The 57671-nt window shown below is 66.8% G+C and carries 46 protein-coding genes and 1 tRNA gene (2 of these 47 only partly in view); 24 read left to right on the top strand and 23 right to left on the bottom strand.

Features of this window, described 5'->3' with window-relative positions; genetic code table 11:
- Nucleotides 1-818, top strand: partial view of an alpha-amylase family glycosyl hydrolase gene (locus tag AC07WS_RS05080; RefSeq protein ID WP_494727990.1) — the 3' portion only. The gene continues 493 nt to the left of window position 1, outside the view; the window shows 818 of its 1311 coding nt (coding positions 494-1311); the start codon falls outside the window, past its left edge; the stop codon is at nt 816-818.
- Nucleotides 819-821: 3 nt separating this feature from the next.
- Here the strand turns inward: AC07WS_RS05080 and AC07WS_RS05075 are convergent, their stop codons facing one another.
- On the bottom strand, nt 822-2222 hold the full coding sequence (locus AC07WS_RS05075; RefSeq protein ID WP_494727989.1) for a M20/M25/M40 family metallo-hydrolase: 1401 nt from the start codon (nt 2220-2222) through the stop codon (nt 822-824).
- Between the two features lie 121 nt (nt 2223-2343).
- Here AC07WS_RS05075 and AC07WS_RS05070 point away from each other — a divergent pair.
- Together AC07WS_RS05070 and AC07WS_RS05065 are read left to right on the top strand one after the other, a co-directional pair.
- Nucleotides 2344-2419 (top strand) — tRNA-Phe (locus AC07WS_RS05070).
- A 218-nt stretch (nt 2420-2637) separates the two neighbouring features.
- On the top strand, nt 2638-3246 hold the full coding sequence (locus tag AC07WS_RS05065) for a class I SAM-dependent methyltransferase (RefSeq protein WP_494727988.1): 609 nt from the start codon (nt 2638-2640) through the stop codon (nt 3244-3246).
- Here AC07WS_RS05065 and AC07WS_RS05060 read toward each other — a convergent pair.
- On the bottom strand, nt 3243-3353 hold the full coding sequence (locus AC07WS_RS05060; RefSeq protein ID WP_494728051.1) for a class I SAM-dependent methyltransferase: 111 nt from the start codon (nt 3351-3353) through the stop codon (nt 3243-3245). The genes AC07WS_RS05065 and AC07WS_RS05060 overlap by 4 nt on opposite strands.
- Before the next feature lie 31 nt (nt 3354-3384).
- Nucleotides 3385-3750, bottom strand: a complete 366-nt coding sequence (locus tag AC07WS_RS05055; RefSeq protein WP_494727987.1) for a hypothetical protein — start codon at nt 3748-3750, stop codon at nt 3385-3387.
- 130 nt (nt 3751-3880) lie between these two features.
- Between AC07WS_RS05055 and AC07WS_RS05050 the strand changes: the two genes are divergently transcribed.
- From AC07WS_RS05050 to AC07WS_RS05040, 3 genes are all read left to right on the top strand, one after another.
- Entirely contained in the window at nt 3881-5287 is a 1407-nt protein-coding gene (locus AC07WS_RS05050; RefSeq protein ID WP_494727986.1) for an aspartate kinase, read from the top strand.
- A gap of 168 nt (nt 5288-5455) precedes the next feature.
- On the top strand, nt 5456-6853 hold the full coding sequence (locus AC07WS_RS05045) for an aspartate kinase (RefSeq protein ID WP_494728050.1): 1398 nt from the start codon (nt 5456-5458) through the stop codon (nt 6851-6853).
- Between the two features lie 244 nt (nt 6854-7097).
- Entirely contained in the window at nt 7098-9008 is a 1911-nt protein-coding gene (locus AC07WS_RS05040; RefSeq protein WP_494727985.1) for a P-loop ATPase, Sll1717 family, read from the top strand.
- Between the two features lie 163 nt (nt 9009-9171).
- On the opposite strand, the gene AC07WS_RS05035 is transcribed toward AC07WS_RS05040, so the two are convergent.
- The 3 genes from AC07WS_RS05035 to AC07WS_RS05025 all read right to left on the bottom strand — a co-directional run bounded on the left by AC07WS_RS05035 (nt 9172) and on the right by AC07WS_RS05025 (nt 11978).
- Entirely contained in the window at nt 9172-10128 is a 957-nt protein-coding gene (locus tag AC07WS_RS05035; protein WP_494727984.1) for an MYG1 family protein, read from the bottom strand.
- A gap of 129 nt (nt 10129-10257) precedes the next feature.
- Nucleotides 10258-11085 (bottom strand): endonuclease/exonuclease/phosphatase family protein, encoded by an 828-nt coding sequence (locus AC07WS_RS05030; RefSeq protein ID WP_494727983.1) that lies wholly within the window; start codon nt 11083-11085, stop codon nt 10258-10260.
- A 146-nt stretch (nt 11086-11231) separates the two neighbouring features.
- Nucleotides 11232-11978 (bottom strand): carbonic anhydrase, encoded by a 747-nt coding sequence (locus tag AC07WS_RS05025; RefSeq protein WP_494727982.1) that lies wholly within the window; start codon nt 11976-11978, stop codon nt 11232-11234.
- 351 nt (nt 11979-12329) lie between these two features.
- On the opposite strand from AC07WS_RS05025, the gene AC07WS_RS05020 reads away from it, so the two are divergent.
- A complete protein-coding gene (locus tag AC07WS_RS05020) occupies nt 12330-13622 on the top strand; it encodes an MGH1-like glycoside hydrolase domain-containing protein (protein WP_494727981.1) in 1293 nt (430 codons plus the stop codon).
- Here AC07WS_RS05020 and AC07WS_RS05015 read toward each other — a convergent pair.
- Nucleotides 13619-15223 carry a sensor domain-containing diguanylate cyclase gene (locus AC07WS_RS05015; RefSeq protein WP_494727980.1) on the bottom strand — a complete coding sequence of 535 codons (1605 nt, stop codon included), beginning with the start codon at nt 15221-15223 and terminating at the stop codon, nt 13619-13621. The genes AC07WS_RS05020 and AC07WS_RS05015 overlap by 4 nt on opposite strands.
- A 190-nt stretch (nt 15224-15413) precedes the next feature.
- On the opposite strand from AC07WS_RS05015, the gene AC07WS_RS05010 reads away from it, so the two are divergent.
- Complete coding sequence (locus tag AC07WS_RS05010; RefSeq protein ID WP_494727979.1) at nt 15414-16037, top strand: LysE family translocator; 624 nt, start codon at nt 15414-15416, stop codon at nt 16035-16037.
- On the opposite strand, the gene AC07WS_RS05005 is transcribed toward AC07WS_RS05010, so the two are convergent.
- Nucleotides 15994-16818 carry an AraC family transcriptional regulator gene (locus AC07WS_RS05005; protein WP_494727978.1) on the bottom strand — a complete coding sequence of 275 codons (825 nt, stop codon included), beginning with the start codon at nt 16816-16818 and terminating at the stop codon, nt 15994-15996. The two genes, AC07WS_RS05010 and AC07WS_RS05005, sit on opposite strands and share 44 nt — an antisense overlap.
- A 107-nt stretch (nt 16819-16925) precedes the next feature.
- Between AC07WS_RS05005 and AC07WS_RS05000 the strand changes: the two genes are divergently transcribed.
- Nucleotides 16926-18563, top strand: coding sequence for a serine hydrolase domain-containing protein (locus tag AC07WS_RS05000; RefSeq protein WP_494727977.1), 1638 nt, complete (start codon nt 16926-16928; stop codon nt 18561-18563).
- 38 nt (nt 18564-18601) lie between these two features.
- Here AC07WS_RS05000 and AC07WS_RS04995 read toward each other — a convergent pair whose 3' ends face one another.
- The 4 genes from AC07WS_RS04995 to AC07WS_RS04980 all read right to left on the bottom strand — a co-directional run bounded on the left by AC07WS_RS04995 (nt 18602) and on the right by AC07WS_RS04980 (nt 22651).
- Nucleotides 18602-19549: an alpha/beta fold hydrolase gene (locus AC07WS_RS04995; RefSeq protein WP_494727976.1), complete on the bottom strand. Its 948-nt coding sequence runs from the start codon at nt 19547-19549 to the stop codon at nt 18602-18604.
- Between the two features lie 121 nt (nt 19550-19670).
- Nucleotides 19671-20483: a LytR/AlgR family response regulator transcription factor gene (locus AC07WS_RS04990; protein ID WP_494727975.1), complete on the bottom strand. Its 813-nt coding sequence runs from the start codon at nt 20481-20483 to the stop codon at nt 19671-19673.
- Nucleotides 20419-21564 carry a sensor histidine kinase gene (locus AC07WS_RS04985; protein ID WP_494727974.1) on the bottom strand — a complete coding sequence of 382 codons (1146 nt, stop codon included), beginning with the start codon at nt 21562-21564 and terminating at the stop codon, nt 20419-20421. The genes AC07WS_RS04990 and AC07WS_RS04985 overlap by 65 nt, the downstream gene beginning before the upstream one ends.
- A complete protein-coding gene (locus AC07WS_RS04980) occupies nt 21554-22651 on the bottom strand; it encodes a histidine kinase (protein ID WP_494727973.1) in 1098 nt (365 codons plus the stop codon). The genes AC07WS_RS04985 and AC07WS_RS04980 overlap by 11 nt, the downstream gene beginning before the upstream one ends.
- 116 nt (nt 22652-22767) lie before the next feature.
- Between AC07WS_RS04980 and AC07WS_RS04975 the strand changes: the two genes are divergently transcribed.
- The 4 genes from AC07WS_RS04975 to AC07WS_RS04960 all read left to right on the top strand — a co-directional run bounded on the left by AC07WS_RS04975 (nt 22768) and on the right by AC07WS_RS04960 (nt 25967).
- Nucleotides 22768-23376 carry a TetR/AcrR family transcriptional regulator gene (locus AC07WS_RS04975; protein WP_494727972.1) on the top strand — a complete coding sequence of 203 codons (609 nt, stop codon included), beginning with the start codon at nt 22768-22770 and terminating at the stop codon, nt 23374-23376.
- Between the two features lie 228 nt (nt 23377-23604).
- Entirely contained in the window at nt 23605-24762 is a 1158-nt protein-coding gene (locus AC07WS_RS04970) for an iron-containing alcohol dehydrogenase (protein WP_494727971.1), read from the top strand.
- Between the two features lie 25 nt (nt 24763-24787).
- On the top strand, nt 24788-25465 hold the full coding sequence (locus AC07WS_RS04965; protein ID WP_494727970.1) for a type 1 glutamine amidotransferase domain-containing protein: 678 nt from the start codon (nt 24788-24790) through the stop codon (nt 25463-25465).
- Nucleotides 25466-25505: 40 nt separating this feature from the next.
- On the top strand, nt 25506-25967 hold the full coding sequence (locus AC07WS_RS04960; RefSeq protein WP_494727969.1) for a YidB family protein: 462 nt from the start codon (nt 25506-25508) through the stop codon (nt 25965-25967).
- Here AC07WS_RS04960 and AC07WS_RS04955 read toward each other — a convergent pair whose 3' ends face one another.
- The 3 genes from AC07WS_RS04955 to AC07WS_RS04945 all read right to left on the bottom strand — a co-directional run bounded on the left by AC07WS_RS04955 (nt 25968) and on the right by AC07WS_RS04945 (nt 30384).
- Nucleotides 25968-26507: a DUF2058 domain-containing protein gene (locus tag AC07WS_RS04955; RefSeq protein WP_494727968.1), complete on the bottom strand. Its 540-nt coding sequence runs from the start codon at nt 26505-26507 to the stop codon at nt 25968-25970.
- 74 nt (nt 26508-26581) lie between these two features.
- Nucleotides 26582-29167, bottom strand: coding sequence for a TonB-dependent receptor plug domain-containing protein (locus AC07WS_RS04950; protein WP_494727967.1), 2586 nt, complete (start codon nt 29165-29167; stop codon nt 26582-26584).
- Between the two features lie 161 nt (nt 29168-29328).
- The gene (locus AC07WS_RS04945; protein ID WP_494727966.1) at nt 29329-30384 is read right to left on the bottom strand and encodes a LacI family DNA-binding transcriptional regulator; all 1056 of its coding nucleotides are present in this window, start codon (nt 30382-30384) and stop codon (nt 29329-29331) included.
- A 237-nt stretch (nt 30385-30621) separates the two neighbouring features.
- Between AC07WS_RS04945 and AC07WS_RS04940 the strand changes: the two genes are divergently transcribed.
- The 7 genes from AC07WS_RS04940 (at nt 30622) to AC07WS_RS04910 (ending at nt 42228) form a co-directional block, all read left to right on the top strand.
- Entirely contained in the window at nt 30622-33558 is a 2937-nt protein-coding gene (locus tag AC07WS_RS04940; RefSeq protein ID WP_494727965.1) for a TonB-dependent receptor, read from the top strand.
- Nucleotides 33559-33648: 90 nt separating this feature from the next.
- A complete protein-coding gene (locus AC07WS_RS04935; protein ID WP_494727964.1) occupies nt 33649-35172 on the top strand; it encodes a tryptophan halogenase family protein in 1524 nt (507 codons plus the stop codon).
- Between the two features lie 15 nt (nt 35173-35187).
- A complete protein-coding gene (locus AC07WS_RS04930) occupies nt 35188-35889 on the top strand; it encodes a SapC family protein (RefSeq protein WP_494727963.1) in 702 nt (233 codons plus the stop codon).
- Nucleotides 35882-36886: a cupin-like domain-containing protein gene (locus AC07WS_RS04925; protein WP_494727962.1), complete on the top strand. Its 1005-nt coding sequence runs from the start codon at nt 35882-35884 to the stop codon at nt 36884-36886. Before AC07WS_RS04930 ends, AC07WS_RS04925 begins: the two co-directional genes overlap by 8 nt.
- A 10-nt stretch (nt 36887-36896) precedes the next feature.
- Entirely contained in the window at nt 36897-38423 is a 1527-nt protein-coding gene (locus tag AC07WS_RS04920; RefSeq protein ID WP_494727961.1) for a tryptophan halogenase family protein, read from the top strand.
- A 363-nt stretch (nt 38424-38786) separates the two neighbouring features.
- Nucleotides 38787-41849 carry an alpha-1,6-glucosidase domain-containing protein gene (locus AC07WS_RS04915; protein ID WP_494727960.1) on the top strand — a complete coding sequence of 1021 codons (3063 nt, stop codon included), beginning with the start codon at nt 38787-38789 and terminating at the stop codon, nt 41847-41849.
- Between the two features lie 91 nt (nt 41850-41940).
- Nucleotides 41941-42228: a PsiF family protein gene (locus AC07WS_RS04910; RefSeq protein ID WP_494727959.1), complete on the top strand. Its 288-nt coding sequence runs from the start codon at nt 41941-41943 to the stop codon at nt 42226-42228.
- A 79-nt stretch (nt 42229-42307) separates the two neighbouring features.
- On the opposite strand, the gene AC07WS_RS04905 is transcribed toward AC07WS_RS04910, so the two are convergent.
- Nucleotides 42308-43615 (bottom strand): MFS transporter, encoded by a 1308-nt coding sequence (locus AC07WS_RS04905; RefSeq protein WP_494727958.1) that lies wholly within the window; start codon nt 43613-43615, stop codon nt 42308-42310.
- Nucleotides 43616-43847: 232 nt separating this feature from the next.
- Here AC07WS_RS04905 and AC07WS_RS04900 point away from each other — a divergent pair, with 232 nt between their 5' ends.
- The 3 genes from AC07WS_RS04900 to AC07WS_RS04890 all read left to right on the top strand — a co-directional run bounded on the left by AC07WS_RS04900 (nt 43848) and on the right by AC07WS_RS04890 (nt 48387).
- Nucleotides 43848-44480 carry a GIN domain-containing protein gene (locus AC07WS_RS04900; RefSeq protein WP_494727957.1) on the top strand — a complete coding sequence of 211 codons (633 nt, stop codon included), beginning with the start codon at nt 43848-43850 and terminating at the stop codon, nt 44478-44480.
- An 89-nt stretch (nt 44481-44569) separates the two neighbouring features.
- A complete protein-coding gene (locus tag AC07WS_RS04895) occupies nt 44570-46861 on the top strand; it encodes an EAL domain-containing protein (RefSeq protein WP_494727956.1) in 2292 nt (763 codons plus the stop codon).
- Between the two features lie 26 nt (nt 46862-46887).
- Nucleotides 46888-48387 (top strand): methyl-accepting chemotaxis protein, encoded by a 1500-nt coding sequence (locus AC07WS_RS04890; protein WP_494727955.1) that lies wholly within the window; start codon nt 46888-46890, stop codon nt 48385-48387.
- A 51-nt stretch (nt 48388-48438) separates the two neighbouring features.
- Here the strand turns inward: AC07WS_RS04890 and AC07WS_RS04885 are convergent, their stop codons facing one another.
- The 3 genes from AC07WS_RS04885 to AC07WS_RS04875 form a co-directional block, all read right to left on the bottom strand.
- The gene (locus AC07WS_RS04885; protein ID WP_494727954.1) at nt 48439-49314 is read right to left on the bottom strand and encodes a head GIN domain-containing protein; all 876 of its coding nucleotides are present in this window, start codon (nt 49312-49314) and stop codon (nt 48439-48441) included.
- Nucleotides 49315-49446: 132 nt separating this feature from the next.
- Nucleotides 49447-51300, bottom strand: a complete 1854-nt coding sequence (locus AC07WS_RS04880) for a hypothetical protein (protein WP_494727953.1) — start codon at nt 51298-51300, stop codon at nt 49447-49449.
- Nucleotides 51297-52244: a glycosyltransferase family 2 protein gene (locus AC07WS_RS04875; protein WP_494727952.1), complete on the bottom strand. Its 948-nt coding sequence runs from the start codon at nt 52242-52244 to the stop codon at nt 51297-51299. Before AC07WS_RS04875 ends, AC07WS_RS04880 begins: the two co-directional genes overlap by 4 nt.
- Before the next feature lie 92 nt (nt 52245-52336).
- Between AC07WS_RS04875 and AC07WS_RS04870 the strand changes: the two genes are divergently transcribed.
- Nucleotides 52337-52711, top strand: coding sequence for a nucleotide pyrophosphohydrolase (locus AC07WS_RS04870; protein WP_494727951.1), 375 nt, complete (start codon nt 52337-52339; stop codon nt 52709-52711).
- A gap of 6 nt (nt 52712-52717) precedes the next feature.
- Here the strand turns inward: AC07WS_RS04870 and AC07WS_RS04865 are convergent, their stop codons facing one another.
- The 4 genes from AC07WS_RS04865 to AC07WS_RS04850 form a co-directional block, all read right to left on the bottom strand.
- Nucleotides 52718-53392: a Vgb family protein gene (locus AC07WS_RS04865; RefSeq protein ID WP_494727950.1), complete on the bottom strand. Its 675-nt coding sequence runs from the start codon at nt 53390-53392 to the stop codon at nt 52718-52720.
- Between the two features lie 49 nt (nt 53393-53441).
- Nucleotides 53442-54662: a helix-turn-helix domain-containing protein gene (locus tag AC07WS_RS04860; protein WP_494727949.1), complete on the bottom strand. Its 1221-nt coding sequence runs from the start codon at nt 54660-54662 to the stop codon at nt 53442-53444.
- 161 nt (nt 54663-54823) lie between these two features.
- Complete coding sequence (locus AC07WS_RS04855; RefSeq protein WP_494727948.1) at nt 54824-55657, bottom strand: alpha/beta hydrolase; 834 nt, start codon at nt 55655-55657, stop codon at nt 54824-54826.
- A 149-nt stretch (nt 55658-55806) separates the two neighbouring features.
- Nucleotides 55807-57671: the 3' portion of a TonB-dependent receptor plug domain-containing protein gene (locus tag AC07WS_RS04850; RefSeq protein ID WP_494727947.1), read on the bottom strand. The gene runs 604 nt beyond the window's last position; the window shows 1865 of its 2469 coding nt (coding positions 605-2469); its start codon lies beyond the right edge, outside the window; its stop codon occupies nt 55807-55809.

Genomic DNA, 57671 nt, shown 5'->3' with positions numbered 1-57671 from the left:
GCATGGAGGAATGGACCGACGTGATCGGCCTCGATTACGCCAACAAGGACCTGTGGAAGGGCATGACGGAAGCGATGGCGTTCTGGGTGCGCGAGGCCGGCGTCGACGGCTTCCGCTGCGACGCCGCCGGCATGGTGCCGACCGAATTCTGGAACCAGGCGCGCACGCAGCTCGACAAGATCAAGCCCGTGTTCATGCTGGCCGAATCGGACGAGCCGGCGCTGCACGAGAAGGCGTTCGACGCCAGCTACGACTGGCCGCTCAACGAGATCATGAAAAAGATCGGCAAGGGCCAGGCCGGGGCGGCCGAACTGAAAGCCTTCGTGGCCAATCCGCCCAAGGCCTACCCGCGCGACGCCTACCGCCTGCAGTTCACCAACAACCACGACATCAACTCCTGGCAGGGCACGGACAAGGAGCTGTACGGCCCGGCCTACGGCGCGATGGCGGTGCTGAGCTACACCCTGCCCGGCATCCCGCTGGTGTACAACGGCCAGGAAGCGCGGCTGGGCAAGAAGCTGGAGTTCTTCGAAAAAGACCCGATCGACTGGAAGAGCTATGAGCTGGAAGGCTTCTACGCCGGCCTGAATCAGCTGAAGAAGGAAAACCCGGCGCTGTGGAACGGCGCCAGTGGCGGCGCGGTGCAGCTGCTCGACGTCGGCAACGAGCAGCTGTTCGCCTTCAAGCGCCAGCAGGGCAAGAACAGCGTGCGCGTGATCGTCAACCCGACCGCCACGCTGCAGAAGTACAAGCTGGCCGGCGACGAAGGCCAGGCCGTGCTCAAGCCCTGGCGTTGGCGCATCGTCGTGCCGGAGTAAGGCCTATTCGGTGGCCAGGCGCTTGCCCAGGCGGTACAGGTACTCCTGGCCATCGTACAGCGACTTCACGCGGATATGCTCGTTCAAGCCATGCGCGCCGCTGCCTTCCGGGCCGGCGAACATGCCGCTGATGCCGTAGGTCCAGATGCCGCCGCTGTTGAGGAAACGGCCGTCGGTGCCGCCGGTCGACATGGTCGGAATCACCGGCACGCCGGGCCACATATCGTTGCTGATCTCCTCCACCGCCTTCATCAGCGCCGGCGTCAGCGGCGGCATCGGCGCGCTCAGGCCCTCGCCGACGCGGGTGATCTTGATCTGCTCATCGGCCAGCACGCGCTGCAGCGTCGCCTGCACATCGTCCACCTTCTCGTCCGGCAGGATGCGGCAGTTGACGGTGGCGCGGGCGCGCTGCGGCAGCGCGTTGTCGGCGTGGCCGGCATCGACCCTGGTCGCCACGCAGGTGGTGCGCACGGTGGAATTGTGCACGGGGCTCACCGCGTACAGGCGCTCCAGCGCGGCCGCGTCGGGCGGGTCGCTGAGGATGGCCTTCATGTCGGCGGCCACCTGGCCCTGCTCCACCGTGGCCATGCGCTCGTAATAGGCGCGCGTCACGTCCGACAGCTTGAACGGGAACGCGAAGCGGCCCAGGCGCGACAAGCCTTCCGCCAGATGGTAGATGGCGTTGTCGCGGTACGGCGCGGAGCTGTGGCCGCCGGGATTGGTCACCTCCAGCTGGAAGGTCTGGTAGATTTTTTCACCGGCCTGGATGCCGTGGCGTACCGGCTTGCCCTGCTTGTCCAGCAGGCCGCCGCCGCCTTCGTTGAGCGCGATCTCGGCGTCGATCAGCGCGCGGTGATGGTTGAACAGATACTCGGCGCCGTCGAATTTACTGGGCACCATCTCCTCGTCGCAGGTCAGCGCCATGACGACGTCGCGCTTGGGCGCCAGCTTTTCCTTCTTGTAGCGGATCATATTGGCGACGAAGGAGGCGGCCATGGCCTTGTCGTCGGACGCGCCGCGCGCGTAGAACATGCCGTCCTCCTCGACCAGCTTGAACGGATCGCGCACCCAGTCGGCGCGGTTGGCTTCGACCACGTCGATGTGGGCCAACAGCAGCAAGGGCTTCTTGCTGCCGTCGCCCTTGATGCGCGCCACCAGGTTGCCCTTGGCGGGACCGCCGGGCGGCACGATCAGGTGCAGGTCGGCGTCCTGGAAGCCGGCCGCCTTCAGGCGCCTGGCCATCTTGTTGGCCGCCACGGTGCAGGAGCCGGTCGAATTGGTGGTGTTGGTTTCCACCAGTTTCTGATAAATCTCGCGCATCTGCTTCTGCACCGGCGTCAAATCCGCGCCATGCGCCGCGCCCGCCATCGCCAATCCCGCCGCCAACCAAGTCGCCCGCTTCATAGTGTCCCTATCGAGAAGATGCCAAAGCGACTAACTTATACTTCGAAATTGTTACTGTCAATAAAAGTGAAGGCAGGCCCTTGCCAAACCCCAGGGGGCGTCTGCTATAATTGCGGCCCTTGGCCTGGTAGCTCAGTTGGTAGAGCAGAGGATTGAAAATCCTTGTGTCGGTGGTTCGATTCCGCCCCGGGCCACCAAGAACATACTTGACGAAACGCCGATCCATGCAGATCGGCGTTTTTGTTTCCGCGACAGAAAGTCCTCGTGTCCGGTCTATGTCCGGTCCCACCTCTTCCTTCCCGCAACGCCAAAATTCACCGGCGCACCATTGAACTCTGTCGCCATGACTCCTTTATGCTTAGAATCCGACACCGAGCCATATACTTGGCGATAAAAGCTTCAAAGGAGTGTCTCCATGGATTCAGAAACAATGGATGCCTACAATAAGCGTGCCGCATCCTATGCCCGCGAATGGCTCGAACAAGATGTGCCCCGCGACATGTACGAGCTATTGGAGCGATATTTTACGCCGGGACTTACCGCAGACATTGGATGCGGTGCAGGCCGGGATACCGCGTGGCTGTTTGAAAAAGGCTTCCAAGCAATAGGCGTCGACGCTTCGCAGGGCTTGTTGGATGAGGCGCGGGCAGCCTATCCAGGCCTCGCATTTCAACAAGGGAGCCTGCCGGAACTTGATGGGCTCAAGCGAGGCATCTATCAAAACGTGCTTTGTGAGACCGTGATCATGCATCTGGAACCGGCAAGGATCAGCGACGCCACAGCCTCGCTGATCGACTTGCTGCGTGCAGGTGGAACACTCTATGTCAGTTGGCGAGTCACGGAACATGAATCACTACGCGATAAGGCTGGCCGCCTCTATTCGTCGTTTGATCGACAACTCGTCATCCTACCGGCGACCGAACGATGCGATGTGATTTTCGACGAAGACGTCATCAGCGCATCTTCTGGTAAGCGGATACAGCGCCTGATTTTTCGAAAAAAGACACCGTTAGTTCCGACTTAGCTGATCCGATTGGCGACACGACGCCTCCAAAGTCTGTGAATGCCGAAACTGAAATTATTACAAAGGATGTCGCATCGAGATGCGATGCGACAAAACACGTCGTCAATTTTCGTCCCTCCCTCGATTTCCTTACCTTAACTACTTCAGGGCGGTCACTATCAAGTCTATCCTGGTCTTGCCCACGTTCTTGATTGCGTAGTCTCTTTCCTCTTGCATGATCCGGGTCTCGCCACTCTTCCAGATGATTTTTTCCTTAGTGCCGTCAGCGTAGGTACGTTCCAGCACCCCGCCCTTCACTGCGTACACCACCCGCATCGGGCGCTTGGCGCTGGCAGAGACGTCGCCCGGGTTGAAGATTGCTTCATATACGCGCACCTTGTCATTCTGTTCGAGTTCCTTGACGACCGGCTTGCCTGGACTGCTGGGCTGAGCCAAGGCCGGAGAGGCGGTGATCAAAATGGAAGACCATAGTGCGACAGCGACGACTGCATGGCAACGGGACATGATTGCTCTCCTTTATAATTGACGTTATTGTCGAAGCAACGAGGCGTGGCGGACCTTTTTTGTGAGTCCAGATTATGATAAATTTGCAATAAGTCAAGCCGATTTCGCGGCGCCCATCCAGGAATAAAACATGAAAAAAATCGTCGTCAAATTCGGCGGCTCCAACCTGCGCCGCCCGGACGACATCGATCGCGTGGTCAACGTCGTGCAAACCTACCAGTGCCCCCTGGTGCTAGTGGTGTCGGCCTTCTTTGGCATCACCAACACGCTCGTCGCCTGCGTCCAGGCCGCCAAGGAGGGCGCCGGCACGCTGTCCGCGCTGGCCGAGAGCCGCGACTACACGCTGACCCTGCGCGCCATGAAGAAGGAAATCCTGGACGCGAACATCGCCGATCCCCTGCAGCGGAGCCGCACCGAAGCGGCCCTGAACGCGCGTCTGGACCAGCTTGAGCATTTCCTGACCGGCATCCACTACATCGGCGACGTGCCCGACTTCGTCAACGACGTCATCCTCAGCTATGGCGAGCGCCTGTCCAGCCTGCTGCTGACGGCCGTGCTGCAAAGCCGCGGCGTGAGCGCGCGCGAGGCGCTGCCGGAGAATATCGGCCTGACCACCGACGGCGTGTTCGGCAACGCCGCCTGCGATTTCGACGCCAGCGCCGGGCCGGTATCGGCGGCGCTGGCCGGCGGCAGTGTGGTGGTGGTGCCGGGCTTCTACGGCGTCAGCGCGGACGGCAAGACCACCCTGTTCGGGCGCGGCGGCTCCGACTATTCCGCCGCGTCGATCGCGCGCTGCATCGGCGCCGGGTCGCTCGACGTGTGGAAGGACGTGGACGGCTTCCTCAGCGCCGACCCGGGCGCCGTCGCGGCGCCCCATTCGATCGCCAAGCTGCACTACCTGGAGGCGGCCGAGCTGTCCTACTTCGGCGCCAAGATCCTCCATCCACGCACAGTCGAGCCGCTGTTCGACCAGGCGATCCCGATCCGCATCCTGAACATTACCCGCCCCGACCTGGGGCTGCACGCGTTTACCGTCATCGACGGCGAACGCACCGTCACCCACGATATCGTCAAGAGCGTCTCGTCCAGCGACGACGTGGCGATCCTCAAACTGCACGGCCCCGGCGTCGGCTTCAAGCCCGGCATCCTGGCCGAGGTCACCGCCACGCTCGACCGCAACGGCATCAACATCAAGAGCGTGCTGACGGCGCAGACGGCGATCAACGTGCTGCTGGCGCGCGAGCATCTCGACGCCGCCTACGCGGCGCTGGTGGCCCATCACATGGCCGGTGTCGTCGAGGTGAGCCGCAACGACGCGGTCGCCATCGTGGCGGTCGTCGGCGACGGCGTGCTCGACGCCTCGAACGTCGGCAGCGCGATCGCCAGCCGCGCCTTGTCGGCGGCGCTGGCCGGCGGCGTGCGTGTCACGCTGGCGGCCGCCGGCGCCAGCGAAGTGGCGGCCTACATGCTGGTCGATCGCGATGACCGGCAACTGGCCCTGCGCCTCATCCACGCGGAATTCTTCGGCGCGAAGTGAGTCGAACAACCAGGCGCGAAGATTGAAAATCCTTGTGTCGGTGGTTCGATTCCGCCCCGGGCCACCAAGAATATGCAATACAATCAAGAGTTACGCGCATCAGCCCGTAGCTCTTTTTTTGTCCCTTCGATTTCTTACCTCAACTACTTCAAGCTCACATGAAAAAAAATCGTCGTCAAATTCGGGGGATCCAACCTGCGCCGCCCGGACGACATCGATCGCGTGGTCAACGTTGTGCAAACCTACCAGCGCCCCCTGGTGCTGGTGGTGTCGGCCTTTTTTGGCATCACCAACGCGCTGGTCGCCTGCGTGCAGGCCGCCAAGGAGGGCGCCGGCACCCTGTCCGCGCTGGCCGAGAGCCGCGACTACACGCTGACGCTGCGCGCCATGAAAAAGGAAATCCTGGACGCGAACATCGCCGATCCCGTGCAGCGCAGCCGCACCGAAGCCGCCCTGAACGCGCGCCTGGACCAGCTTGAGCGTTTCCTGACGGGCATCCACTACATCGGCGACGTGCCCGACTTCGTCAACGACGTCATCCTCAGCTATGGCGAACGCCTGTCCAGCCTGCTGTTGACCGCCGTGCTGCAAAGCCGCGGCGTGAACGCGCGCGAGGCGCTGCCCGAGGATATCGGCCTGACCACCGACGGCGTGTTCGGCAACGCCGCCTGCGATTTCGACGCCAGCGCCGGGCCTGTATCAGCGGCCCTGGCCGGCGGCGGCGTGGTGGTGGTGCCGGGCTTCTACGGCGTCAGCGCGGACGGCAAGACCACCCTGTTCGGGCGCGGCGGCTCCGACTATTCCGCCGCGTCGATCGCGCGCTGCATCGGCGCCGAGTCGCTCGACGTGTGGAAGGACGTGGACGGCTTCCTCAGCGCCGACCCGGGCGCCGTCGCGGCGCCCCATTCGATAGCCAAACTGCACTACCTAGAGGCGGCCGAGCTGTCCTACTTCGGCGCCAAGATCCTCCATCCGCGCACGGTCGAGCCCCTGTTCGACCAGGCGATCCCGATCCGCATCCTGAACATCACCCGCCCCGACCTGGGACTGCACGCCTTCACCGTCATCGACGGCGAGCGCACCGTCACCCACGACATCGTCAAGAGCGTCTCGTCCAGCGACGATGTGGCCATCCTCAAACTGCACGGCCCCGGCGTCGGCTTCAAGCCCGGCATCCTGGCCGAGGTCACCTCCACGCTCGACCGCAACGGCATCAACATCAAGAGCGTGCTGACGGCGCAGACGGCGATCAACGTGCTGCTGGCGCGCGAACATCTGGACGCCGCCTACGCGACGCTGGTGGCCCATCACATGGCCGGCGTCGTCGAGGTGAGCCGCAACGACGCGGTCGCCATCGTGGCGGTCGTCGGCGACGGCGTGCTCGACGCCTCGAACGTCGGCAGCGCGATCGCCAGCCGCGCCTTGTCGGCGGCGCTGGCCGGCGGCGTGCGCGTCACGCTGGCGGCGGCCGGCGCCAGCGAAGTGGCGGCCTACATGCTGGTCGACCGCGACGACCGGCAGCTGGCCTTGCGCCTCATCCACGCGGAATTCTTCGGCGCGAAGTGACTCGGGCAGCCAGGCGCGAAGATTGAAAATCCACGTGCCGGTGGTTCGATTTCGCCCCCGGGCCACCAAGAACATAGTTCACCCAACACCCACTCATGCAAGTGGGCGTTGTCGTTTCTCATTGATTTAGAGCACGACGAACTTTGGACTTTCATTTGCTAGTTTGTGATTTATCAAAGCACGAGGGCCTTGTCGGGGGAGCATGGATTCGAAACCCATATCAGTGCAAATCAAGGAGATCGCTATGCCATCAGCTAATCCATTGCATAAACTGTATTTCGGAAAAGATGACGCTGAGTCGGATATTGCTCGAGGAGGTCTGCTTCGAGAAGGATTTCTTCGTACCCGCGCCTATGAGGAAGCACTGTCTGGAGCAAAGTCACTGATTATCGGTAGGAAGGGTTCCGGCAAGAGCGCAATATGCCTGACTCTTCGACTTGCATTGAGTTCAGAGAACAGAGCCTCCCTGATTTCTCCCGATGAAATCTCGGCAGAAGAAATTCGCAGGTTTCAGCTTCCCGGCATTCAGGCCGCACAGTCCAAGCAGCTTATCTGGCGCTACATATTTGCGATCCAAGCAGCGAAATATCTCCTGCACGTGGTACGTAACCGCATGCCGGGCGATGATGCCATTGAAGGGGATGCGGCACCACTGCGAAAATTCCTTGTTGATAACTCCGAGGTCGATAATCTATCCTTCGTGGAGCGCTTTTGGAAGGTCGTAGAGCGGTTGAAAGGTTCCGTCACCATTGAGGCATTCGGAGCCAAACTCGGAGCCGCTATCGAACACCCGTCGCCCGGCGTACGTGCCAATGATCAGTTGGATATTCTTGAGCGTCGAATTGCCGCTCTCGGCGATCGTTTGAATCTGGCGGAGCAAGACACCACGTTTCACCTGCTCGTAGATCAGATCGAAAAGGTCTGGTCGAACGACGTCGAGTCGGATGCGATGGTGGTCGGTCTGCTTCAGGCAAGCAAGGAGATCCGGGCGCGCTTCGGCTGGGTGCGGTGCACTGTTTTCTTGCGAGCAGACATCTATGAAAAACTTCAATTTCAGGATCGGGACAAATTCCGAGGAGATGAGTTTCACATCGATTGGAACGCCAAACAGTTGATGAACCTGATCGAAGCGAGGGCGACGGCTTCCGACAGCCGCGTAACTCCCGATATTTTATGGTCAGAAATTTTCCCCAAAGAAGTCAATGGTCACAATTCTAAGGTGTACATCGTCAGGCAAACACTGATGCGCCCAAGGGACGTAATTCAGCTATGCAACGCTTGCAGGGATGCCGCCAAAACAAACGGAAATAAGCGTATCGAGGAGTCCGACGTAAAGCAGGCTATGTCTTTGTACTCGACTTGGAAATTAAGCGACCTTCAAAATGAATGGAGCATTAACTATCCATTCTTGGCCGATGTGTTCGTACTGCTCGCCGATACCAGCTACTTGGTCACCCGCGCCGCATTTGAAGAGCGCCTCGCTCAAATTCGAACGGATTTGGCAGTGCGCTATCCAACGGCATCCGCAACGACGAAATCTGCCGATGCGCTTCTTGGCATTCTGTATTCCATTGGACTGTTAGGCATCGTTCGGCAAACCGTGACTCGCTATTACTATCAGGATAGGAACGAAAAGCGCATTCAAAGCACCGATACGCAGTTTGTCATCCACCCCTGCTTTCGTAGCGCACTGCAGTCGACCTCTGCTATTGATATGGCGCCATTCGAACGACTGTCCGATCGAGACGGCGGACTCCTTCGTGAACGTTTTTTACGCGGGCTACGAATCGGACAATCGTATGAATCAGCCCGAGGCGACCCGCATCAAAGCGCATTGGCCTATATTGCACGCAGCATATCCACGATTCGACCGGCACTTTCCTCGGCGTTTCTGCAAGAGGAGGTTGCTGAAGAAATACACCAAGATTTGCTGACGATTGAACAGGAGTTGACTCAAGCCGCCCAATCTGAAGATCCAAGAATGGCACTCCAGACCGCAGAGCGAGTCTTTCGTCACCTGCGCCGCCTGCTGGAACGCGTATGCGATGCGAAGCTAGTTGATGAGAAAAGCGAGTTTCGCTACAAGTTGGAATCGTCGGTCGAACAACTAGAATCAATCCTTTACCGTAGCGAATCGCTTGAATTCTTGCGTTAGGCATACGGTTCATCCGATGAGCCTGAACCAAATATCGGAATCCAATACCAGAACCATTGATCGAGCAAACTTGTACGGCAGGCACACGACGCGAAGATTGAAAATCTTCGCGCCTGAGTCGTGAGCCCGCCAGTCCACCGACAAGGCAACTCTCTTCCCCCACCTAGCCCACGCCCTCTTCGTCGACAGCCTTCAGCGCCAAGGTCGCCATCGCACGTATCCCCTCATACGACTTGGCCGACGCGATAAACCTGCCGTTGTGGCAGAAGCCCGCATCCGGCACCCCGGTGACCGCCGCCAGCTCGGCATCGCGCAGCCCCGCCCACGCTTCCGGCAGGTCGGCCCGCGCATCGAAACTCTCGGCGCTGATCGACACGGTGTGCAACATGTGGCGTTGCTCGGCGACGTTGTGGCTGATGACAAACAACACCTTCGGCATCTCCTTGCGCACCACCTGGCTCCACGGCAGCGCGCCGTTTTTCAGGAACAAGACCCTGCCGCCATCGAGCACCTCCCCTTGCCGCACCTGCTCCAGCGCGAGCAAGGCGCCCACCCGGTATCGCACGGCATTGAGCATGACGTCGGTCAGCACGGCCATCGCGCGGCGGAATTGCGCCAGGCGGTACGCATCGGCCGCCTCGCCGTAGCCCAGCCTCTGCTCGTCGAGCCAGTTGGTGTTGTAGCCCGAGATCACCGCCGAGAGTCCATACCCGCCCGGCGCGCTCTTCGCGGCCCCCACGTCCGACAAGTCGAGGTACTGCACCACGTCCGCGTCGATGCCGTAAGCCACTTCCCGCGCCTTGTCGTCCGACAGCTGATGCCCGCAATGCGCCAGGGCCAGCGCCGCCACGCAGCGCGCGCCATACTCCCGCCACACCAGGCCCGCGCTGGCATACGGCACGCCGCTCTGCCGTGCTCCGTCGAAGCCTTTTTGATGGTGGTCGAAGCGGCCGGTGGCCGGGTCCCAGATGCCGCCGACATCGACGGCGAAGTCGGCCGCTTCAATGGCCGCCGGCTCGCGCGTGCGGATGATGTCGGCGTCGGGGAATAACACCTTCAGTACGGCGACCGCCCACGCGTCGTCCGCGTGAAACTTGCCGCTGTGAGTCGCTATGATCATGCTTGGTCCTATCGTTAAACGACCGCCATGATATACCGTCACGGCCGCGGCACCGATGGCGTGGCCAATCGAGGCTTGCTCTGAAGCGGACCTGCCAGCCGGGCCGCGGCCGGACCAGGTGCCGCGGCGCTATCTCGCCGCACCCGGCGATGCCGCGCCGGCGCTGACAAAAGTGACGTCGATCGCCGCGTGGTCGGACGGGTTGCCGGCCGCGGCGCCGTACAACGACGCGCTCTGCACCGCCAGCTGGCGCGCATAGACGAAGTCGATGGTCGAGGCTTCAAACGTCGGGCCGATGTAGTCCTTGCCGGCCTTGACCGCCGCCAGGCCATGCGCCGCGAACGCTTGCTCGATCGCCGCCGACTGCTCGGCGTTGCGCTCGAAGTTGTTGAAGTCGCCCGTCACGATCAGCGGCGCACCGGCCGGCGCGTAGGTGCTCAGGTAGCGGCCGATGTTGCGCGTGTCGGCGACATGGGCGGCATATTGGCCGCCGTCGCAATCGGCATGCCCGCCCCAGGCGATGCACAAATGGGTGGTGGCGATCACCACCGTCTCGCCGCTCGCCTTGTTGCGGAACTGGCTGAACACCGCCACGCGCTCGCCGCCGCCGTCCGCGCTGACCGCGATCCTGGACCAGGGCGCGCCGCCCGGCTCCCAGCGCGTGCTGTCGTAGAAGATCGAGGCGTCCTGGAGTTCGCCGGCCAGCTTGTAGTCGGCGCTGAGCTGGTAGCGGCTGTCCGTCAAGCGGTATTCGTTCTCCTGGGTGGTGACGAAATCGTGGCGATGCAGGTTGACATACTGCGACAGCTTGACGATGGGCGGCGGCTGTTTCGCCGGGTCCATCGCCGACCACGAAAACAGATTGGCCTGCAATACGCGGATGGTGCCGGCCTGGGCCGCGTTGGCCGCGGCCAGCGCCAGGATCAGCAAGAGATGAGGGTATTTTTTCGGGTGCATAGACGGATGGCGATCTCGGGATGCACGGTGTATGCATCGGCCGCCTGATGATAGCGTGTTTCACAGGCCGGATGCGGGGCGGCGGCGATGCCGCCACCCCTGCCCCGGAAACGCTGGCCGAAAAACCCGCCGCGCTGGTCCCGCGCTTACTCGCTGACCTCGACCACGCGGCCGTTCAAGGGCTGCACGGGACGCGCGTTCATTTTGTAGAGCTTGTGGAATGCGGCCAGCTGTTTCTTCGACAGCTCGACCGGTGTGCGCAGCACCTGCCAGCGCACGCCGTCGCTGCACGGCGGCGTCGTCAGCGAGCCCATGAATTTGAAGTAGGCGCGGTTGGCGGGCAGCACGTCGGCCGGGTTGAAGCTGGCCAGCTGCACCGGCTTGCCTTCGGCCGGCAAGGCGTCGAACACCGGCGCCAGCGCCTGGTTCTCGCTGCCTTCCTTGAACAGCACGGCCACCACGGACAGCTTGCCGTCGGCGCTCTTGTGGACGAAGTGGGCCACCATCGGATAATTGACGCCGTTGATTTTTTCCTCGCTCGGCGTGTGGAAGTGGAACTGCAGCAGGTTGGCGCTCTCGTCGCCCGCCTTCAGCGTGCTGCCGGGCGGCAGGTTCAGCTGCACCGTGTGGCCGTTGTTGATCACCTCGGCGGTGCCGGCTGCGTAGTTGAACGTGAGCGGCGCCAGCGGCGCCTTCCTGGCGTGGCGCTCCTCGATGTTGATGGGCGACTGTTCCTTGCTCAGTTTGCAGGCGGTGTTCGCCGCTTCCAGATCGGCCCAATGCGCGGGGGCGGTTTTGCCCTGGTAGCTCCAGTGCGGGGCATGGTCTTGTGCACAGGCGGCGCCCGACAAAGCCAGCATGGCGCTCATGGCGAGGATATTCGTTCTCTTCATATTTTCTCCATTTCAGTTCAATAGTTAGATGCCATTTCCATCCGGTCTGTTTCAGCATTCGATACTATGCCGGTCAGAAATTATTGGCCAGGGAAATCCCCTTCCGTGCGCCCGAACATCGATCCGCAGCATGGCCGGGACGAATGCCGCGGGCACCACCGTGCTGTCCAGTTCCAGCGTCGGCCGCGGCGCGCCTGAGCGCCCTCTTGTTTTTCGCTTTCGACAAAGGAAATATTGCATTATTGACAATCCCGGCAGGGTAGCCGATAATCCCCGCCACCCGACTGGAACACCCGGCCTTCCGGCGGAGCTACTTCCTTAACCCCAGCAGTAAGCACATGGAATGATCGTATGCGTGGACAATTCTTAGTTCTTCCCTTGATGTTGTTGTCCAGTGCCGTGCTCATCGCATGTTCGTCGGGGAATTCGCCACCGCCGTCCCCGCCGCAGCCGCCTTCGGCCGAAGCAACGCTGGCCAGCACCATCCGCAGCGATGCGCGGCTGGCGCAGGTCCGCGCCAAGGCCAGGCAACTGGTGGCCAAGGAACTGACGGCCGGCAGCGGCTATCCGGCCGTGTTCATCCGCGACCTCAATACCTTTATCGACCTCGCCATCGAAACCCGTGGGCCGCAGGTCGTGCGGTCCCAGCTCAGACAGTTCTTCGAACATCAGGGGGTGGACGGGAACATCGTCGACGGCATCAACTCGGCCGACGGCGCCGCCTTCAAGGCCACGGTCGAAAGCGACCAGGAAAGCTCGCTGGTCCAGGCGGTCGCCAGATACGTGGCGGTCAGCGGCGACAGGGCCTTTCTTGCGGAAGAGATCGGCGGCGTGACGGTGCTGGCGCGCCTGGAAAACGCGCTGACCTTCCTCTACACACAGCGGTATGCCGGCAAGTACGGCCTGATCTTCGGCGGCACGCGCGCCGACTGGGGCGACGTGCAGCCCGAAGATTCGCCGGGCAACACCCTCAACGCGGCCAGCCACCCCAGCCTGAGCATCTACGACAATGCGATGCTGACCCTGGCGCTGGCGGACCTGCAGGCGCTGGAGCGGGCGGCCGGACGCGACGCCGCCCCCTGGGCCGCCAGGGAAGCCGCCCTGCGCCAGGCGGTGCGCGCGCATCTGTGGACGGGCTCGCAATTCATCCCGCACGTCTACCTGGAGCAGGGATCGCCCTTCCCCGCCAGCTACGACGAGGCGCGCATGTATTTCCAGGGCGGCACGGCGGTGGCCATCCAGGCCGGCCTGCTTGAGCCGGCCGAGGTTGCGCAAGCGTTCGCGCGCATGGTGAAGAACAAGACCGACTCCGGCTCCGGCAGCATAGGCGTCAGCCTGTATCCGCCCTATCCCGACGGCTTTTTCCACAACAGGTATTTCATGGCGATGGAGTATGTGTACCAGAACGGCGGCGACTGGCCCTGGTTCGGCGCCCGCATCGTTCAGCAGATGGTCGTGCACGGGCAGGCGCAGCAGGCGTACCAGGAGCTCTCGCCCATGTTGGACCGCGTCCTGCGCGACGACGGCTTTTACGAATGGTACAGCCGCGACGGCGGCAAACAGGGATCGGGAGACTATCGCGGCACCGCCGGGCAACTGGTCAAGGCGATCGACCTGCTGCAGGACTGGGCCGCGCACCGCTAGCCGACCGCGCCCGCCGCGGAGTGCCGTTCCAGCTCGATGATGTTGGAGGCGACGCGGTTGCGTCCCAGCGACTTGGCGCGGTACAGAGCCTGGTCGGCGGCCTTGATGAGATCGATCGGCTCGGTCTCGAAACGCACCGGCGCGAACGCCTCGACCCCGGCGCTGACCGTCACGTGGCCGGTGGCGTTGCCGGGATGCTTGAGCTCCAGCTCCTCGATGGCGGCCCGGATATTCTCGGCCACGGCGATCGCGCCCGCCACGTCGGTGCCCGGCAGCAGCACCACCAGTTCCTCGCCGCCGTAGCGCGCGGCGACGTCGCCCGGCCGGTGCTTGCCGCCGGCCACCACCTTGCCGATCGCCTTCAGGCACTCGTCGCCGGCGGCGTGGCCGAACAGGTCGTTGTACTGCTTGAAGCAGTCGACGTCGATCATGATCAGCGCCAGCGAACTGGCGCTGCGCATGGCCCGGCTGAACTCGTTCTTCAGGGAGGTGTCGAAATGCCGGCGGTTGCCCAGCCCGGTCAGGCCGTCCTGCATGGCCAGCCGCTCCAGCGTGTGGTTCAAGGTCTCCAGCGAATTGCGGGCGCGCACCAGTTCGTCTTCCGCCTGGATGCGCCACTTGATCTGGCGTACCAGCCGGCCTCCGAGCAAGGCGATCACCAGCACCAGCATGACCACGCCGCCGCTGTCGATGTAGGCGTCGCTGCGCCACTGCGCCAGCACCTCGTCCTTGGACAGCGCGGCGGAGACCACCAGCGGATATTGCTCCAGCCGCCGGTAGCTATTAATCCGCGTCACGCCATCCTGGGCGGACGGAAAGGTGACGGTATCGACCGCGGCCCGCGGCAGGTATAGGCTGAACAGCGGCAGTTTCGAGATGTCGCGCCCCAGCGATTTTTCGCTGAAGGGGCGGCGCATCAGCAGGATGCCGTCGTCCAGCGCCACCTGGATGGCGCCGTCCTGGCCGATCTTGAAGCGCTGGAAGTAGCGCTGGAAGTACTCCATGTTGATGGTGGCCAGCACCACCCCGCCGAAGCTGCCGTCCGGATGGTTGTAGCGGCGCGACACCGTCACGATCCAGTCCCCGGTCGACTTGCTGCGCACCGGCGGGCCGATATGGATGCCCCGATACGCATGTTCCCGGTGGTAGATGAAGTACTCGCGGTCGGAATTGTTCTGCCCCTTGAGCAGCACCGCCTGGGAGTTGACCAGCCAGCGGCCATCCTCGCCGTAGACGAATATGCCGTGCAGCTGCGGCAGTTCGGCCACGCGGTGCACCAGCAGCTCGTGGATGCGCGCGAATCCCGCCGCTGCCGCGCCGTCGTTTTCGATCCGCTCCACCAGCCCGACCAGCACCGTATCGGCCTCCTTGATGGTGTCGTAGGCATGCTGCGCCACCGCTTCGGCCAGGTTGGCCGCGGCGACTTCCGATTCGACCAACTGGACAGTCCGGGCCTTCACCGTGAGCCATATCTGCACGCCGACCAGGCACACGCACACCAGGACCACGAAGAAGATGGCCAACGACATGATGGGCAATCTTGCTCCGCCCTTGGCGGCGGCCGAACCAAGGGGGCGTTCCGAGTTGTTGCTGGACATCATAGGCGGCACCTCGTAGTGTCATCAACCGGGCAGAATTCAAGTATGTGCGTTTTACGGGGATGAAATCTCTCAAATAATCACGGCGGCCGCCGTCGCCGGCCGGCGGCCAGGGTTATTTCCTACAATACGGCGGCGCCGCCGCCGCGTATCGTGCGCTCCGCTACCGTCACTCTTATCGGAGACCCGCACTATGAGCATCCTGATTTCCATGGCCGCCTTCGCACTGGCCTCATCGATCACCCCCGGCCCGGTCAACGTCGTCGCCCTGGGCAGCGGCGCGCGGCACGGCCTGCGCGCCAGCCTGCGCCACGTGACCGGGGCCACCGTCGGCTTCACCGCCCTGCTGCTGCTGACCGGCTTGGGCCTGCATCAGCTGCTGGCCCAGGCGCCGGCGCTGACGCGGGCGATCCAGCTGGCCGGCGTGGCCTTTCTGCTGTTCATGGCGTGGAAGCTGGCGCGCGACGACGGCGCGCTCGCGCCCGGCGGCAACGGCAAGGGGCCGTCGCTGGCGACGGGCGCGGCCATGCAGTGGCTCAATCCGAAAGCCTGGGTGGCGGCGGTGGCCGGCATGGGCGCGTTCGCCGCCGACGGCGACGCCGCGCTGGTGTGGCAGTTCGCCGCGTTGTACTTCGTGATCTGCTACGCCTCCATCGCCTGCTGGGCCTACGCCGGCGCCTTGCTCGGGCGCCGCCTGGCCAAGCCGGCGGCCATGCGCCGCTTCAACCGCGCCATGGCGCTGCTGCTGGCGGCCAGCGCGCTGTACCTGCTGCTCAGCGCAGGTACTGCCCCGGCGTCGCCGCCAGCAGCTGCTTGAAGATGCGCTGGAAATGCGCCTGGTCGGCGAAGCCGGTCGCCAGCGCCACCTCGGCGATCGGCGCGCCGCCTTTGAGCAGGCCGCGCGCCAGCTGGATGCGGCGGTTCAGCAGGTAGGCGTGCGGCGTCATGCCGTAGCGCTTGCGGAAGGCGCGGATCAGATAGGACGGCGACAGCCCGGCCGCGGCGCAGATGTCCTCCAGCTTGAGCGCGGCGGCGCCATGGTCGCGGATGTAGTCGGCCGCGCGGTCGAGCTTGCTGTTCGCTTCGCGCTCGACGATGGGGGCCGGGTCCAGGCTGGACTGCAGCTGCCCGAAGAAGGCCAGCGCCGCGCACTGCCGCTGCAGGTGGTCGGCGCCGGCGGCGGTCAGCACGTCGTAGAAGCGGTTGAAGCCCGCGTACAGCGCCGGCGCGGTCGTCATGGCCGCCGCGAACGGACGGAAATCGCGGTTGGCGCTGAAGCCCCACTCGTGCTGCAGGCCGGCCAGCCAGGCGCGGTCCACATACAGCATGCGGTACGACCAGGTCTCGTCGGCGATCGGGTTGCAGGCGTGGACGTCGCCCGGATTCATCAGCACGATGGCGCCCGGCCCCGCCTGCCGGCGCGAGGACCGGTTCAGGTAATCGGTGCGGCCGCTGCGGATCGCGCCGATGGAAAACGTTTCGTGCGCGTGCCTGCCGTAGCAAAGCTTGCGGCCGTCGGCCACCGTGCGCGCCTCGATGAAGGGCAGGCTGGCGTCGCGCCAGAAACGGGGTCCGGGTGTGATGATCGGCTGTGGCATCCCGCCAGCATACCGCATTCATGGAAATTAAATAATTTTCCCAGTTGACACTTCTGACAACACTGGTGTTATACTTCACTACAACACCTAACCACAAAGGAGATGCCATGCACAAGCCGAGCCGTCTGTCCCTGCTGTTGTCCGCCCTGTTCCTGAGCCACGCCGCCGGCGCCGCCACGCCGGCCGAACAAACCGCCGCCCTGTTCGCCCCGTACGCCAAGGCCGACGCGCCCGGTTGCGCCGTCTCCGCCTGGCGCGACGGCCAGCCGCTGATCGAACAGGGCTTTGGCGCCGCCAGCCTCGAACACGAAGTCGCCATCGACGCGCGCCGCACGGTGTTCGACCTCGGCTCGACCTCCAAGCAGTTCACGGCGGCCGCCATCCTGCTGCTGGCGCAGGACGGCAAGCTCAAGCTGGACGACGACATCCGCCGCTACCTGCCGCAACTGCCCGACTACGGCACGCCGATCACGGTCGACCACCTGCTGCACCACACCAGCGGCCTGCGCGACTACCTGGTGCTGCTGAACCTGGGCGGCGTCTCCAGCGGCGACGTCAGCACCAGCGCCGACGCGCTGGCCGCCATCGCGCGCCAGCAGGGCTTGAACTTCCAGCCCGGCAGCGCCTACGCCTACAGCAACACCGGCTACTTCCTGCTGGCCCAGATCGTCGAGAAGGTCAGCGGCAAGAGCCTGGCCGAATTCGCCAAGGCGCGCATCTTCGAGCCGCTGGGCATGGCCGACACCAGCATCCTCGACGATCACGCCAAAGTGGTGCCGCACCGCGCCAGCGCCTACCGCCCGGACGGCCCCGCCAGCTTCGCGCTGCTGATGTCGAACTGGGAGCAGACCGGCGACGGCGCGGTCCAGTCCACCGTGGCCGACCTGGCCAAGTGGGACGCCAACTTCTACCAGCCCAAGGTGGGCGGCGCCTGGCTGGTCGAACAGATGCAGGCGGTGGGCAAGCTCAACGACGGCACCCCGCTGCACTACGCGCGCGGCCTGATGGTGGACCAGTACCGCGGCCTGCAGATCGTCTCGCACGGCGGCGCCTTCGCCGGCTACAAGGCCGAACTGATGCGCCTGCCGAAGCTCAAGCTGGGCGTGGCCGTGCTGTGCAACCGTCCCGACCTGGACCCGAGCGGCCTGGCGCGCAGGGTGGCCGACATCTACGCGGCCGGCGAATTCCCGGTCGCGGCGGCGGCGGCCGAGCCGCAGGCGGTGGCGCTGGCCGATCCGGCCCGCTACGCCGGCGTGTACTGGAACGCGCGCGAAGGCATGCTGCGCCGGGTGGAGGCGCAGGACGGCAAGCTGTGGTACACGGCGCCGGGCATGAAGCAGGAGTTGCTGCCGGTGGGCGAAGGCCGCTTCGTGCGCGATCCCAAGCGCACCGCCCAGCCGGCCGTCATCACCGAGCGCACGCTGGTGGTGGAGCGTCCGGGCGAACCGCCGGCCCGCTTCGAGCGGGTGGCGGCCGGCGCCATGACGGCCGCGCAGCTGGCCGCCGTGGCCGGCAGCTACCACAGCGACGAGCTCAACGCGACCTTCGACTTGAAGCTCAAAGACGGCAAGCTGTGGATGGCGGTGCCGCGCTTCGGCGAGCAGCCGCTGGACTATGTGTTTGCCGACGCCTTCGGCGCGGCCGGCATCGTGGTGCGGCTGCAGCGCGACCGCGCCGGCAAGGTCACCGGCATGGTGGCCTACGTCGGCCGCGCCAACGGCATGAAGCTGGTGCGCCGCGGCTGAGGCCAACCCTGCGCGCAAGGCCGGCGGCCTTGCGCGCTTCAGCGTTGCAGGAAGTCGAGCAGCAACTCGGTGATCCGGCGCGGCCGCTCCAGCATCATCCAGTGGCCGGCGCCGTCGACCCGTTCGTAGCGCCAGCGGCCGTTGACTTCCTCGCTGGACTCCTGCATCTGCGCCTCGGTCAGGTAATGGTCGCGTTCGCTCCAGACGCCGGTGACATTGCACTGCACCTTGGGCCCCGGCAGCGGCGGCGTGCCGTCCGGCGGCGGCATGGCCGGCTTGGAATTGGCGCGGTACCAGTTGAGCGCCGGCGTCACCGTCCCCGGACGCTTGAAGTGCGCGATGGCCGCCTCGACGTCGCCCTCGTTGCGGCTCAGGGCGCGCAGGAAGGCGAAATCGTTGCGCTGGAACGCCGCCTCGGCCACGCCCTCGAACTGGAAGAACAGCGAATACCACGACTTCTCGCGCTGCTCGATGCTGTTGAAGCCGGGATGCCAGGGCGCGCCGACCGACAGCACCATCAGCCGCTCCACCCGATCCGGGAAGAACGCCGCCAGATACCAGGCCACCACCGCGCCCCAGTCGTGGCCGACCACGCGCGCCTGCTTGATATCGAGCACGTCGAGCAGGCCGGTGACGTCGCCCAGCACCTTGCCGATGGTGTAATCGGACACGGCCGGCGGCATGGGCGCGTCGCCGTAGCCGCGCAGGTCGGGCGCGACCACGCGGTAGCCGGCGTGCACCAGGGGCATCACCTGATAGCGCCACACGCGGTGCGTATCCGGGAAGCCATGCAACAGCAAGACGACAGGCCCTGTGCCGACGTCGAGTACGGGAAAGTCGAGATTGTGGACGCGCACGGTCTTGACGTAGCGCTCCAGCGGATGGATCGCCTCGGTGGTTTGCGCGCGCGCGCCTGCGCTCATCACGATGCAGGCGAAAAGCATGCAGGCCATCCGCGCCAGCATGTTGATACCGATCTTGTTCATCTTGGTCATCCTCCTGAGGTAAGCCATAAGGTGCGCCCAGCTTGCCACGGAGGTAAAACCGCCGGCTACGACAATGTGATCAATTGCGCAAGATTAGTGATGAACGCCGGCGCCGCCCCACTCAGGCAAACTCCGCCTGCACCTGCTTGAGATAGCGGGCGCTGACGCGCACCGTGTCGCCCTGGTTCAGCCGCACGGCGGTGTAGCCCTCGCTGTCGGTGCGCAGGCCGGCGATGGCGCTGCGGCGCACCACGGCCGTCCGGTGCACGCGCACGAACTCCTGCTGCGGCAGCCGCTCGGCGAGGGCCGTGATGGTGCTGCGGTGCAGGACCACGCGCCCGGCCAGATGCAGCTCGACGTAGTTGCCGGCCGCGCCCAGCCAGACGATCTCGTCCACCTCGACGCGCTCCAGGCCGCCGGCCATGCGCACCACCAGCTGCCGCAGCGGCGGCGCGGCGTGGCCGGCCGTGTCGGCGGCGCGCTCGTGCAGGTAGGCGCGCAGCGCGCCGTTCGACGCGGCCTGCTGGTTGAGCGCCAGCATGCGGTCGGCGCGCGCCAGCATCAGGTCGAAGCGCTCGTCGTCGAAGGGCTTGAGCATGTAGTCCAGCGCGAAGACGTCGAAGGCGCTCAGCGCGTGCTCGTCGTAGGCGGTGACGAAGACGATCAGCGGCGCGCCCGGCAGCTGGCACAGTTCGCGCGCGAACTCCAGCCCGGACTGCCCCGGCATCTGGATGTCGAGCAGGACCAGGTCGGCCGGCGCGCCGCGCAGCCGCGCCCGCGCCTGCTCGCTGGAGCGGCACGATTCAAGCATGCGCCATTGCGGCCGCCTGGCCAGCAGCCATTCCAGGTTGGCGATGGCCGGCAGTTCGTCATCGACGATCAGGACCGTCCGCGGCGGCGGGGAAGCGCAGTGCGATTGCGTAGTGGTGCTCATCATCGGCGTCCAGGTTCAATGTGGCGCGCCGCCCGTACAGGATGTCCAGGCGTTCGCGCGTCATGCTCAGGCCCAGCCCGTGGCCGGCGCGCGAGGCGGCCGGCACCGGGTTGGCGATACGCAGGCCCACCATGCCGTCGGCATAGTCCAGCCTGATGTGGATGTCGCACCGCTGGTGGTGCGGTTCCACGCCGTGGTGCACGGCGTTTTCCGCCAGCGGCTGGAACAGCAGCGGCGGACAGGGGTAGCGGCGCCAGTCGCGTTGCTCGACGGCCCACTCCACCCGCATACGCTCGCCGTAGCGCAGGCTTTGCAGTTCGAAGTAGACGCGCAGGAAGCGCAGCTCCTCGGCCACGCTGGGCTGCTTGCCCTTGCCCACGGCCAGCGCGTAGTCCAGCAGCTCGCCCAGCCGGGCCAGCGCGTGGTCGGCCAGCGCGGGATCGGCCGTGCGCACCAGCGCGCTGATGCTGTTGAGCGCGTTGAACAGGAAGTGTGGCTTGAGCTGTCCTTGCAGCAGGCCCAGGCGCAGTTGCAGGTTCTCCGTGTGCGCGCGCTGCGCCGACAGTTCCTGCTGCCGGCCGCGCCGCCAGGCGGTGTACAGGGCCTGCGCCACGAAGGCCAGGCCGACCGCGAACACGTTGTACCACCACGTCATGCGCCCCGCATCGGCCAGCATGGCGGGGAAGTCGGCCAGCGGGCGGCCTGCGCGCAGCAGCGCGATCAGCTGGTCGGCGCCGGTCAGCAGTGGCAGGAAAACCATCATCGACAGTAAAAACGCCAGCAGCAGGTGCGCGCGCCGCAGCACGATGTGCGGCCAGCGCGCGAACGCCAGCGCCAGCAGCCAGCTGTCGAACACCAGCGGCAGGTATTGCAGCATCAGCGTCTGCAGCAGGGCCGGCAGCGCCAGCGTGCGCCCGCCGTTGGCGGCGTCGACGGCGGAGGCGAGCGCCTCCAGCACGGCCAGCAGCTGCCAGCCCAGCAGGATCAGCAGGCCCGGCCGACACCAGCGCAGCGCGCGCGGCGCCGGCCTGGTCCGCGCGGGCGCGGCGGCGGGGATGGCGCAGGTGGCGTCAAGCATCATGGCGCGACACCGGGTAGGCCAGCCGCAGACGGGTCAGGTCGCCGTCGGCCTGCGTGGACAGCGTGGCGGCGCCGCCGTACAGCATGGCCAGGCGCTCGCGCGTCGCGGCCAGCGGGTCGCCCTTGCCGCTGTGGGCGCCGCGCGGATGGCTGATCTCGACCAGCACCCGGCCGGCCGCCGGCTGCAGCGCGATGCGCACGCCCAGGCGGCGCGGCGGCGCGTCCAGCGCCTGCTCCAGCAGCGGGAACAGCAGCAGCGGCGGGCAGCGGTAGTCGCCCCAGTCGCACGCCTCCAGCTGCCAGTCGACCTGCATGGCGGCGCCGTGGCAGAGGCGTTGCAGGTCGACATAGTCGCGCATGAATTGCACCTCGTCGGCCACGCTTTGCCAGTCCGAGCGGCTGGCGCGCAGCGCGTAACGCAGCAGGTCGCTCAAACGCGCCAGCGCCCGCGTGGCCGGCTCGCGCAAGCCCTCGCGGTTCAGGCGGGCGATGCCGGCCAGCGCGCTCGACAGGAGGTAGGGTTCCAGCTGGCCCTGCAGCAGACGCAGGCGCAGCGCCAGATTTCCTTGCCGGGTCAGCTGCGAGGCCAGCGTCTGCGCCTGGGCCTGGCGCCACGCGGCGTAGGCCATGTGGGCCACGAAGGCCAGCGTCAGCAACAGCGCGTTGAACCAGCAGCTCAGGGCGCCCTGCTGCCTGAGCAGATCGAGCGGCGCGGCCAGCGCGCTGCCGCGGATCACGCTCATCGTCGCGCCCTGCCAGATGCTCAGCGCCGGCACGAAGGCCAGCAGCAGCGCCAGGTAGAGCAGCGCCAGCCGCGCCAGCGCCGGCTGCCTGGCCGCCGCGCGGTCGAAACCCACGGCCAGCGCCAGGCTGAGCATGGTCAGCGGCAAATGCAGCGCGATGAAACGCAGCAGCGTCAGCGGGAACGGGGCATGCGGCGCGCCGGACTGGGCATCGCCGAAGTTGGCCAGCGCGCCCAGCACGGCCATCAGGTTCCAGACCAGCGCGGCGGCCGCGAACGGCGGCAGCCATCCGGGCGGGTTCGCCTTGGCGGACGGCATGGGCGGAACGGCGTAGTTGCTGGTCATGAAGGGCTGGGGGTGGCCGAGCGAAGACGCCAAATTTACATGACTTTTTTACAATGCGCCACAGTTAGCGCAGCGACGGAACTAGACGACTGGTCTAATTGTGCTATGATGGCGCCATGACTACCGAACACAACAACGTCCGCCAGCACATCCTGGACACGGGCAAGACCATCATCACCGGCAAAGGCTTTGCCGGCGTGGGCTTGAACGAGATCCTGACGGCCGCTGGCGTGCCCAAGGGCTCCTTCTACCACTACTTCAAGTCCAAGGAGTTGTTTGGCGAGGCGTTGCTGGACGACTACATCGAGCACTACCTGGCGCAGATGGACGTCACGTTGAACCAGCCCGGCCAGAGCGCCGCGCGTTCGCTGATGGACTACTGGGCCAGCTGGGACGACCTGGACGCGGACAGCTGCGATTGCCGCTGCCTGGTGGTCAAGCTCAGCGGCGAGGTGGCGGACATGTCGGAAGCCATGCGCACCGCGCTGCTGGACGGCACCAACCGCATCGTCGGCCGCCTGGCCGACAGCGTCGAGCGGGCGCTGGCCGACGGCTCGCTGCGCAACATCGACGACGCGCCGCACACCGCCCTGGCGCTGTACCAGCTGTGGCTGGGCGCGGCGCTGCTGACCAAGCTGCGGCGCGAGCCCAGCGCGCTGCGCGCCGCCTGGCGAGCCACGCTGTCAATGCTGGGCCTGCCTCAAACCCATGGGGGTCAAGTCTGACATTCGGACACGAGCCCGGCTGTCGCACGGGGGTCAAGTCTGACATTCGGACACGGGCTCAACCCTAGGCTGGCCTACGGTTGAGCCCGTGTCCGAATGTCAGACTTGACCCCCAGCCCACGGCACAGGCCGTGTCCGAATGTCAGACTTGACCCCATTTTTTGAATGTCAGACTTGACCCCATTTTTTGCGCATCACTAGACGACCAGTCTAATAACAGGAGCTAGCATGAAAAATTTTGAATTCCATAACCCTACCAAGATCGTCTTCGGCGCCGATACCATCGCCCAACTGTCGCGCCTGGTGCCGGAGTCGGCCCGCGTGCTGATCCTGTACGGCGGCGCCAGCGCCGAGAAGACCGGCACCCTGGCCGAGGTGCGCTCCGCCCTCGGCGCCCGCGTGAGCCGCGAGTTCGGCGGCATCGAACCCAACCCCAGCTATGAGACCCTGATGCGCGCCGTCGAACAGGTGCGCCGCGAGGAGATCGACTTCCTGCTGGCCGTCGGCGGCGGCTCGGTCATCGATGGCACCAAGTTCGTCGCCGCCGCCGCGCTGTACGACGGCGAGCCGTGGGAGATCGCCCTGAGCGGCGGCGCCAAGGTGGGCCGCGCCCTGCCCTTCGGCGCCGTGCTGACCCTGCCCGCCACCGGCTCGGAAATGAACAACGGCGCCGTGGTCACCCACAAGGCCAGCCACACCAAGCTGCCGTTCCGCAGCCCGCTGCTGTTCCCGCAGTTCTCGGTGCTCGATCCGGCCAAGACCTTCACCTTGCCAACCAAGCAGGTCGCCAACGGCCTGGTCGACGCCTTCGTCCACACCGTCGAGCAGTACCTGACCTACCCGGTGCAGGCGCTGGCGCAGGACCGCTTCGCCGAGGGCCTGCTGCAGACCCTGGTCGAGATCGCGCCGCAGGCGCTGGCCGCGCCGGACGACTACGCCACCCGCGCCAACCTGATGTGGACCGCCACCCTGGCCCTCAACGGCCTGATCGGCGCGGGCGTGCCGCAGGACTGGGCCACCCACATGATCGGCCACGAGCTCACCGCGCTGTACGACATCGACCACGCGCGCACGCTGGCGCTGGTGCTGCCGTCGCTGCTGGACGTGCAGCGCGACAGCAAACACGCGAAGCTGCTGCAATACGGTGAGCGCGTCTGGGGCATCCGCGACGGCAGCGACGAGCAACGCATCGACGCCGCCATCGCCCGCACCCGCGCGTTCTTCGAAGGCCTGGGCATTCCGACCCGCCTGTCGGCCTACCAGCTGGGCCAGGAAGCGGTCGAAGCCGTGCTGGCGCAGCTGGAAGCGCATGGCATGACCAGCCTGGGCGAACACCGCGACATCGACCTGGCCCGCAGCCGCCGCATCCTCGAAGCCGCACTGTAATTCCATTCACTCACAAGGACACGATATGAACATCCTGATGGTACTCACCTCGCACGACCAGCTGGGCAACACCGGCCACAAGACCGGCTTCTGGCTGGAGGAATTCGCCGCCCCGTACTACGCGCTGAAGCAGGCCGGCGCCAAGCTGACGCTGGTGTCGCCGCTGGGCGGCCAGCCGCCGCTGGACCCGAAGAGCGACGCGCCCGAATCGCAGACCCCGGCCACCGTCCGCTTCAAGGCCGATCCCGAGGCGCAAGCCGCGCTGGCCCACACCGGCAAGCTGGCCGACGTTGCGGCGGCCGATTTCGACGCCGTGTTCTACCCGGGCGGCCACGGCCCGCTGTGGGACTTGGCCGAGGACCGCGCCTCGATCGCGCTGATCGAAGCCATGCTGGCGGCCGGCAAGCCGGTGGCGGCGGTGTGCCACGCGCCCGGCGTGCTGCGCCATGTGAAGGCGGCCGACGGCAGCCCGCTGGTACGCGGCAAGCAGGTGACCGGCTTCACCAACACCGAGGAAGAGGCGGTCGGCCTGACCAAGGTGGTGCCCTTCCTGGTCGAGGACATGCTGAAGGAAAACGGCGGCATCTACTCCAAGCTGGGCGACTGGCAAGCCTACGCGGTCACCGACGGCCTGCTGGTGACCGGCCAGAACCCGGCCTCGTCGGAGGCGGCCGCGGCCGCGCTGCTCAAGCTGCTGGCCTGAGGCTGCGCGCCAAAAAGCCGCTTGCCCTGCCGTTAATTCAATGCAAAAATCACATCTCCATTGCCGTACCCCACCGGAGAATACGATGAGCTTACTGGATCAACTTGCAGGACAGGTCATGGGATCGCTGGGCGGCCAGCAGGGCGAAGAAGCGCAGCAGGGGAACCTGCTGTCGGGCGTGATGGCGATGATAGACCAGGCCGGCGGCGTGCCGGCCGTGCTGGAGAAGCTCAAGCAGAGCGGCCTGGCCGACCAGGTCATGTCCTGGGTCGGCACCGGCGCCAACCAGGCCATCTCCGGCGACCAGCTGGAGGCGGCGCTGGGCTCGGACCAGTTGCAGCAGATCGCCGGCCAGGCCGGCATCGATCCGCAGCAGGTGTCGTCCGGCCTGGCCGCCATGCTGCCGCAGATTATCGACCAGCTGACGCCGCACGGCGAAGTGCCGGCCGACGGCCTGCTGGCGCAAGGCCTGAGCCTGCTGCAGGCGCGGCTGCGCGCCTGATCACCACATCAGATCGTCTGGGATCTGGAAGGCGGCGTAAGGGTCGTCTTCCTCCACCACGGTGGTGCTCTTGTTGACGCGCACCACCAGGGTGGCGTCGCGCTCGGCGATCTTGTCGGCGATCACGCGCGGCACCAGTTCGGCCACGCCGTTCAGCACCACGATCACCAGCCGGCCTGCGACCAGGTGCTCGCGCACCGCCGCCGTCACGAACATGCGCTCGATCTTGCTGCCGTGCGTGTAGTTGTAGGCGATGTCGCCGTTGTGGCCCTTGCTCTGGCGGTTCTGCTGCACCATCTGCGCGATCTGCGCCAGGATGGCCTTCTGCTGCGCGGCCGCGTCGCGCTGCGCGTTCAGTTCGCGGTTGCGCTCGGCCAGCTTACGCTGCGCCTCCTGCGCGGCCAGCTTGGCTTCGTCCACGCTCTGCGTGCCGCTGCGGCGCTCTTCCTTCTTCTGCTTGCTCTTTTCCTGATTGGCGACCTTGACCTTGTTCTTGGCCACCAGGCCGGCCTTCAGCAATTGATCTTGTAACGAAACCATGTGTACCACTCCATAAAAAAAGGTCCGCCGCCCCTTGCGAAGCCGCGGACCCCATTATAGCTGCGGCGTGGCGCTTAGAAGCGGTAGTTCAGCGCGGCGGCGAAGGTGCGGCCCAGCTGGCTGAACTGCGAGCCGTCGTAGGTCACCATCGAGTAGCGGCCGTCGAAGGTGATGGAGTTGTATTGCACCTCGGACGGGGTCATGCCGGTGACCGGGTCCTTGGTCTTGCTGTCCAACAGGGCCTGGCCCGCCGAGTTGAGCGCCTTCATGTTCCACTTCGGCGTGACGTTCAGGATGTTGTTGACGTTGAACGACAAGGTCACGTTCTTGGCCACGTTGTAGTTGAACGCGAAGTCGGTGACCACCTTGGTCTTGAACTCCACCTCCAGATTGTTGTCCAGGCCGGCATTGCGGAAACGGGTCGGGCCAAACAGGGTGTTATTCAGCGAGAAGTTGTAGTCCTTGTAGTCGAGATCCGCGCCAAAGATGGTCTTGTATTTCGGACGCGACGTGAACATCAGCGCTTCCTGGGTCGCGTCCAGCACGGACTGGTTCGCCGCCGCCACCGTCGACGGATTGTGGACGCTGCCCTCGCGCTCGTTTTTCAGCGACAGGTTGCCCGACAGGTTCAGCGTCACCTTGCCTTCGCCCAGCGGCAGGTTCTTGCGCGACATCACGTAGTCGAGGCCCGAGGTGCGGCTGGTCAGCGCGTTGGCGAAGAAGCTCACCGAGACGATGCCGTTGGCGTTCAACACCTGGTCGAGCGGGCTGGCCGCGACGCAGGCTGCTTGCTCGGCCGGATCGGCTTTGTTACAGGCCGGCACGATCTCCTTGCCCAGCACGATACGGTTCTTCACCTTGATGTTGTAGTAGTCGACCGTGATGCTGGTGTTGTTGTCGGGCTTGAGGCCCAGGCCCAGCGTGATGTTGTTGGACTTCTCGGCCTGCAGCTTCGGCACGCCGAGCGCCGCCGCTTCCTTGGACACATTGTTGACCAGGCCGGACACCTGGATGCCCTTGCCCGGCACGAAACTGTACTGGGCTTTCTGCGTGTAGATCTGCGCCAGCGACGGCGCGCGGAAGCCGGTCGATGCCGACGCGCGCAAGGTCAGCTGCTCGCTCACCTTCAGGCGGGACGACAGCTTCCACACGAACGCGCTGCCGAAGTCGCTGTATTTTTCGTAGCGGCCGGTGCCGTCGACCAGCAGGCTGTCGCTGATGTCCCAGGTGGCGCCGCCGTACGCGCCGTAGTTCGAGCGCGAGGTCGGGAAGGAGTTGCGCGGATCGTTGCCGGCGAAGGAGTCGGCGCCGGTGCCGATATACGATGCCTCCTCGCCGGCTATCGTCTTGAATTTCTCGTGGCGGATTTCAGTCCCTGCATACGCGCTGACGGTCGGCGTGACCTGCTTGGAGAGGTCGCCGTTGAACACGAAGTGTTCGAACTTCACGCCGCCTGCGTTGAAGTGCGTCGGCGAGGCCGCGCCCAGGCTGCGGTTGACCGAATTGCCGACTTCATAGCTTTGCTCGTTGCCGCCGTAGGTCAGGCTCAGGTCCGTGCCCCAGCCGCCCAGCATGAGCTTGACCCCGCCGGTGGCGTTGTAGTCGTCGAGCTTGCCGACAAAGGTCGGCACGTAGCCGAGGTAGGGCGTGCCGGGCGCATGCAGCAGGCCGTAGTCCGTCGGACGCCAGTACGGCGTGCGGTAGTTGGCATAGCTGTCGACCTGCTTGTGCACATACGCGGCGTTGCCGTAGACCGAGACGTCGTCGCTCAACTCGTAGCGGCTGTTGACCAGGGCCTTTTGCGCGGAGGTGGCGGGCGAGCCGTTGATATTGCCCGCGTCGGGCTTGATCGCCAGGAAGGCTTGCGCGTCGGCCAGGGTGCCGCCCAGCGTATCGGGCTCGGCCCTGGCATCGACCAGGCCGGGGCGGTTGGACAGGCCCACGTGGGACACGTCGAGCGTGTAGTTGACAAAGCCCCGGTCGCCCAGCGCCACGCCGTGGTTCAGGCTCAGGCCGCCCATCTTGCCGTCGCTCTCGTGGGTGATGCCGGCGCGCGCGGTCAGCGAGCCGCCCTCGGCGCTGTCCTTGAGGATGATGTTGACCACGCCTGCGATGGCGTCGGAGCCGTACTGGGCCGAGGCGCCGTCGCGCAGCACTTCGATGCGCTTGATCGCGTCCTGCGGAATGGCGGAGATGTCGGAGCCGCTTTCGCCGCGGCCCGGCGAGGTCTGCGTGTAGACCAGCGAACTCGCGTTCTTGCGCTTGCCGTTAATCAGGATCAGCACGCGGCTCGGTCCCATGTTACGGATTTCATACGGATCGAGCAGCGAGGTGGCGTCGTTGACCGGGGTCTGCACGGTGTTAAACGAGGGGACGCGGAATTGCAGCGCCTTGTCGAGCGAGGCCTGGCCGGTCTTGTTCAGGTCGCGCGAGCCGATGATATCGACCGGCACCGGCGTATCGACCATGGTGCGCTGGGCGCCGCGGCTGCCGGTGGAAACAATCACCACTTTCTGGATATCGTCCGGGACGGCATCGGCCGCGGCGGCGGGCTGCACGGCAGCGGTCTGGGCGACGGCGGCTGCTTCGGCCTGGGCCTGGGCCAGGACGTAGGGACTGGCGGACAACAACAACGCTGCGAATGGAAAATTCTTTTTCATTGTGCGATCTCTTTATTTTCGTGATGTTGGATGTCGATTGATTGCAACATGGGTGCCACGTGATGGTTGTTGCTAGGCTGAATGTATAGACATCACTGTGGAGCGTCTATCGTTTCCACCAATCTTGACCGTGAAACCAGATTCATGCGGCAAATTAACAACTACCGCATGGGCTTTCCATGGCATTTCGACATTGTTGCCGGGGCCGCCTCCGCGTGCGAGGCCAGCGAGGCGCGCAGGGTCATCGTCACCGGGTAGCCGCGCGTGACCGGACGCTGCAGGTCGTAGCAGCTGTTGAGCAGGGCGTTGATGCCGTTCTGCGTCATCTCGCGCCACGGCATGTGCACCGTGGTCAGGCGCGGCGCCGAGAATTCCGCGCTGGGCGTGTCGTCGTAGCCGATCACCGACAGCTCGTGCGGCACGCGGATGCCGGCCTCCTGGAAGTAGGACAGCGCGCCCACCGCCATCTCGTCGTTGGCGCAGAACAGCGCGCTGCACGGGTGCCTGGAGTCCATCAACTCCTTGGCCGCCGACCAGCCGCCGGCCGGCGAGAAGTCGCGCTCGGTCAGCCACAGCCCGGCGGGGTCGACGCCGCTGACGCGCAGCTCGTCAAGGAAGGCGTGGACCCGCACCACGTTGTCCGGCAGGCTGGACGGGCCGGACACCACGGCGATCTGCCGGTGGCCGTGGTCGAGCAAGGTGCGCGCCGCCATCCGCCCGCCCAGCATGTGGTCGACCGTGAAGCACTGGCCGGCCAGGCTGTCGAAGCTGTGGTTGAGCACCACCATGCGCTGGTGCTTGAAGCGCAGCGCGACGATGTCCTCCTCCTGCAGCACATTGGTCATCAGGATCAGGCCGTCGCAGCCGCGCTCGATCAGGAAGGCGATGCCCTCGATCGCCTGCTGGCGCGCGCCGCCCAGGCCGGCGCCGAAGGCCACCACCATGTGCAGGCCGGCCGCGCGCAATTCGGTGTCGATGATTTGCAGGATGGGCGTGTAGAAGGTGCCGCTGAGCACGGGGATGTACACGCCTATCATCTGGCTCGAGCCCGACAGCAAGGTGCGCGCCGCGTGCGAGGGCCGGAAGTCCAGCGCCTCGATGGCCGCCCGGACCCGCGCCAGCGTGGCCGGCGACACCGAACCCTTGCCGCTGACGACGCGCGAGGCGGTGCCCAGTCCTACACCCGCCAGGCGGGCTACGTCTTTGATGGTGGCCACGGCGACCGCCTTTCCGATGGGGTGTGGGTGTCAAAGTGTCTCTTTTTGGAAACGTTCCCAGCCATGTTGCACGGCTTGCTTTCCTCTGTCAACGAAAACCCGGCCCGACTTATGCGGCATCGCAAATTGACTTTGAAATTCGTTCGGTGCTATATTTGCCACATGAATTGGAAACCTTTCCAAATCTGGGTTGAGGGAAGTCGCAAGCAAGCTGTTCATAAAAACACAGGAGATGACATGCATGATCCAAAGGCACGACAGAAACTAATGAGCCTGGCGGTGGCCGGCGCCTGGGCGGCGGTGGCCGGCCAGGCGTGGGCGCAGGAAGCGCCCGCCAAGGCGGCGGAACCGGAAGTGCAGAGCGTGGTGGTGACCGGTATCCGCCAGAGCTTGCTTTCGTCGATGAACCTCAAGCGCAATTCCGACGGCATCGTCGACGGCATCGTGGCCGAGGACATCGGCAAGTTCCCCGATACCAACCTGGCCGAATCGCTGCAGCGCATTTCCGGCGTGTCGATCGACCGCTCGATCGGCGAGGGTTCCAAGATCACGGTGCGCGGCGTCGGCCCCGACTTCAACCTGGTGCTGCTGAACGGCCGCCAGATGCCGACCTCCAACCTGGGCGACCTGAACGGGCGCGCCTTCGACTTCGCCAACCTGGCCTCGGAAGCGATCGCGCAGCTGCAGGTGTACAAGACCAGCCGCGCCGAGACGCCGACCGGCGGCATCGGCGCCACCGTCAACGTGATGACGGCGCGCCCGTTCGACCGTCCCGGCCTGCATGCCAGCGTGGGCGTCAAGGGCGTGTACGACAGCACCAACGGCAAGCTGCCGGGCGACGTCAAGGCCAGCCGTTCGACCACGCCGGAAATCTCCGGCCTGTATTCCAACACCTTCGACAACAACAAGGTCGGCGTGGCGCTGACCGGCAGCTACCAGGAACGCAACCTGGGCTACAACACCGCCGCCGTCTCCAACGGCTGGAAGGGCCCGTTCCGCGGCGACGACAACAGCTGGGGCACGATACCGCAGGACGGCGCCACCAACCGCCCGGGCGCGAACGACCTGTACTCGGTGCCGCAAAACCTGAATTACAACTTCAACGGCGTCAAGCGCCAGCGCACCAACGCCCAGCTGACCCTGCAGTACAAGCCCACCGACAAGCTGGTCACCACGCTGGACTACACCTATTCCGAAAACAAGATCCAGACCAAGCGCAACGACATCTCGGCCTGGTTCAACTTCGGCAAGTCGACCAGCTCGTGGACCGGCGGCCCGGTCGCCAGCCCGCTGATCTACAAGGAACTGCTCGACGGCACCTCCGACATCGCCATGGGCGGCGCCGACTTCGCCACCAAGACGCAGAACAAATCGCTGGGCTTCAACGCCGTGTGGAAGCCGACCAACGAGCTGCGCTTCGAGCTCGACACCCACCACTCGACCGCCGAGTCGCGCGCCGACAGTCCCTTCGGTTCGAGCAATGTGCTGGGCACCGCCAGCTTCAGCCGCGGCGACACCACGGCCGACTTCAGCCACGACTTCCCGGTGCTGAGCATCGCCGGCGCCGACTTCACCAAGGCGCCGCAGCAGGTCACCGGCTCGGTGTTCACCAACGGCTACATGAAGGGCGAGGTCGACCAGACCCAGGTCAAGGGCGCATGGAAGGTGCTGGAAGCGTCCGAGCTGAAGTTCGGCGCCACCGCGTCCGAGGTCAAGAACCGTTCGGCCTTCTCCAACCAGCAGCGCGACACCTGGGGCGGCGCCACCAAGCCGTCCGACTATCCAAGCAGCGTGTGGCATCCGGAGTCGGTGCGCCAGTACTTCGACCACATCGACGGCAGCGGCAGCCCCAACCTGTTCAACCAGTTCTACACCTTCAACTTCGCCCAGGTGCGCCAGCTGGCCGCGGCCGCCTCCGGCAAGCCCGAGCTGTACCTGCCGAAGACCACCTTCGACCATGACGCCCGCACCACCGAGAAGTCGAACTCGGCCTACGTCCAGTTCAACACCGACTGGGACACCAGGCTGCCGATCCGCACCTCGGTCGGCCTGCGCTACGAAACCACCGACGTCACCTCGACCGCGCTGGTGCCGGCCGCCGTGGGCATCAGCTGGGTGTCGCAGAACGAATTTCCGATCACCTTCGGCGATCCGACCTTCACCACGCTGACCGGCAAGTACCACAACCTGCTGCCGAGCTTTGACTCCGACATCGAGCTCACGCCGAACCAGAAGCTGCGCCTGAGCCTGGGCGAGACCATCGGCCGTCCGCGCTACGACCAGATCCAGGGCGGCACCACGCTGGACTCGCTGGTCCGCGCCAACGGCGGCACCGGCAGCCAGGGCAACCCGGCGCTGAAGCCGGTCAAGTCCAAGAACCTGGACCTGTCCTACGAGTGGTACTACGGCAAGCAGAACTTCTTCTCGCTGGGCTACTTCCGCAAGAACCTGGAAAACTACGCCGGCCAGTCGCAGTTCGACGCCACGCCGTTCAACCTGCACACGCCGGTGGGCGGCAAGTTCTGGAACGAGGCGCTGGCCAACGGCTGCACCACCGCCGACACCACCTGCATCCGCGACTACATCTTCAAGAACCACGACGGCGCGCCGGGCGTCACGCGCGGAGCCGACGCCAACGGCCACGCCACCGGCACCATCATCGGCCAGCCGAGCGATCCGGTCGCCAACTTCAAGATCAATTCCTTCTCCAACCAGAAGGCGGCCAGCCTGAACGGCCTGGAGGTGAACTTGCAGCACATGTTCGGCAACAGCGGCTTCGGCGTGTCGACCAACTACACCTATGTGCACTCGGGCCTGAAATACGACAACGCCAAGCTCGGCGAGCAGTTCGCGCTGGTCGGCCTGTCGAACTCGTCGAACGTGGTCGGCATCTACGAGGACAAGAACTTCACCGCCCGCCTGGCCTACAACTGGCGCGGCGAGTTCCTGTCGTCGACCTTCGACGGCTCCGGCCCGAACCCTCAGTACGTGGAAGCCTACGGCCAGGTCGACCTCAGCATCGGCTACAACTACAGCGAGAAGCTGAGCTTCCAGTTCGAGGGCATCAACGTGGGCAACTCGATCCAGCGCGTGCACAGCCGCACGCATCAGCAGCTGGAGTCGGTCACGCAGCAGGGCCCGCGCTACATGATAGGCGCGCGCTACAAGTTTTAACCGGTAGTTGATCGTTCCGGGGCCGCTGCCTGGCAGCGGCCCTTTTCGGTTAGACTTCAGCCATCTCATCCTTAAACCAAGGCGAGCAATATGGTCCGACGCATCGTGATTGTGGGAGGCGGTTCCGCCGGCTGGCTGACGGCCGGACTGATCGCGGCCGACCACCAGGGCACGTCCCTGCGCGTCACCCTGATCGAATCGCCCGACATCGCGCCCATCGGCGTGGGCGAAGGCACCTGGCCCAGCATGCGCGACACGCTGCGCCGCATCGGCGTGTCCGAATCCGATTTCTTCCGCGAGTGCGACGCCTCGTTCAAGCAGGGCTCGCGCTTCAACCGCTGGGTGAATGGCGCGGACAACGACTACTACTTCCATCCCTTCGTGCTGCCGCAAGGCTACGACGAAGTGAACCTGCCGGAGCAATGGCAGGCGCAGCATCCCGACATTCCGTTCGCCGACCTGGTCAGCTACCAGCCCCACCTGTGCGTCCACGGCCGCGCACCCAAGCAGGTGGTGACGCCGGAGTTCTCGTCGGTGGCCAACTACGGCTACCATCTCGACGCCGGCAAGTTCGGCATCTTCCTGCGCAAGCACTGCCTGGAAAAGCTGGGCGTGCACTATGTGCCGGACAATGTGGTCGGCATCGCCAGCCACGACGACGGCGACATCGCCGCGCTGCACACGCAGACGCACGGCGCGCTGGAAGGCGACCTGTTCATCGATTGCACCGGCATGCAATCGCTGCTGCTGGGCCGGCACTACGAGGTGCCCTTGCTGTCGCAGAAGCACGTGCTGTACAACGACTCGGCGCTGGCGGTGCAGATCCCCTACCCCGACGACCATTACCCGATCGCCTCGCAAACCTCGTCCACCGCGCAAAGCGCCGGCTGGATCTGGGACATCAGCCTGCCGACCCGGCGCGGCGTCGGCCATGTGTACTCCTGGGCCCACATCGGCGACGAGCAGGCCGAGGCCGAGCTGCGCCGCTACATCGCCGACACCGGCGGCCCGGCGGACATCCCGCCGCCGCGCAAGCTCAGCTTCAACCCCGGCTACCGCGAACGCTTCTGGCACCGCAACTGCGTGGCCATCGGCCTGTCGGCCGGCTTCATCGAGCCGCTGGAGGCGTCGGCGCTGGCGCTGGTGGAAATGTCGGCCGCCATGGTCAGCGACGAGCTGCCGGCCACGCGGGCGGCGATGGACATCGTCGCCGCCCGTTTCAACGAAGCCTTCACCTACCGCTGGGAACGGGTGATCGACTTCCTCAAGCTGCACTACGTGCTGAGCCAGCGCCGCGACAGCGACTACTGGCGCGACCACACCGCCGCCGTCCCCGGGCGGCTGAACGATTTGCTGACCTTGTGGCGCCACCGCGCGCCATCGCGCAACGACTTCAACCGCATCGAGGAAGTGTTCCCGTGGGCCAGCTACCAGTACGTGTTGTACGGCATGGGCTTCCGCAGCGAATTCAGACATCCCCAGCCGCGCCAGGCCGCGCTGGCCGACGGCTATTTCAGCGAGACCGCCGAGCTGACCCGCAAGATGCTGGGCGCGCTGCCGGACAACCGCACACTGATCAACCACATCAAGCGCCACGGCTTGCAGAAAATCTAAATCACGAGAGACCACATGCCGAACATCGTATTGCTCAACAATGTAGACCACAAGGACCTGCGCGTCATCACCCGCCACGGCGCGCAGTTCGGCGACCGCCAGATGTGGGCCACCACCTTCCCGGCCGAGTTCCGCGACGTGCAGGCCTGCTACCCCATCGTGTTCCGCAAGACCACGGACGGCCTGGGCTTCGAGCCGGTCGCGCTGTTCGGCTTCCAGGAGGAGGAAAACCTGTTCCTCGACGGCGAGCGCTGGGACGCGCCCTACGTGCCGCTGATGATCGAGCGCCAGCCCTTCCTGATCGGCGTCAACGGCACCGAGCTGATGGTGCACATCGACGCCGACAGCCCGCGCGTCAGCCGCGACGAGGGCGAGCCGGTGTTCCTGCCGCACGGCGGCAACAGCGAATTCCTGGAGCGGGCCAGCTCGATGCTGCTGTCCATCCACCAGGGCCTGCAGGCCACGCCGGCCTTGCTGTCGGCGCTGCTGCAGCACGAGCTGCTGGAAAGCTTCGTGCTCGACGTGGAACTGAACGACGGCTCGCAGAACCGCCTGGTGGGCTTCTACACCATCAACGAGGACAGGCTGGCGGCACTGGACGCGGACGCCGTGGCCGCGCTGCACCGCGCCGGCCATCTGCACAGCATCTACATGGTGCTGGCCTCGCTGTCGAACTTCCGCATGCTGATCGACCGCAAGAACGCCGCCCATGCCTGAAGCCCTGCGCGAGATCAGCGGCCTGGGCGTGAACGACCTGGGCGACGACATCCTCACCGCCACCGAGCCGCTGGTGCTGCGCGGCCTGGCCGCCAGCTGGCCGATGGTGCGCGCCACGTTGGCCTCAGAGCGCGGCGGCGACGCCTATCTGCGCAGCCACTACCGCGACGCCACCGTGGGCGCCATGCTGGGCCCGCCGGAAGCGGGGGGACGCTTCTTCTACAACGCCGACATGAGCGGCTTCAACTTCTATCCGGTGCACGCCAAGCTGACCGCCGTGCTGGACGAGATCGAAGCCAAGCGCCACCAAGCCAATCCGGCCACCGTCTACGTCGGCTCGACCACGGTGGAGACCTGCCTGCCCGGCTTCCGCGAACAGAACGACATCAACCTGGGCGGGCGCGACGCGCTGGCCAGCATCTGGATCGGCAACCGCACGCGCATCGCCGCCCACTACGACGTGCCGGACAACCTGGCCGTGGTGGCGGCCGGCCGGCGCCGCTTCACGCTGTTCCCGCCGGAGCAGTTGAAGAACCTGTACATCGGCCCGCTGGACTTCACGCCGGCCGGCCAGGCCGTCAGCCTGGTGGACCTGCTGAATCCGGACTTCGACAAATATCCGAAATTCGCCGAGGCGCTGGCGCAGGCGCGCACCGCCGAGCTGGGGCCGGGCGACGCCATCTTCATCCCCAGCATGTGGTGGCACCATATCGAATCGCTGGACCCGTTCAACGTGCTGGTCAACTACTGGTGGCGCCAGTCGCCCGACTACATGGACACGCCGACCAGCGCGCTGATGCTGGCCTTCCTCACCATGCGCGACCTGCCGCCGGCGCAGCGCAAGGCGTGGCAGGAGATCTTCCGCCACTACATCTTCGAGGCCGACGAGACCACGGCCGCGCACATTCCCGAGCATGCCCGCCATGTGCTGGCGCCGCTCAACGACGAGGCCGCGCGTGTGCTGCGCGCCCAGACCCTGAACAAAATACACCGCTAAGGAGACACCGATGAACCCAAGCCCCCGAGACCCGAACACCCGCAGGCCGGTGCGCCGCGTCGTCATCGCCGGCGGCGGCACCGCCGGCTGGATGGCGGCGGCCGGCATCGCCAAGGTGCTGGGCAAGCGGCTCGACATCACCTTGATCGAGTCCGACGAGATCGGCACGGTGGGCGTCGGCGAGGCCACCATTCCCACGCTGCTCAATTTCCACAACCTGCTGGAGATCAACGAGCAGGAATTCATGGCCGAGACCCAGGCCACGTTCAAGCTGGGCATCGCCTTCGAAGGCTGGCGCGACGTGAGCAAGAACTACATCCACTCCTTCGGCATGACCGGCACCGACCACTGGACCGCCGGCTTCCAGCACTTCTGGCACAAGGGCGTGGAGCGCGGCCTGGCCGGCGACTACGGCGACTACTGCCTGGAGCTGAAGGCCTCGCTTGAAAACCGCTTCGCCCACCTGCCGGACAACGGCATGAACTACGCCTACCATCTGGACGCCAGCCGCTACGCCAAATACCTGCGGCGCCTGAGCGAACCGCGCGGCGTGAAGCGCGTCGAAGGCAAGATCGTGCGCTACACCAAGCACGAGGACAACGGCGACGTGCGCTCGCTGGTGCTGGAGTCGGGCCAGGAAATCGAGGGCGACCTGTTCATCGACTGCACCGGCTTCCGCGGCCTGCTGATCGGCGAGGCCATGCAGGAGCCGATGGAGGACTGGTCGCAATGGCTGTTCTGCGACCGCGCCATCGCGGTGCAGACCGAGTCGGTGGGCGACGCCGTGCCGCTGACGCGCTCGATGGCGCACCAGGCCGGCTGGCAGTGGCGCATCCCCTTGCAGCACCGGGTGGGCAACGGCATCGTGTATTCGAGCCGCCATCTGGACGACGACGCGGCCATGCGTCAGCTGCTGGGCAACGTCGAGGGCAAGACGCTGGTCACGCCGCGCGTGATCAAGTTCAAGCCTTGCCAGCGCAAGCAAACGTGGAAGGGCAATGTGGTGGCGCTGGGGCTGGCGAGCGGCTTCCTGGAGCCGATCGAATCGACCAGCATCCACCTGATCCAGCGCGCCGTGGTGCGGCTGATGCAGACCTTCCCCACCGACGGCATCAGCCAGGCCGACATAGCCGAGTACAACCAGCAGTGCAACAGCGAGATCGAGCACATCCGCGATTTCATCATCCTGCACTACCACGTCAACCAGCGCACCGACTCGCGCTTCTGGACCGAGGCGCGCGAGATGAGCATCCCGGCCTCGCTGCAGCACCGCATCGCCCTGTTCCAAGAGACGGGCCGCGTGTTCCGCGTGCCGAACGAGCTGTTCGCGGAGAATTCGTGGATACAGGTGATGCTGGGCCAGGGCATCATGCCGCGCTCGCACCACCAGACCGCCGACCTGATGGGCGACGAGGAGCTCAGGCATTTCCTCGGCGGTATCAAGTCGCGGGTGGACCGCATCGTGGTGCAGCTGCCGTCCCACCAGGCGTATGTGGAACGTTACTGCGGCCGCGCCGAGGCGACCAGGGCGGCCTGACCGTCAGGCCGCCGCCAAGCCAATCTTCGTTAGCGGCGATTAGTATTTTTTAGTTCCGAAAATAGCGCGGTCCCGCACGAAATATCGATGGTTAGCATTGGGTAGTAATGGTTAGCGCGTTTTAGTAAAAGCCGAAAAAACAGAGCCCGCCCTGCGCATACCCGCAGCGCGGGCTCTTTTTTGCCTGTCCACGGCCAACAACACTCCGCTGAATATTTATCATTTCCATATTTTTTAGGTAGTAATATTACAAACCCATCCAGTCCACAGACGATTGGAGGCAAATAACCATAAAACACGGAGACAAGCATGAAACTGCACTGTAGTTTAGTTTCACATCTGAAAGTAATTACGGCCGCGGGCATGCTTGCCCTGCTGGCCGCGTGCGGCGGCGGCAGCGAAGGCGCCACCGCTCCGGCCACCCGGCTGCTGGGCGCCAAGCTGGTGGCGGGGCCGGTCGCGGCGCCGCCCGCCCCGGCCAATATCCGCATGCACTTCCACCGCGCGGCGGGCGACGCCAGCCAGTGGGGCGTGTACTCGTGGGACGGCCCGGTCAACCCCAGCCCCGGCTGGATCAGCGGCCGTTTCATGATGACCCAGAGCGACGACTTCGGCGGCTACGTCGACATCCCCGTCAACACCGCCAAATCGGCGATCTGGTTCCTGGTCACCGACGGCAGCGGCAACAAGAATTGCGGCAGCGACCAGTCGGCCAACTTCAATCCCGGGATCGCCGTCAACGGCCAGGAAGTGTGGATGCTGGAAGGCGACTGCACCGTCTACGACGCGCCGCCGGCCATCAGCTACGGCAACCTCAACAACGCCAGCGCGCACTGGCTGTCGGCCGCCACGCTGGCTTGGCCGGGCGCGCCGGCCGGCGGCAGCTACCGCCTGTACTACGCAGCCAACGGCGGCCTCGGCTCCGGCAGCGGCGGCGTGACCGGCGCCGACGGCAGCATCGCGCTGAGCACCGGCACCTTGCCGTCCGCCCTGCAGCAAAAATATCCGCACCTGGCCGGCGCCACCGCGCTGACCATGGCGGATGCCGACGCGGCCGGCATCGCGGCCAAGGCCAGCGGCCAGTTCGCCGTCGCGCAGTTCGACGCCGGCGGCAAGCTGCTGCAAGTGAGCTCGCTGCAGATGAGTGGCATGCTCGACAGCGTGTTCGCGCCGGCGGCCGTCAACGCCACGCTGGGCCTGAGCTACGACCGCAACGGCGTGCCGACCTTCCGCGTGTGGGCGCCGACCGCCAAGTCGGTCAGCCTCCAGCTGTACCCGGACGCCACCAGCGCCAGCACGCAGACCCGCGCCATGCAGCGCGACGCCGCCAGCGGCATCTGGAGCTACACCGCGCCGGACGCCAGCTGGGTCAACCGCTACTACTACACCTACCAGGTGCGGGTGCTGTCGCGCTGGGCCGGCAACACGCTGGTGGACAACAGCGTGACCGATCCCTACTCCCTCAGCCTGAACGCCAACAGCCAGCGCAGCTTCGTCGCCAACCTGGACAGCGCCGCACTCAAGCCCGACGGCTGGGACCATCACCCGGTGCCGCGCCTCGACGGCCCGACCGACATCGCGCTGTACGAGCTGCACATCCGCGACTTCAGCGCCAGCGACGCCAGCGTGCCGCCCGCGCATCGCGGCAAATACCTGGCCTTCACCGACCAGGAGTCGGACGGCATGCGCCACCTGCGCCTGATGCAGAAGTCCGGCCTGACCCACATCCACCTGCTGCCCTCGTTCGACTACGCCAGCGTCAACGAGGCCGGCTGCAGCACGCCGGCCATTCCGAACGCGGCCGCCAATTCCGCCGACCAGCAGGCGGCGGTGGAAGCCACGCGCGGCGGCGACTGCTTCAACTGGGGCTACGATCCGGTGCACTACACGGCGCCGGAAGGCAGCTATTCCAGCAACGCCAACGACGGCGCGGTGCGCGTGCGCGAGTTCCGCGCCATGGTGCAGGGCCTGCACAAACAGGGCCTGCGGGTGACGATGGACGTGGTCTACAACCACACCAGCGCTTCGCAGCAGGGACCGTTGTCGGTGCTGGACAAGATCGTGCCCACCTACTACTACCGCCTCAACGCCGGCGGCGGCATCACCAACGACAGCTGCTGCGCCGACACCGCGTCCGAGAACGCCATGATGGCCAAGCTGATGATCGATTCGGTCAGCACCTGGGCGCGCGACTACCGGGTCGACAGCTTCCGCTTCGACATCATGGGCTTCACGCCGCTGGCGGTGATGCGGCGGCTGCAGGCGGCCGTCAACAGCGCGGCCGGGCGCGACATCTACCTGTACGGCGAAGCGTGGAACTTCGGCACGGTGGCCAACGACGCCCGCTTCGTGCAGGCGCGCCAGGCCAATATGTACGGCAGCGGCATCGGCTCGTTCAACGACCGCATCCGCGACACCGTGCGCGGCGGCGGCTGCTGCGACAGCGGTTCCAGCCTGGTCAGCCAGCAGGGATACATCAACGGCGCCTACCTCGATCCGAACGCGCAGTCGACGCAGACCAGGGACGACTTGCTGCGCCTGGGCGACCTGGTCAAGGTGAGCCTGTCCGGCACCTTGCGCGACTACAGCTTCACCGACCGCAGCGGCGCCGTGCGCAAGAACTCGGAGATCGACTACTTCGGCCAGCAGGCCGGCTTCGCGGCCCAGCCTTCGGAGACCATCAACTACATCGAGGCGCACGACAACCAGACCTTGTACGACCTGAACGTCTACAAGCTGCCGGCCGCCACCAGCATGGCCGACCGCGTGCGGGTGCAGACGCTGGGCGCGGCCATCAACATCCTGGCGCAGGGCGTGCCCTTCCTGCACGCCGGCCAGGAGATGCTGCGCTCGAAGTCGATGGACCGCGACAGCTACGACGCCGGCGACTGGTTCAACAAACTCGATTACAGCTACCAGTCGAACAACTTCGGCGTCGGCCTGCCGCTGGCCGGCGTGAACCGGGACAACTGGCCGCTGATGTCGCCGTTGCTGGCCAACCCGCTGCTCAAGCCGGACAGCGCGGCCATCGTCGGCGCCCGCGACGCCGTCAACGACTTGCTGGCGATCCGCCAGGACAGCAGCCTGTTCCGCCTGCGCACGGCGCAGGACGTGTCCGAGCGGCTGCGCTTCTACAACACCGGGCCGCAGCAGGTGCCGGGCCTGATCGTGATGAGCATCGACGGCCAGCAGCCGCGCCGCTACCAGGGCGCCCGCTACAAGATGGTGGTGGCGGTGTTCAACGTCGACAAGGTGGGCAAGAGCATCGCCGTGCCGGAGCTGGCCGGGCGCAAGCTGAGCGTGCACCGCATCCTGCTGGGCGCCGGCGGCGGGCGCAACACGCGGCTGGGCAACTACAGCGCGGAGGGCGGCAGGTTCAGCGTCGCCGCGCGCAGCGCCGTGGTGTTCGTGGAAGAAGCGCAATAGGATGGCGCGGCGGCGGGCAACTCGGTTATAGTGCCCATGTGGCAAGCACCACCGCCGCGCCTTCCGTCATTCGACCTTCGAGGAATTAAAAATGAAAAAATTGTTCGTTGCCAGCCTGATCCTGTCACTGTGCGGCGCGGCCTACGCCGCCGAGCCGACGGCCCAGCAAAGCAAGATGAAAACCTGTAACGCCGACGCGGCCGGCAAGAAAGGCGATGAGCGCAAGGCGTTCATGAAGGAATGCCTGAGCGCCAAGGCCGAAGCCCCGGCGCCGAAGATGACGCAGCAGGACAAGATGAAAGCCTGTAACGCCGACGCCACCGGCAAGAAGGGTGACGAGCGCAAGGCTTTCATGAAGGGCTGCCTGAGCGGCAAATAACGCCGGAAGCGGCCGCCGGTCATTCCCGCGCAGGCGGGAATGACGTTCGCCTGCGCGGGCATGGCGCGCTCGGCGCGAACTAAGCCGCCGCGCCAACCGCGTGCCGCTGCTGCCGCGCCTGGCGGCGGTACAGGATCAGCGTGGCGCACAGGCCGCACACGGCGGCGAACGTCATCCACCAGCCCGGCGCGCTCTTGTCGCCGGTGTATTCGATCAGCCCGGTCGCGATGGCCGGCGTGAAGCCGCCGAACACCGCCGTCGCCAGGCTGTAGGCCAGCGAGAAGCCCACCGTGCGCACCTCGACCGGCATCACCTCGGTCAGCGCCACCACCATCGCGCCGTTGTAGCTGGCGTACAGGAAGGACAGCCACAGCTCCACGCCCAGCATGCGGCCGAAGCTGGGCGCCTGCACCAGCCAGTGCAGCGCCGGATACGCGGTGCAGATGGCCAGCACGGTGAAGCAGATCAGCAGCGGACGGCGGCCGACGCGATCCGACAGCGAACCCATCACCGGCAGCCAGCAGAAGTTTGACAGGCCCACGCACAGGGTCACCATCAGCGCGTCGGTGGTGGACAGGTGCAGCACGTTCTTGCCGAAGGTCGGCGTGTAGACGGAGATCAGGTAGAACGACACGGTGGTCATGGCCACCAGCATCATGCCGGCGATCACCAGCGCCCAGTTGTTAAGCATGGAGCGGAAGATTTCCTTCAGTTCCGGCCGGTGCTTGCGGGCCTTGAATTCCTCGGTCTCCTGCAGCGAGCGGCGGATCACGAACAGCACCGGCACGATCAGGCAGCCGACGAAGAAGGGGATGCGCCAGCCCCACGCGCCCACCTCGGCCGGCGTGAGCCACTGGTTGAGCGCGTAGCCCAGCGCGGCGGCCGCCACCACCGCCACCTGCTGGCTGGCCGACTGCCAGCTCACATAAAAGCCCTTGCGGCCCGGCGTGGCCATCTCCGCCAGGTAGACCGACACTCCGCCCAGCTCGACGCCGGCCGAGAAGCCCTGCAGCAGGCGGCCGATCAGCACCAGCGCCGGCGCCAGGTAGCCGATGGTCGCGAAGCCCGGCACGCAGGCGATCAGCAGCGTGCCCAGCGCCATCAGCGCCAGCGTGACGATCAGGCCCTGGCGGCGCCCGACCCGGTCGACGTAGGCGCCGAGCACGATGGCGCCCAGCGGCCGCATCAGGAAGCCGGCGCCGAAGGTCATGAAGGTCATCATCAGCGAGGCGACCTCGTCGCCGCTGGGGAAGAAGGCCTTGGCGATGGCGTTGGCGTAAAAGCCGAACAGGAAGAAGTCGAACATCTCCATGAAGTTGCCGCTGACGACGCGGAACACCGTGCTGAAATGCGACTGCCGGACTGGGGAGTGGGAGGGGGAGGTCATGGATGTCTCGCTGTTGTGTGAATCGGGTCGGAACGGGTCCGCCGGAATTTTCCCGATCATACGCCCCATTTCTTTCATTTTCCCTTCAACGGCGCGCCGCCCCCGGCCATTGAACGTATCCATAATGCAACACATGCCAGGAAATCTACCGTTTATCGCAAACTTGTCGGCAGCGGCGGCCAGCTTAAGTAAAATTCACTTTGTTCAAATTGACAATCACCGAGGAATTACCATGCGCCGTACCGTAGCCGCCGTCCTGATCCCCGCCCTGTTTGCCGTGAGCGCCGCCGCCGCGGCCGCCGAGTCCACCCGCCAGCTGCCGTCCTTCGTCGCCATCAACGCCAAGGGCGCCTTCGCCATGACGGTGGAGGTGGGCAAGGCGCAGTCGGTGGTGGTCAGCGGCGACGACAAGTTCGTCGCCGCGCTCAAGACCGAGGTGGTGGCCAACGAGCTGCTGATCACCATGCCGGACAAATCGTTCAAATCCGGCAAGGGCGAGCCGCGCATCACCATCACGCTGCCGTCGCTGAGCCGGGTCAAGGTCGAGGGCGCGGGCGAGACCATCCTCAACAAGGTCAGCGGCGACCGGCTCGACATCGGCTACCTGGGCGCCGGCCACGTGGCGGCCAACGGCAAGATCAAATACCTGCGCGTCAACGCCAAGGGCGTGGGCGAGATCGACACCAAGGCGCTGGTGGCCGAGCGGGTCGACGTCAACTTCGAGGGCGTGGGCCACGTCAGCGTGCACGCCACCGAGCTGCTCAACGCGGTCGCCAAGGGCATGGGCGAGCTGGAATACTACGGCCATCCGAAGACGGTCAACAAGTCCATCGCCGGCATCGGCAGTTTCACCGCCCGCGACTAGGGCCCGCCAGCCCGCCCTGCTGACACGCAGGGCGATTGCGGTTACTATCAAAGACACAAGAACCGCAACGCACTTCGGAGGCTGACACGGTGGCTGTGCCGAACGACATCGCGCACTGGCGCGCGCAAATCTTTGCGAAGCTGCTGCTGGTCGTGTTCGTCCTGGGCGCGGCCACCGCCGTGCCCAGCATGCTGCTGGCCGCCGGCGAGGGCATCTGGTCCATCGTCGTCATCGACCTCGTCGCGCTGGTCTGGCTGGCCGTGATCTGGCGCTGGCGCCGCCTGCCGTACACGCTGCGGGTGGTCAACTTCCTGGCCATCGCCTTCATGGTCGGCATCGGCCTGCTGCTCAAGGTCGGGCCGGTCAGCCAGATCTACCTGATGGCGGTGCCGGTGCTGGCGGCGCTGCTGCTGGGCCTGCGCCCGGCGCTGTGGACGCTGGGCCTGGCCGGGCTGGCCGTGATGGTGGTCGGCTTCGACCAGAACGCCCAGCTGCAGCTGGACGGCATCCCCGACTACGGCCTGCTCAAGTCGGCCATCGTCACCTTCAACTTCCTGTTCATGACGGCGGTGCTGACCCTGTCGTGCGCGGTGCTGCTGCAGCACCTGGCGCGCTCCTTCGGCGAGCTGCAGCAGCACCAGCAGGAACTGTCGGCGCTCAACGCCGAGCTGCGCCTGACCTCGGCCGCGGTGTCGCGCCTGAACGACATGGTGCTGATCGCCGAGGTCGAGCCGGACGGCGCCGGCGGCGCGCCCAGCCAGCACATCATCTTCGTCAACGACGCCTTCGAGCGCCGCACCGGCTACCGGCGCGGCGAGGTGCTGGGACGCAGCCTGCGCCTGCTGCAGGGGCCCGACACCGAGGCCGCCGTGCTGGCGCACATCGAGCGGGCCATGGCGCGCAGCGAGGCGGTGCGCGCCGAGCTGCTGAACTACACCAAGGCCGGCGAGCCCTACTGGGTGGAGACCGAGCTGGTGCCGTTCGCCGACGAGGGCGGCGTCAACACGCACTGGGTGGCGGTCGAGCGCGACATCACCGAGCGCAAGAAGTCGCAGGACGACATCCACCGCCTGGCCTTCTTCGACGTGCTCACCGGCCTGCCCAACCGCCGCCTGCTGATGGACCGCATCGACAAGCTGCTGGCCAGCTCCGAGCGCGGCGCCACCTACAGCGCCGTCATGTTCATCGACCTGGACCGCTTCAAGACCATCAACGACGCGCGCGGCCACGCCATCGGCGACGCCCTGCTGCGCAACGCCGCCGAGCGCCTGTCGCAGCTGATGCGCAAGGCCGACACGGTGGCGCGCATCGGCGGCGACGAGTTCGTGGTGCTGCTGGGCCACCTGGCGCACGAGCTGCACGCCGCCACCCACGCCGCCGCCACCGTGGCGGAAAAGATCCGCGCCGCCATCGGCCGCGACTTCGAGATCGGCGGCCAGACCTACAACTCCACCGCCAGCATCGGCGTGACCATGCTGCCGCGGGGCGGCCAGAGCGCGCAGGACCTGCTGCGCGAGGCCGACACCGCGATGTACCGCGCCAAGGCCGAGGGCCGCAACGGCATCGCCTTCTACGAGACCGCCATGCAGGCCGAGCTCGAGCGGCGCCTGTCGCTGGAGCGCGACCTGGCCGCCGCGCTGGCGGCCGGCGCGCTGCGGATGCACGTGCAGGCCCAGGTCGACCGCGACGGCCGCACGGTCGGCGGCGAGCTGCTGATGCGCTGGCCGCTGGCCGACGGCGCCATGGTGCCGCCGCAGGTGTTCATCCCGGTGGCCGAGGAATCGGGGCTGATCGTCGCACTGGGCGCGTGGGCGCTGCGCCAGGCCTGCGCGGCGGTGCTGGAGCTGGCGCGCGCCGGGCTGGCCATGCCGCTGTCGGTCAACGTCAGCCCGACCCAGTTCCGCCAGGCCGATTTCGTCGACGTGGTGCGGCGCGCGCTGGCCGACAGCGGCGCCCCGGCCGCGCTGCTGGTGCTGGAGGTGACCGAGGGCCTGCTGATCGACAAGATGGAGCAGACCATCGCCCGCATGCACGAATTGGCGGCGCTGGGGCTGCGCTTCTCGATCGACGATTTCGGCACCGGCTATTCCAGCCTGGCCTACCTGAAGCAGATGCCGCTGTACGAGCTGAAGATCGACCGCAGCTTCGTCATGGACACGCCGGACGACGCCAACAGCCGGGCGCTGGTGCAGTCCATCCTGGCCATGGCCGGCCACCTGGGCCTGCGGGTGGTGGCCGAGGGCGTGGAGACGCAGCAGCAGGCCGACTTCCTGGTGGCCCACGGCTGCGACTGCATGCAGGGCTATCTGTACGCGCGGCCGGCGCCGCTGGCCGCGCTGATCGACCGATTGCAGGGAAAGACGGCGGTGGCCGCCGCGTGAGCCACGCATAACTGGGGGAGCGAGCAATGAAACTGACGGTGGTACAGAAAATGATCGCGCTGGCCGGCGCCGCGCTGGCCGGCATCGCCATGCTGGCCGGCTTGAGCCAGCATCAGATGAACAAAGTGTATGAATCGGCCAGCTACTCGACCGTCAACACGGTGCCCAGCCTGGTGGTACTGGACCGGGTGCGCGACAGCTTCCTGCGCATGCGCATCCGCGTCAACCAGCACGTGCTCAACACCGACGACAAGAAGATGGCGGAGATCGACGCCCAGATCGCCGACATGCGCAAGGGGGTCGACGACAACCTCAAGAAATACGAAGCGCTGCTGAGCGACGACAAGGACAAGGCCATCCTGACGCGCGAGCACGACTCCTGGGCCAAGGTGCAGCCGATGATCGACGCGGTGCTGGTCGAGTCGCGCGCCAACCGCAACGACAAGGCGCGCATCTTGCTGGAGCAGGCCCGGCCCGAAATCCAGGTGATGCAGACCGCCATCGACAACCACTTCGACTACAACATCGAGCTGGGGCAGAAAGGCTCGGACGACGCGGTGGCCATGAAGGCGTCGGCGATGCGCAGCTCGATCGTCATCGCCGCCGGCACGCTGCTGGTGGTGGCGCTGATCAGCGCCCTCATCACGCGCGCGCTACTGCGCCAGCTCGGCGGCGAGCCCGACTACGCCGCCGAGGTGGTCAACCGCGTGGCGGCCGGCGACCTGACGATGCAGGTGCGCCTCAAGCCGGGCGACAGCACCAGCCTGCTGGCGGCCATGCACACCATGGTGGGCAACCTGTCGCGCGTGGTGACCGAGGTCAACGACGGCGCCGAGGCGCTGGCCAGCGCCTCGGAGGAGGTAAGCGCCACCGCGCAGTCGCTGTCGCAGGGGGCCAGCGAGCAGGCCGCCGCGGCCGAGGAGTCGAGCGCCGCCATCGAGCAGATGTCGGCCTCGATCGCGCAGAACACCGAGAACGCCAAGGTCACCGACGGCATGGCCGGCAAGGCCGCGCAGGAGGCCGGCGAAGGCGGCGAGGCGGTGCGCTCGACGGTGCTGGCGATGCGCGAGATCGCCAAGAAGATCGGCATCATCGACGACATCGCCTACCAGACCAACCTGCTGGCGCTGAACGCGGCCATCGAGGCGGCGCGCGCCGGCGACCACGGCAAGGGCTTCGCGGTGGTGGCGGCCGAGGTGCGCAAGCTGGCCGAGCGCAGCCAGGTGGCGGCGCAGGAGATCGAGCAGGTCGCCAGCGGCAGCGTCAGCCTGGCCGAGAAGGCCGGCGCCCTGCTCGACACCATGCTGCCCAACATCCGCCGCACCTCGGACCTGGTGCAGGAGATCACGGCGGCGTCGGAGGAGCAGACCACCGGCGCGAGCCAGATCAACTCGGCCATGAGCCAGTTGAGCCAGACCACCCAGATGAACGCCTCCAGCTCCGAGCAACTGGCCGCCACCGCCGAGGAAATGAGCGGCCAGGCCGGGCAGCTGCAGAGTTCCATGTCCTTCTTCAAGGTGCGCTGACCCGGGAGGCGGTTCGACGGGCGGCGCCCTCGCCTTCCGCCGCCGGCCGGCTTACTGCATCACGCTGACGCGCTTGCCGCTGATGCTGCGCTGCGCCGGGTTGCCGTACACGGTGACGTGGCCGGAGCCGGAGGCGTCGGCCACCAGCGACTGGCTGACGCCGGCCGAGATGCTGCCGGAGCCGTAGGACACCAGTTCCGCGCTCTGGCTGGTCAGGCCGGCCAGGTCGGCGCTGCCGGAGCCGTACACGCGCACGTTCATGCCGCGCACCGTGCCGCTGGCGGCGGCCCCGCCCGAGCCCCGGACCTCCAGGTTCAGCGAGTCGCCGTCCAGGCGGCCCAGGTCCAGGCGCCCGGAGCCGTTCACGCTGGCCACGGTGGAGCCGCTTTGCAGACCGGCCGCGTCGACGCTGCCCGAGCCGTTGACGCGCACGTCGAAGCGGCTGACATTGCCCGACAGCTGCACCTGGCGCGAGCCGTTCTGGCTCAAGTTGAACGGGCTGCCGTTCAAGCCGCTCACCGTCAGGCGACCGGAGCCGTTGGCGTTGACCTGGCGCAGCTGCGGCGTGGTGTAGATCACGCGCAGCGGGTTGGCGCTGCGCACGCTGCCGTCGATCCAGACCCGCAGCATGCCGCCGCTGGCGTCGGTGCGCAGCATGGGCAGCAGGTTGCTGTCGCCCTCGACCTGCAGCGAGGCGGCGGCGCCGACCCGCACCTCGACCTGCATCGGGCCGTTGATGTCGATGCCGTCGCTGCCGGAGGCGTCGCGCCGTTCGGTGGCCGTCTGGCCGTTGCCCTGCACCGCCGGGCTGCCGAAGGCGGAGCTGTAGTGCACGTTGCCGCTGCCGTCGTCCGGGACGACGATGACGGCGCAGCCGGCAAGGGTGGCGAAGGCGGTGATGACGGCGATGGAGATGGCGGTGCGCATGATGGGGTGGTCCCTGAAGTTATCGTGTCGACACTGTAGCGCCGCCGCCCGCGCGCCGCCCGCGCCGTGCGACGAACGGCAGAAAACGGGGGCCGAGACGCACAAAGGGCGCCCCGGGCGCCCTCCGCTGTGTCAGCGCTCCAGCTCGCACAGCTGGTAGGGATAGGGTTCGGCGCCGATCGCCGCGCGGTGCACCCGGCAGCTGCCCGGGCGCAGCCGCAGGCCGTAGCGCTGCAGGTCCCGCGCCGCCTGCTGCTGCACCGCCAGGTCGCGGGCGGCCGGGTCCATGCGGTATGGCGGCAGCAGCGCCAGGCGGCAGCGCGGCCCGTCCGGCGCCGCCAGCATCTCGACGCCGACGTGGAAGCGGACCTTGCCCATCATCCAAGCCAGCCGCGCGCAGCCGGCGTCGCTGCCGGTCTGGCCCAGCCAGGAGGCCAGCCGGTTTTTCTTGGCCAGCGTGATGTCCTCGTGGTTGACGGCCGCGGTCAGCATCACGTAATGGGCGCCGTGGCGGCCGGCCGCGACCGCGCGGATGCGCTCCAGGTAGGCGGGCGACTCCGGAAAGCCGCCGGCCAGCGCCACCACCGCCACCTGCGGCGGCAGCAGGGTGGCCATCCAGCCCATCGGCGGATCGCCGTGCGCGGTGTAGACCAGGCTGGAGGCCGGATCGGCCAGGCCGGGATCGTCGGCGCTAAAGCCGTCCGCGGTCCAGCCGCTGTGGCCCCAGGTGGCGAAGGGGAAGACCACGATGGCGCACAGCGTCAGCAGCCAGGCGCCGGCGCGGCGCGCCAGCCGCGGCTGGCACAGCCGCTGCAGCAGCAGCCAGACCGCCAGCGGCGCCAGCAGCTCCAGCGGCACCAGGTAGCGGTAGATGCCGAACAGCTTAAGCCAGCCCAGGTATCCGAGCGCGAAAAACACCAGCAGCAGGCGCGCCCGGCCATCCGCCGGCGCGGCCCCGCCGGCGCCGCGCAGCAGGCCGGCCAGCAGGCGCACGGCCAGCGCGATAAACAGCACATAGGTCACCGGCCAGATCAGCTGGCGCATCACCAGCTCGGACACGCGGTGGCCGTCCAGCGTGAAGATGAAGGGCCACAGCAGCGCCTCGCCCAGGTTGTGCGGCAGGTGCGCGGTGTCGGCCACGCCCACCGGCTGCGCCAGCGGGCTGCGGAACAGGTCGTTCATCTGCGGGAACAGCGGATTGCCGAACATCCGCCACATGCGCCAGAACCAGTGGCCGGCGCTGGCGCCCAGCCCCGCCAGCACGGCCACGCCGTACACCAGCGACAGGCGCAGGCGCTGCCACCAGCGGCCGTCCACGGTCAGCAGCGCCGCGCACAGCGCCAGCGCGAAGGTGGCGTTGGTCAGTTTCAGGCCGGTGCCCAGGCCCATGGCCAGGCCGGACAGCGCCAGCCAGCCCGGCGCGCGGCGGTCCCACGCGCGCCAGCGCGGCCAGTGGCGCAGCACCAGGTACAGCGACGCCAGCACGAACAGCGCGCTCAGATTGTCGCCCATCGAGTTGCCCAGCTCGGACAGGAAGCCCGTGCCCAAGGTGCCGGCCAGCGCCAGCAGCAGCGGCAGGCGATAGCGGTCGGCGGCGTCCGGCGCCGGCAGCAGCAGGCGCGCGATGGCCAGCACCAGCACGAAATTGAGCCCGTGCAGCGCGCCCATGACGAAGCCGGCCAGCGGCGCCGGCAGCGCGCGGTTCAAGCCGTAGTACAGCAGGTCCAGCGTGGGATTGAAATAGCTTTGCCACTGCCCCGGCGACAGGTCCAGGCCCAGGCGGCCGTTCAGCAGCGCGTAGGCGTTGTAGAGGTGGTAGTTGCGCAGGTCCCAGTTGTTGTCCTGGCCCAGCAGCAGCGACAGCAGGCCAAACAGCAGCGGCACGATCCAGACCGCGTGGCGCATCGCGCCGGGCCGGTTCAAGCGCGCGCTGCGGCGGTCGAACCAGCGTTCGAGCGCGCCGAGCACGGCCGGCGCCGCGCTCATGGCGCCTCCGGCGCGGGCACGGCCAGGTAGGCGAAGCGCTTCTGCTCGATGCGCGCCTTGGTGACGGCGTCGAGAATGATGCCGCAGGCCAGCGCGATCACGCCGCCAAGCATCAGCGCCACGCACAACACGGCGGTCGGCAGGCGCGGCACCAGGCCGGTCTGCAGATAGGTGGCGAACAGCGGCAGCGCCAGCTCGACCGAGGCCGCCGCGCTGGCCGCGAAGGCCAGCCCATAAAAGGCCAGCGGCTTCTCGGACTTGAACAGGCGGGCGATGGTGAACAGGATGCGCATGCCGTCGCGGTAGGTGTTGAGCTTGCTGACCGAGCCCTCCGGGCGCGAGCGGTACACGGTCGGCAGCTCGGCCACCGGCATGCGCAGCCCGAGCGCGTGCACCGTCAGCTCGGTCTCGATTTCAAAGCCGGACGAATGGGCAGCGAAGGACTTGACGAAGCGGCGCGAGAAGACGCGGTAGCCGGACAGGATGTCGGTGAAGGTGCGGCCGAAGATCAGCGAGACGCAGCGGGTCAGCAGGCCGTTGCCGAAGCGGTGGCCGAAGCGGTAGGCCGCCTGCTCCTCGGTGACGCGGCTGCCGACCAGCATGTCGAGGCCGTCGCTCAGCAGTTGGGCCACCATGGCCGGCGCGGCGGCGGCATCGTAGGTGTCGTCGCCGTCGACCATGATGTAGGCGTCGGCCTCGACGTCGGCGAACATGCGGCGCACCACGCTGCCCTTGCCCGGCAGCGGCACGCCGCGCACCACGGCGCCGGCGGCGCGCGCGACGGCGGCGGTGTCGTCGCTGGAGTTATTGTCGAAGACGTAGACGGTGGCGGCCGGCAAGGCGGCCTTGAAGTCGCGCACGATGGCAGCGACGGTCAGGGCTTCGTTATAACAGGGCACCAGGACGGCGATCCGCGCTGCCGGCAAATGGGGGGAATGGAGCATGTACGGTCTTCTCGGAAAAGCGCGCGGCGGAGAGCGCGCAAAGCGCCGATGTTATCATAGCGGCTCCGTTCCTCCCAACGCCGCCGACCGCCATGACCACCCCCAGCCCTGCGCCCGCGCCCGACAGCCTGACCGCGCTGCGCGACCTGACCCGCCGCTTCGCCGCCGAGCGCGACTGGCAGCAGTTCCACACGCCGAAGAATCTGGCCATGGCGCTGACGGTGGAGGCGGCCGAACTGGCCGAGCATTTCCAGTGGCTGCAGACCGGCGCCGACGCCGAGCTGGACGACGCCCGCCGCGCCGGCATCCGCCACGAGCTGGCCGACGTGCTGCTCTACCTGGTGCAGCTGGCCGACCGGTGCGGGGTCGACCTGCACGCCGCCGCGCAGGAGAAGATGGCGCTCAACGCCGCCAAGTATCCGGCCGAACGGGTGCGCGGCGACGCCCGCAAGTACGACCAGTACTAGGCCGTTTCAGGCCGCCTGCTTCGGCCGGCGCACGGCGCGCACCTTGCCGCTGGCGCCGCCGCCGCAGTAGAACAGGTCGGCGCCGTCCGACTCCAGGCCGCTGACGCCGGCGCCGGCCGGCATCTGCAGCCGCTCCAGCACCTCGCCGCTGCGCGGATCGACGCGCCGGATGTCGCTCTCCTCCCCTTCCCAGGTGCCGTGCCACAGCTGGCCGTCGACCCAGGTCACGCCGGTGACGAAGCGGTTCGAATCGATGCTGCGGATGACGGCGCCGGTGGCCGGGTCGAGCTGGTGGATCTTGCGGTCGCGGTACTGGCCCACCCACAGGCTGCCCTCGGCCCAGGCCAGGCCGGAGTCGTAGCCGTCGCCGGGCGCCGGGATCGAGGCCAGCACCTTGCCGCTGGCCGGGTCGATCTTGTCGATGCGCCGTTCGGCGATCTGGTACAGGTGGGTGCCGTCGAAGGCGGTGCCGGCGTCGCAGGCGACGTCCAGCGCGGCGGTGGTGGCGCCGCTGGCGGGATCGAAGGCGATCAGGCGCGCGCCGGTGGCGGCCCACACGCGCCGGCCGTCGTGGGTGACGCCGTGGATGCGCTCGGCGCCGTCGAAGGGGCCGTACTCGCGCACGATGTCGGCCGTGCCGACCTGGGGCTGGAGCCGGGATGTGCTGGTGTTCGCGTTCATTGCTGCCTCCTGAGGGTTGGTGCGCCGGGAGCGGCGCCGCAAGAGCACTTTATGCCAACGGCAGCGCCGCGGGGAGTAACAAGATTGTCGTGTATCCGGCCAGCGGCGGCGCCAGCCAGCGGCGCGTGCGCGCCTGGCCGATGGGGCGCGCGCGGCCGGCCTGCTCCAGCTCGGCCAGCGCGCGCTGCACGGTGCGCTGGCTGGCGCCCAGCGCCAGGGCCAGGGCAGAGGTCGACCAGGCCGCGCCGTCCGACAGCAGCGCCACCAGCGCGCCCTGCTCGCCGTCGACGGGCGGCGCCAGCAGCGCCACGCCGCCCGCGCCCGCCGGCCGCAGCACGAAGCCGCGCGGCGTGGCCGCGACGCCCGCCTGCGCCTTGACCAGCGCGCGCAGGCGGCCGATCTCCACCCGCAGGCGGGCGCGGTGGGTCTGGTCGGGATCGCGGGTGTTGAAGGCGGCCGCGATCAGCGCCTCGCGCGAGACGTCACCCGGCCAGGCCTCGGCCAGCGCGCGCGCCAGCGCGAACAGCACCGGGCGGCGCGCCAGCGGCTGCCAGGCGGCGCCGCTGGCCAGGCCGCGGCGGCAGGCGTCGACCACCAGCGTGCCGGAGGCCAGCAGCGCGGCCACCTGGTCGAGGCGCAGCGAGAGTTCGGCGCCGGCCGCCAGGCGGCGCGCGGCCGGGCGCTCCAGCGCGGCGCGGGCCTCGGCCACCTCGGCCAGCAGCGCCGGGATGCGGGCGCGTTCGGCCGCCGCGCGCGCGCGGGCCAGCGCCGCCTCGGCGGGCGCCACGCGCAGCGAGCGCAGCGCCAGTTCGGCCGACGCCAGTTCGGCCACCGCCGCCAGCGCCGACGGCAGCGCCTGGCCATCGAGCCGCGCCAGCGCGGCGCCGGCTTCGTCCAGGCGGCCCAGCAGCAGCAGGCGGCGCACCGCGATCAGGCGCGCGTGCAGGGCGTTGGCGTGGTCGGCGTGCGCGGACAGCACGGCCTGGGCCGACGTCAGCGCGCGCGGCGAGCCGGCGACATCGCGCACGGCCAGCGCCACCTCGGCCTCGGCCACCACGCAGCGGGCGCGCGACACCTCCTCATGCGAGCCGAAGGCGCGCGCGGCGCGGCGCAGCAGCTCGCGGGCGCGCCCGTGCTCGCCCAGTTGGGCCATGGCGATGCCGCGCAGGGCCAGCGCCGGCGGATCGTCGCGCAGGGCGACACGTTTGAGGGCGCCGAGCGCGTCGCCGGCGGCGAGCGCGCGCGCGGACGCGGCGATCAGGGAATCCATGGCGACAGCATACACCGGCGCGCAGCGGCCCGGCGCGGGCGCTGCGGCGGGGCTGCCGGCCGACGTGCCGACGCCTGACGTGGCGCCGAACCGGGGCCGCCTGATGTGCTGCGGCCCGAAGTTGCGCCGGACTGGCGCGGCCCGACTGGCCGGGTTGGGCGCTACAGGCCCAGCGCCTTGCGGATCTGGGCCGAGACGATGCTCCACGACGGCGACGTGGCGGCCACCTCGTCGAAATGGCTGCCGCCGGGCAGCACGATCACCTCGGCCTGGTCGCCGGCCGCCTGGGCGCGGCGGGCGTAGTCCTGGCCGGCGCGCAGCGGCGAGATGGTATCGAACTCGCCGTGGATCAGCACCGTGCGCACGCCCGACGGCAGCAGCTCGACCGGCGAAGTATCCGAGAAAACGTCCGGCCGTTCGGCGCTGGGGCTGCCGGCCAGTTGAACGATGTCGCGCTCGCAGCTGGTCTTGATCAGCTGTTCCTCGTTGCGCAGGTCGGCCAGGCCGCCCAGGCTGATGACGGTGGGCACCGGCAGCGGATCGGCCACAAACAGCGGACTGCTGCGCGGCAGCCGCGCGCGCGCAGCCGCCCACTGCGCCAGATGTCCGCCGGCCGAATGTCCGACCAGCACCACGCGCGACAAATCGAGCCGCCACTGCGGCGCCAGCGCGCGCAGACGGTCGACCGCGGTGGCGACATCCAGATACATGCCGGGGTATCCTCCGCCCTCCTCATCGAAGCGGCGATACTCGATATTCCACACCGCCACGCCCTGCCGCTGTAGATCGCCGGCGATATTGCGCATCTGCGAGATACCCGCGTACTCCTTGCACCAGCAGCCGCCGTGGACGATCAACGCGACCGGAAACGGGCCATCGCCGGCCGGCTGAAACAATTCCGCGAACTGGGACGGCGCCGCGCCGTAGGCAAGATGCAGCGAAGGCGCGGGCCCTTCCAGCGCCATATACTCCGGCAAAGTCATAGGGTGAGACATGCGTGTGCTCCAATGGACAATGCCGCCATGCTACACGCAAAAACATTGGGGTCAAGTCTGACATTCGGACACGAGCTCCACCGTAGTAGCCGCTACGGCGGAGCTCGTGTCCGATTGTCAGACTTGACCCCAGCGGGTTGCCCCGGGGGTTAGAACTTGTAGTTGGCGCGGACGTAGTAGTAGCCGCCGTTGATGCCGAACGGCGAGAACGATGGCAGGATGTTGACCGCCGCGTTGTCGCCGGCCGCGCGCTGGTCGGCCAGCAAGGCCGGGTTCACGCCGTTCGGATACTTGTTGAACAGGTTGTTGGCGCCCACCGCCACCGACCACGCGGAGTTGATCTTGTAACCCACCTCCAGATCAGTGATCGCCTTGGCCGAGATCTCCGTCAGGTGGTACACCGAGCCGTCCTCGCTGCCGTACTCCGACGATTTGCCGTAGATCGCTTCACGCAGGTTGATGGTCCAGGCGCCGATCTTCCACAAGGCGCCCAGGTTGATGCGCACCTTGGGCGAGGCGGTCTCCAGGTCCGAGATCGCGGTCTGGTCCAGCAGCGTCTGCGGCAGCAGCTGGGCCGGCGCCTGGTTGATCTTGGTCACTTCCACCTTGTTGTAGTTGGCCGCCACCGACCAGTCGACCTTGCCCGCCGTGCCGTAGCTCTGGTTCAGCGTGGCGACGAACTCCAGCCCCCGGCTGCGCGTGTCGACCGCGTTGGAGAAGATGTTGATGCCGGTCTGGCTGACGGTGTTGTCGAGCACATTGCCGTTGGCCTTGATGGCCGCCACCACCGCCGGCGAGTTCACCGATCCGCCCGAGCCGTACAGCGCGCCGGAACCGACGATGCGGTCGCGGATCTTGATCTGGTAGGCGTCCAGCGTGATGGCCAGGTTGGCCGCCGGATTGAGCACCAGGCCCAGGCTGAAGTTGGTCGAGCGCTCGGGCTTGAGGCCGTCCACGCCCACCAGCCTGGCGCCGGCCGAATTCGGCGCCAGCTGCACGAAGGCGGTGGTCGGGCCGACGTTGGTGGCCGAGTAGTATTCCTCGGCCAGCGTCGGCGCGCGGAAGCCGTTGCTGAAGGTGCCGCGCACGCCCACCAGCGGCGAGATGTCGTAGCGGGCGGTGAACTTGCCCACCTTGGCGTTGCCGAAGTCGCTGAAGTGCTCGTAGCGGCCGGCCAGGTCCAGCGTCAGGTCGGTGACGGGATTGCCGGCCAGGTCGATGTAGGCCGCCTCGTTGGTGCGGCGGTGGCTGCCGGCGTCGGTCAGCGAGAAGCCCGGATACGACTGCGAGCCTTCCTTGTAGCGAGAGGCCGGATCGCCCGCTTCGATCTCGTACTTGTCGATGCGGTGCTCCAGGCCGGCCGCCACGTTCAGCGGTTTGGCCCAGCCGATCGCGAACTCGCGGCTGGCCTCCAGGCTGGTGGTCAGCTGGCTGGCGATGAAGGCGCCGGCGTGGAACACGGTCGGCGTGCTGCCGGTGTCGGTGAACAGCGAGACGTTGCCCGAATCGGCCACGCCGATCTTGCTGGTGTCCTTGCCGTAGGTGGAGCTCAGGTCCATGTTCCAGCCGGCCAGCACGCCCTTGACGCCGGCGGTGAGCGCATAGTCGTCCTGCTTCATGGTCTCCTTCGGCGAGAAGCCGGTCGGATAGACCTTCGGCAGGCGGCTCGGCAGGCGGTAGTTCTCGTAGGCGCGCGCCTCCTTGTGGCCCCAGGTGGCGATGGCGTACAGCTGGCTGTCCGGCGCGAAGTCGTAGCCGAAGTTGGCCGCCAACACGTTCAGGTGGTATTGCGCGTCGCCCGAGATGTGGTTGACGTGCGGGTAGCCGGCCTGCTGGAACATCCCGGGATACTTCGCCATGTTGGCCGGGTCGACCACGCGCGGGTCGATGCCGCCACGGTCGCTGTAGCCGTGGTACTTGGATTCGGCGGTCAGGCTCAGATAAGCGTCCTTGAACGGCTCGACGCCGATGTTGGCCGAGGCGTCGCCGGTGCGCCCGCCGCCGTCGGAATAGC

This window comes from Duganella sp. GW821-FHT01E12 (genome assembly GCF_059422325.1).
This window is presented reverse-complemented; position numbering and strand designations above follow the sequence as displayed.

Coding starts and splice junctions, on each gene's coding strand:
- AC07WS_RS04900 (WP_494727957.1), top strand. CDS start 43,848: ATGCGCCGTACCGTAGCCGCCGTCCTGATCCCCGCCCTGTTTGCCGTG.
- AC07WS_RS05050 (WP_494727986.1), top strand. CDS start 3,881: ATGAAAAAAATCGTCGTCAAATTCGGCGGCTCCAACCTGCGCCGCCCG.
- AC07WS_RS04855 (WP_494727948.1), bottom strand. CDS start 55,657: ATGTCTCACCCTATGACTTTGCCGGAGTATATGGCGCTGGAAGGGCCC.
- AC07WS_RS04880 (WP_494727953.1), bottom strand. CDS start 51,300: ATGAGCGCGGCGCCGGCCGTGCTCGGCGCGCTCGAACGCTGGTTCGAC.
- AC07WS_RS04870 (WP_494727951.1), top strand. CDS start 52,337: ATGACCACCCCCAGCCCTGCGCCCGCGCCCGACAGCCTGACCGCGCTG.
- AC07WS_RS04875 (WP_494727952.1), bottom strand. CDS start 52,244: ATGCTCCATTCCCCCCATTTGCCGGCAGCGCGGATCGCCGTCCTGGTG.
- AC07WS_RS05065 (WP_494727988.1), top strand. CDS start 2,638: ATGGATTCAGAAACAATGGATGCCTACAATAAGCGTGCCGCATCCTAT.
- AC07WS_RS05005 (WP_494727978.1), bottom strand. CDS start 16,818: ATGCCACAGCCGATCATCACACCCGGACCCCGTTTCTGGCGCGACGCC.
- AC07WS_RS05040 (WP_494727985.1), top strand. CDS start 7,098: ATGCCATCAGCTAATCCATTGCATAAACTGTATTTCGGAAAAGATGAC.
- AC07WS_RS04925 (WP_494727962.1), top strand. CDS start 35,882: ATGCCTGAAGCCCTGCGCGAGATCAGCGGCCTGGGCGTGAACGACCTG.
- AC07WS_RS04960 (WP_494727969.1), top strand. CDS start 25,506: ATGCAAAAATCACATCTCCATTGCCGTACCCCACCGGAGAATACGATG.
- AC07WS_RS04995 (WP_494727976.1), bottom strand. CDS start 19,549: ATGAACAAGATCGGTATCAACATGCTGGCGCGGATGGCCTGCATGCTT.
- AC07WS_RS05000 (WP_494727977.1), top strand. CDS start 16,926: ATGCACAAGCCGAGCCGTCTGTCCCTGCTGTTGTCCGCCCTGTTCCTG.
- AC07WS_RS04930 (WP_494727963.1), top strand. CDS start 35,188: ATGCCGAACATCGTATTGCTCAACAATGTAGACCACAAGGACCTGCGC.
- AC07WS_RS05075 (WP_494727989.1), bottom strand. CDS start 2,222: ATGAAGCGGGCGACTTGGTTGGCGGCGGGATTGGCGATGGCGGGCGCG.
- AC07WS_RS04965 (WP_494727970.1), top strand. CDS start 24,788: ATGAACATCCTGATGGTACTCACCTCGCACGACCAGCTGGGCAACACC.
- AC07WS_RS05020 (WP_494727981.1), top strand. CDS start 12,330: ATGCGTGGACAATTCTTAGTTCTTCCCTTGATGTTGTTGTCCAGTGCC.
- AC07WS_RS04890 (WP_494727955.1), top strand. CDS start 46,888: ATGAAACTGACGGTGGTACAGAAAATGATCGCGCTGGCCGGCGCCGCG.
- AC07WS_RS04940 (WP_494727965.1), top strand. CDS start 30,622: ATGCATGATCCAAAGGCACGACAGAAACTAATGAGCCTGGCGGTGGCC.
- AC07WS_RS04955 (WP_494727968.1), bottom strand. CDS start 26,507: ATGGTTTCGTTACAAGATCAATTGCTGAAGGCCGGCCTGGTGGCCAAG.
- AC07WS_RS05010 (WP_494727979.1), top strand. CDS start 15,414: ATGAGCATCCTGATTTCCATGGCCGCCTTCGCACTGGCCTCATCGATC.
- AC07WS_RS04985 (WP_494727974.1), bottom strand. CDS start 21,564: ATGATGCTTGACGCCACCTGCGCCATCCCCGCCGCCGCGCCCGCGCGG.
- AC07WS_RS04910 (WP_494727959.1), top strand. CDS start 41,941: ATGAAAAAATTGTTCGTTGCCAGCCTGATCCTGTCACTGTGCGGCGCG.
- AC07WS_RS05015 (WP_494727980.1), bottom strand. CDS start 15,223: ATGATGTCCAGCAACAACTCGGAACGCCCCCTTGGTTCGGCCGCCGCC.
- AC07WS_RS04990 (WP_494727975.1), bottom strand. CDS start 20,483: ATGAGCACCACTACGCAATCGCACTGCGCTTCCCCGCCGCCGCGGACG.
- AC07WS_RS04885 (WP_494727954.1), bottom strand. CDS start 49,314: ATGCGCACCGCCATCTCCATCGCCGTCATCACCGCCTTCGCCACCCTT.
- AC07WS_RS04860 (WP_494727949.1), bottom strand. CDS start 54,662: ATGGATTCCCTGATCGCCGCGTCCGCGCGCGCGCTCGCCGCCGGCGAC.
- AC07WS_RS04920 (WP_494727961.1), top strand. CDS start 36,897: ATGAACCCAAGCCCCCGAGACCCGAACACCCGCAGGCCGGTGCGCCGC.
- AC07WS_RS05035 (WP_494727984.1), bottom strand. CDS start 10,128: ATGATCATAGCGACTCACAGCGGCAAGTTTCACGCGGACGACGCGTGG.
- AC07WS_RS04950 (WP_494727967.1), bottom strand. CDS start 29,167: ATGAAAAAGAATTTTCCATTCGCAGCGTTGTTGTTGTCCGCCAGTCCC.
- AC07WS_RS05055 (WP_494727987.1), bottom strand. CDS start 3,750: ATGTCCCGTTGCCATGCAGTCGTCGCTGTCGCACTATGGTCTTCCATT.
- AC07WS_RS04905 (WP_494727958.1), bottom strand. CDS start 43,615: ATGACCTCCCCCTCCCACTCCCCAGTCCGGCAGTCGCATTTCAGCACG.
- AC07WS_RS04980 (WP_494727973.1), bottom strand. CDS start 22,651: ATGACCAGCAACTACGCCGTTCCGCCCATGCCGTCCGCCAAGGCGAAC.
- AC07WS_RS05025 (WP_494727982.1), bottom strand. CDS start 11,978: ATGAAGAGAACGAATATCCTCGCCATGAGCGCCATGCTGGCTTTGTCG.
- AC07WS_RS04865 (WP_494727950.1), bottom strand. CDS start 53,392: ATGAACGCGAACACCAGCACATCCCGGCTCCAGCCCCAGGTCGGCACG.
- AC07WS_RS04975 (WP_494727972.1), top strand. CDS start 22,768: ATGACTACCGAACACAACAACGTCCGCCAGCACATCCTGGACACGGGC.
- AC07WS_RS04915 (WP_494727960.1), top strand. CDS start 38,787: ATGCTTGCCCTGCTGGCCGCGTGCGGCGGCGGCAGCGAAGGCGCCACC.
- AC07WS_RS04970 (WP_494727971.1), top strand. CDS start 23,605: ATGAAAAATTTTGAATTCCATAACCCTACCAAGATCGTCTTCGGCGCC.
- AC07WS_RS05030 (WP_494727983.1), bottom strand. CDS start 11,085: ATGCACCCGAAAAAATACCCTCATCTCTTGCTGATCCTGGCGCTGGCC.
- AC07WS_RS04935 (WP_494727964.1), top strand. CDS start 33,649: ATGGTCCGACGCATCGTGATTGTGGGAGGCGGTTCCGCCGGCTGGCTG.